The sequence below is a fragment of the Umezawaea beigongshangensis genome (genome assembly GCF_016464305.1).
In the GTDB taxonomy this organism is placed as follows: Bacteria; Actinomycetota; Actinomycetes; order Mycobacteriales; family Pseudonocardiaceae; genus Umezawaea_A; species Umezawaea_A beigongshangensis.
Genome location: NZ_JAEIOJ010000001.1, coordinates 1 through 57,671 on the forward strand (window position 1 = coordinate 1; position 57,671 = coordinate 57,671).

Annotated in this window: 52 protein-coding genes and 3 pseudogenes (1 of these 55 running past the window's edge); 15 read left to right on the forward strand and 40 right to left on the reverse strand. The window is 71.9% G+C overall.

Annotated elements, in window-relative coordinates; translation table 11 throughout:
- Window positions 1-456: 456 nt before the first annotated feature.
- The 17 genes from tyrS to infC form a co-directional block, all read right to left on the reverse strand.
- A complete protein-coding gene (gene tyrS / locus IMZ35_RS00005; RefSeq protein ID WP_199438774.1) occupies window positions 457-1,731 on the reverse strand; it encodes a tyrosine--tRNA ligase in 1,275 nt (424 codons plus the stop codon).
- Between the two features lie 45 nt (window positions 1,732-1,776).
- Entirely contained in the window at window positions 1,777-2,397 is a 621-nt protein-coding gene (locus IMZ35_RS00010) for a DNA-3-methyladenine glycosylase (RefSeq protein ID WP_199438775.1), read from the reverse strand.
- Window positions 2,394-3,761 (reverse strand): argininosuccinate lyase, encoded by a 1,368-nt coding sequence (gene argH, locus IMZ35_RS00015; protein WP_229369309.1) that lies wholly within the window; start codon window positions 3,759-3,761, stop codon window positions 2,394-2,396. Before argH ends, IMZ35_RS00010 begins: the two co-directional genes overlap by 4 nt.
- 153 nt (window positions 3,762-3,914) lie before the next feature.
- Window positions 3,915-4,409: an arginine repressor gene (locus IMZ35_RS00020; protein ID WP_199438777.1), complete on the reverse strand. Its 495-nt coding sequence runs from the start codon at window positions 4,407-4,409 to the stop codon at window positions 3,915-3,917.
- The gene (gene argF, locus IMZ35_RS00025) at window positions 4,406-5,332 is read right to left on the reverse strand and encodes an ornithine carbamoyltransferase (protein WP_199438778.1); all 927 of its coding nucleotides are present in this window, start codon (window positions 5,330-5,332) and stop codon (window positions 4,406-4,408) included. Before argF ends, IMZ35_RS00020 begins: the two co-directional genes overlap by 4 nt.
- Window positions 5,329-6,465, reverse strand: a complete 1,137-nt coding sequence (locus tag IMZ35_RS00030; protein ID WP_229369313.1) for an acetylornithine transaminase — start codon at window positions 6,463-6,465, stop codon at window positions 5,329-5,331. The genes argF and IMZ35_RS00030 overlap by 4 nt, the downstream gene beginning before the upstream one ends.
- Window positions 6,466-6,491: 26 nt before the next feature.
- Window positions 6,492-7,391, reverse strand: a complete 900-nt coding sequence (gene argB / locus IMZ35_RS00035) for an acetylglutamate kinase (protein WP_199438780.1) — start codon at window positions 7,389-7,391, stop codon at window positions 6,492-6,494.
- The gene (gene argJ / locus IMZ35_RS00040; RefSeq protein ID WP_199439541.1) at window positions 7,388-8,560 is read right to left on the reverse strand and encodes a bifunctional glutamate N-acetyltransferase/amino-acid acetyltransferase ArgJ; all 1,173 of its coding nucleotides are present in this window, start codon (window positions 8,558-8,560) and stop codon (window positions 7,388-7,390) included. The genes argB and argJ overlap by 4 nt, the downstream gene beginning before the upstream one ends.
- A 2-nt stretch (window positions 8,561-8,562) precedes the next feature.
- The gene (gene argC / locus IMZ35_RS00045; protein ID WP_199438781.1) at window positions 8,563-9,585 is read right to left on the reverse strand and encodes an N-acetyl-gamma-glutamyl-phosphate reductase; all 1,023 of its coding nucleotides are present in this window, start codon (window positions 9,583-9,585) and stop codon (window positions 8,563-8,565) included.
- 106 nt (window positions 9,586-9,691) lie between these two features.
- Complete coding sequence (locus IMZ35_RS00050) at window positions 9,692-10,339, reverse strand: O-methyltransferase (RefSeq protein WP_199438782.1); 648 nt, start codon at window positions 10,337-10,339, stop codon at window positions 9,692-9,694.
- A 40-nt stretch (window positions 10,340-10,379) separates the two neighbouring features.
- Entirely contained in the window at window positions 10,380-10,877 is a 498-nt protein-coding gene (locus IMZ35_RS00055; RefSeq protein ID WP_199438783.1) for a hypothetical protein, read from the reverse strand.
- Window positions 10,878-11,219: 342 nt separating this feature from the next.
- Window positions 11,220-13,712: a phenylalanine--tRNA ligase subunit beta gene (pheT, locus tag IMZ35_RS00060; protein ID WP_199438784.1), complete on the reverse strand. Its 2,493-nt coding sequence runs from the start codon at window positions 13,710-13,712 to the stop codon at window positions 11,220-11,222.
- A gap of 3 nt (window positions 13,713-13,715) precedes the next feature.
- Window positions 13,716-14,783 (reverse strand): phenylalanine--tRNA ligase subunit alpha, encoded by a 1,068-nt coding sequence (gene pheS, locus IMZ35_RS00065; RefSeq protein ID WP_199438785.1) that lies wholly within the window; start codon window positions 14,781-14,783, stop codon window positions 13,716-13,718.
- Window positions 14,784-15,022: 239 nt separating this feature from the next.
- Window positions 15,023-15,874, reverse strand: coding sequence for a TrmH family RNA methyltransferase (locus IMZ35_RS00070; protein ID WP_438816817.1), 852 nt, complete (start codon window positions 15,872-15,874; stop codon window positions 15,023-15,025).
- A gap of 2 nt (window positions 15,875-15,876) precedes the next feature.
- Window positions 15,877-16,266 (reverse strand): 50S ribosomal protein L20, encoded by a 390-nt coding sequence (gene rplT, locus IMZ35_RS00075; protein ID WP_199438786.1) that lies wholly within the window; start codon window positions 16,264-16,266, stop codon window positions 15,877-15,879.
- Window positions 16,267-16,326: 60 nt separating this feature from the next.
- A complete protein-coding gene (gene rpmI, locus IMZ35_RS00080; RefSeq protein WP_199438787.1) occupies window positions 16,327-16,521 on the reverse strand; it encodes a 50S ribosomal protein L35 in 195 nt (64 codons plus the stop codon).
- Window positions 16,522-16,591: 70 nt separating this feature from the next.
- The gene (gene infC, locus IMZ35_RS00085; RefSeq protein ID WP_199438788.1) at window positions 16,592-17,203 is read right to left on the reverse strand and encodes a translation initiation factor IF-3; all 612 of its coding nucleotides are present in this window, start codon (window positions 17,201-17,203) and stop codon (window positions 16,592-16,594) included.
- 296 nt (window positions 17,204-17,499) lie between these two features.
- Between infC and IMZ35_RS00090 the strand changes: the two genes are divergently transcribed.
- Window positions 17,500-17,841: a DUF1844 domain-containing protein gene (locus IMZ35_RS00090; protein ID WP_199438789.1), complete on the forward strand. Its 342-nt coding sequence runs from the start codon at window positions 17,500-17,502 to the stop codon at window positions 17,839-17,841.
- Window positions 17,842-18,104: 263 nt separating this feature from the next.
- Here the strand turns inward: IMZ35_RS00090 and IMZ35_RS30325 are convergent, their stop codons facing one another.
- The 7 genes from IMZ35_RS30325 to IMZ35_RS00125 form a co-directional block, all read right to left on the reverse strand.
- Window positions 18,105-18,443 (reverse strand): hypothetical protein, encoded by a 339-nt coding sequence (locus IMZ35_RS30325; RefSeq protein WP_229369208.1) that lies wholly within the window; start codon window positions 18,441-18,443, stop codon window positions 18,105-18,107.
- 384 nt (window positions 18,444-18,827) lie between these two features.
- On the reverse strand, window positions 18,828-19,451 hold the full coding sequence (locus IMZ35_RS00100) for a PIN domain-containing protein (RefSeq protein WP_307867596.1): 624 nt from the start codon (window positions 19,449-19,451) through the stop codon (window positions 18,828-18,830).
- A gap of 141 nt (window positions 19,452-19,592) precedes the next feature.
- The gene (locus tag IMZ35_RS00105; protein WP_307867597.1) at window positions 19,593-20,030 is read right to left on the reverse strand and encodes a helix-turn-helix domain-containing protein; all 438 of its coding nucleotides are present in this window, start codon (window positions 20,028-20,030) and stop codon (window positions 19,593-19,595) included.
- Window positions 20,031-20,188: 158 nt separating this feature from the next.
- Entirely contained in the window at window positions 20,189-20,785 is a 597-nt protein-coding gene (locus IMZ35_RS00110) for a hypothetical protein (protein WP_199438791.1), read from the reverse strand.
- 94 nt (window positions 20,786-20,879) lie between these two features.
- Window positions 20,880-21,263, reverse strand: a complete 384-nt coding sequence (locus IMZ35_RS00115) for a RidA family protein (RefSeq protein WP_199438792.1) — start codon at window positions 21,261-21,263, stop codon at window positions 20,880-20,882.
- A complete protein-coding gene (locus tag IMZ35_RS00120) occupies window positions 21,250-22,029 on the reverse strand; it encodes an IclR family transcriptional regulator (protein ID WP_199438793.1) in 780 nt (259 codons plus the stop codon). The genes IMZ35_RS00115 and IMZ35_RS00120 overlap by 14 nt, the downstream gene beginning before the upstream one ends.
- Window positions 22,026-23,021 carry a sugar kinase gene (locus tag IMZ35_RS00125; protein WP_199438794.1) on the reverse strand — a complete coding sequence of 332 codons (996 nt, stop codon included), beginning with the start codon at window positions 23,019-23,021 and terminating at the stop codon, window positions 22,026-22,028. Before IMZ35_RS00125 ends, IMZ35_RS00120 begins: the two co-directional genes overlap by 4 nt.
- Window positions 23,022-23,177: 156 nt before the next feature.
- Here IMZ35_RS00125 and IMZ35_RS00130 point away from each other — a divergent pair, with 156 nt between their 5' ends.
- From IMZ35_RS00130 to IMZ35_RS00140, 3 genes are read left to right on the forward strand one after another with little or no spacing between them, the layout of a single operon-like run.
- Window positions 23,178-24,473, forward strand: a complete 1,296-nt coding sequence (locus IMZ35_RS00130; protein ID WP_199438795.1) for an amino acid deaminase — start codon at window positions 23,178-23,180, stop codon at window positions 24,471-24,473.
- 13 nt (window positions 24,474-24,486) lie between these two features.
- A complete protein-coding gene (locus IMZ35_RS00135; protein ID WP_199438796.1) occupies window positions 24,487-26,076 on the forward strand; it encodes an N-acyl-D-amino-acid deacylase family protein in 1,590 nt (529 codons plus the stop codon).
- Window positions 26,073-27,470, forward strand: a complete 1,398-nt coding sequence (locus IMZ35_RS00140) for a GntP family permease (RefSeq protein ID WP_199438797.1) — start codon at window positions 26,073-26,075, stop codon at window positions 27,468-27,470. Before IMZ35_RS00135 ends, IMZ35_RS00140 begins: the two co-directional genes overlap by 4 nt.
- Window positions 27,471-27,527: 57 nt before the next feature.
- Here the strand turns inward: IMZ35_RS00140 and IMZ35_RS00145 are convergent, their stop codons facing one another.
- Both IMZ35_RS00145 and uvrA read right to left on the reverse strand, forming a co-directional pair.
- Window positions 27,528-28,763 (reverse strand): hypothetical protein, encoded by a 1,236-nt coding sequence (locus IMZ35_RS00145; protein WP_199438798.1) that lies wholly within the window; start codon window positions 28,761-28,763, stop codon window positions 27,528-27,530.
- 222 nt (window positions 28,764-28,985) lie between these two features.
- Entirely contained in the window at window positions 28,986-31,865 is a 2,880-nt protein-coding gene (gene uvrA / locus IMZ35_RS00150; protein ID WP_199438799.1) for an excinuclease ABC subunit UvrA, read from the reverse strand.
- Between the two features lie 431 nt (window positions 31,866-32,296).
- On the opposite strand from uvrA, the gene IMZ35_RS00155 reads away from it, so the two are divergent.
- The gene (locus IMZ35_RS00155; protein WP_199438800.1) at window positions 32,297-33,109 is read left to right on the forward strand and encodes a maleylpyruvate isomerase family mycothiol-dependent enzyme; all 813 of its coding nucleotides are present in this window, start codon (window positions 32,297-32,299) and stop codon (window positions 33,107-33,109) included.
- Window positions 33,110-33,225: 116 nt separating this feature from the next.
- On the opposite strand, the pseudogene IMZ35_RS30330 reads toward IMZ35_RS00155, so the two are convergent.
- A pseudogene (locus tag IMZ35_RS30330) lies at window positions 33,226-34,200 on the reverse strand (acyltransferase family protein); the annotation flags it as partial.
- Window positions 34,201-34,332: 132 nt separating this feature from the next.
- On the opposite strand from IMZ35_RS30330, the gene IMZ35_RS00160 reads away from it, so the two are divergent.
- Window positions 34,333-35,010 carry an MBL fold metallo-hydrolase gene (locus tag IMZ35_RS00160; protein ID WP_199438801.1) on the forward strand — a complete coding sequence of 226 codons (678 nt, stop codon included), beginning with the start codon at window positions 34,333-34,335 and terminating at the stop codon, window positions 35,008-35,010.
- A complete protein-coding gene (locus tag IMZ35_RS00165; protein WP_229369343.1) occupies window positions 35,010-36,362 on the forward strand; it encodes a CBS domain-containing anti-phage protein in 1,353 nt (450 codons plus the stop codon). Before IMZ35_RS00160 ends, IMZ35_RS00165 begins: the two co-directional genes overlap by 1 nt.
- A 66-nt stretch (window positions 36,363-36,428) precedes the next feature.
- Here the strand turns inward: IMZ35_RS00165 and IMZ35_RS00170 are convergent, their stop codons facing one another.
- A complete protein-coding gene (locus tag IMZ35_RS00170; RefSeq protein ID WP_199438803.1) occupies window positions 36,429-37,658 on the reverse strand; it encodes an ATP-binding protein in 1,230 nt (409 codons plus the stop codon).
- A gap of 153 nt (window positions 37,659-37,811) precedes the next feature.
- Between IMZ35_RS00170 and IMZ35_RS00175 the strand changes: the two are divergent.
- The 5 genes and pseudogenes from IMZ35_RS00175 to IMZ35_RS00190 all read left to right on the forward strand — a co-directional run.
- Window positions 37,812-38,015: pseudogene (locus tag IMZ35_RS00175) on the forward strand (MBL fold metallo-hydrolase); the annotation flags it as partial.
- 83 nt (window positions 38,016-38,098) lie between these two features.
- Window positions 38,099-38,542: pseudogene (gene rnhA, locus IMZ35_RS30335) on the forward strand (ribonuclease HI); the annotation flags it as partial.
- Window positions 38,543-38,551: 9 nt separating this feature from the next.
- Complete coding sequence (locus IMZ35_RS30340) at window positions 38,552-39,256, forward strand: DUF5710 domain-containing protein (RefSeq protein ID WP_307867755.1); 705 nt, start codon at window positions 38,552-38,554, stop codon at window positions 39,254-39,256.
- A 205-nt stretch (window positions 39,257-39,461) separates the two neighbouring features.
- Window positions 39,462-40,373 carry a hypothetical protein gene (locus IMZ35_RS00185; protein WP_199438805.1) on the forward strand — a complete coding sequence of 304 codons (912 nt, stop codon included), beginning with the start codon at window positions 39,462-39,464 and terminating at the stop codon, window positions 40,371-40,373.
- Between the two features lie 148 nt (window positions 40,374-40,521).
- A complete protein-coding gene (locus IMZ35_RS00190) occupies window positions 40,522-41,343 on the forward strand; it encodes an RES domain-containing protein (protein ID WP_199438806.1) in 822 nt (273 codons plus the stop codon).
- Between the two features lie 19 nt (window positions 41,344-41,362).
- On the opposite strand, the gene IMZ35_RS00195 is transcribed toward IMZ35_RS00190, so the two are convergent.
- Together IMZ35_RS00195 and IMZ35_RS00200 are read right to left on the reverse strand one after the other, a co-directional pair.
- Entirely contained in the window at window positions 41,363-41,743 is a 381-nt protein-coding gene (locus tag IMZ35_RS00195) for a hypothetical protein (RefSeq protein WP_199438807.1), read from the reverse strand.
- A gap of 109 nt (window positions 41,744-41,852) precedes the next feature.
- On the reverse strand, window positions 41,853-42,371 hold the full coding sequence (locus IMZ35_RS00200) for a carboxymuconolactone decarboxylase family protein (RefSeq protein ID WP_199439544.1): 519 nt from the start codon (window positions 42,369-42,371) through the stop codon (window positions 41,853-41,855).
- An 88-nt stretch (window positions 42,372-42,459) separates the two neighbouring features.
- Between IMZ35_RS00200 and IMZ35_RS00205 the strand changes: the two genes are divergently transcribed.
- The gene (locus tag IMZ35_RS00205) at window positions 42,460-42,927 is read left to right on the forward strand and encodes a MarR family winged helix-turn-helix transcriptional regulator (protein ID WP_199438808.1); all 468 of its coding nucleotides are present in this window, start codon (window positions 42,460-42,462) and stop codon (window positions 42,925-42,927) included.
- 15 nt (window positions 42,928-42,942) lie between these two features.
- Here IMZ35_RS00205 and IMZ35_RS00210 read toward each other — a convergent pair whose 3' ends face one another.
- From IMZ35_RS00210 to IMZ35_RS00235, 6 genes are all read right to left on the reverse strand, one after another.
- A complete protein-coding gene (locus IMZ35_RS00210) occupies window positions 42,943-46,131 on the reverse strand; it encodes an ATP-binding protein (RefSeq protein WP_199438809.1) in 3,189 nt (1,062 codons plus the stop codon).
- A complete protein-coding gene (locus IMZ35_RS00215; RefSeq protein WP_199438810.1) occupies window positions 46,128-46,787 on the reverse strand; it encodes a hypothetical protein in 660 nt (219 codons plus the stop codon). Before IMZ35_RS00215 ends, IMZ35_RS00210 begins: the two co-directional genes overlap by 4 nt.
- 32 nt (window positions 46,788-46,819) lie before the next feature.
- Window positions 46,820-47,860: a hypothetical protein gene (locus IMZ35_RS00220; protein ID WP_199438811.1), complete on the reverse strand. Its 1,041-nt coding sequence runs from the start codon at window positions 47,858-47,860 to the stop codon at window positions 46,820-46,822.
- Window positions 47,857-48,381 carry a DUF4365 domain-containing protein gene (locus IMZ35_RS00225; RefSeq protein ID WP_199438812.1) on the reverse strand — a complete coding sequence of 175 codons (525 nt, stop codon included), beginning with the start codon at window positions 48,379-48,381 and terminating at the stop codon, window positions 47,857-47,859. The genes IMZ35_RS00220 and IMZ35_RS00225 overlap by 4 nt, the downstream gene beginning before the upstream one ends.
- A gap of 272 nt (window positions 48,382-48,653) precedes the next feature.
- Window positions 48,654-49,121, reverse strand: a complete 468-nt coding sequence (locus IMZ35_RS00230; protein WP_199439545.1) for an NUDIX hydrolase — start codon at window positions 49,119-49,121, stop codon at window positions 48,654-48,656.
- Between the two features lie 54 nt (window positions 49,122-49,175).
- Window positions 49,176-50,357: an endonuclease gene (locus IMZ35_RS00235; protein ID WP_307867601.1), complete on the reverse strand. Its 1,182-nt coding sequence runs from the start codon at window positions 50,355-50,357 to the stop codon at window positions 49,176-49,178.
- A 254-nt stretch (window positions 50,358-50,611) separates the two neighbouring features.
- Between IMZ35_RS00235 and IMZ35_RS00240 the strand changes: the two genes are divergently transcribed.
- On the forward strand, window positions 50,612-53,206 hold the full coding sequence (locus IMZ35_RS00240; RefSeq protein ID WP_199438814.1) for an ATP-binding protein: 2,595 nt from the start codon (window positions 50,612-50,614) through the stop codon (window positions 53,204-53,206).
- 6 nt (window positions 53,207-53,212) lie between these two features.
- Here the strand turns inward: IMZ35_RS00240 and IMZ35_RS00245 are convergent, their stop codons facing one another.
- From IMZ35_RS00245 to IMZ35_RS00255, 3 genes are all read right to left on the reverse strand, one after another.
- On the reverse strand, window positions 53,213-54,424 hold the full coding sequence (locus IMZ35_RS00245; protein ID WP_199438815.1) for a hypothetical protein: 1,212 nt from the start codon (window positions 54,422-54,424) through the stop codon (window positions 53,213-53,215).
- Window positions 54,425-54,716: 292 nt separating this feature from the next.
- Window positions 54,717-55,577 carry a helix-turn-helix domain-containing protein gene (locus tag IMZ35_RS00250; protein WP_307867602.1) on the reverse strand — a complete coding sequence of 287 codons (861 nt, stop codon included), beginning with the start codon at window positions 55,575-55,577 and terminating at the stop codon, window positions 54,717-54,719.
- 221 nt (window positions 55,578-55,798) lie between these two features.
- Window positions 55,799-56,017 (reverse strand): DUF397 domain-containing protein, encoded by a 219-nt coding sequence (locus IMZ35_RS00255; RefSeq protein WP_307867603.1) that lies wholly within the window; start codon window positions 56,015-56,017, stop codon window positions 55,799-55,801.
- 438 nt (window positions 56,018-56,455) lie between these two features.
- Here IMZ35_RS00255 and IMZ35_RS00260 point away from each other — a divergent pair, with 438 nt between their 5' ends.
- Window positions 56,456-56,695 (forward strand): DUF3761 domain-containing protein, encoded by a 240-nt coding sequence (locus tag IMZ35_RS00260; protein ID WP_199438816.1) that lies wholly within the window; start codon window positions 56,456-56,458, stop codon window positions 56,693-56,695.
- Window positions 56,696-56,774: 79 nt separating this feature from the next.
- Here IMZ35_RS00260 and IMZ35_RS00265 read toward each other — a convergent pair whose 3' ends face one another.
- Window positions 56,775-57,671: the 3' portion of an acyl-ACP desaturase gene (locus IMZ35_RS00265; protein WP_199438817.1), read on the reverse strand. It continues 36 nt past the right edge of the window; 897 of the gene's 933 nt are visible here — the last part of the coding sequence; its start codon lies beyond the right edge, outside the window; its stop codon occupies window positions 56,775-56,777.

Consider the following 57,671-nt stretch of genomic DNA (forward strand, 5'->3'; position numbering starts at 1 on the left):
CCTCTTGACGAGGTTTCATACAATTTACTGGCTATTCGGCACGCTGTTGAGTTCTCAAAGAACACGCGCACACCATCATCAACCGCGGCGAAACCGCGGGCAAATCCGGGGCTGTGTCGTACATGAAGCTTTGTCGTGCAAGGCCACCCACTCTACCACCTACCGGCGGGAGCTTGGTCCGTGACCCCTGCCTCGCTCGTTCCGTCCCGCCTTCCGGCGTTCCGGCCCGTTCCGCGCTGGCAGAGAGAAAGTTACACGCCCTGGAACAGCGGGTCAAATCGGGGGCGCGCACGTGCCGACACGGAAGAAAACCGCAGGTCAACTGCCCCGTGTCGGACTCGCTCCCACGGTATCCCAGCACCCTGCGGCCGCCTAGTGTGACCGCAGTCACATCAAAAAGGTGAACGGGCCTCCGATCCGGCTGGATCGGAGGCCCGGCGCACGTGCAGGTGCAGGTCAGGGGTGCACCTGCACACCAGCGTTGTTCCGCTTCCCCCGGCGCAGGACGAGCCACCGGCCGTGCAGGAGGTCCGTCTCGGTGGGCGTCCACTCCTCGTCGGTCACCTTCGTGTTGTTCACGTAGGCACCGCCCTCCTTCACGGTCCGGCGCGCGGCACCCCTGCTGTCCACCAGGCCGGAGGTGACCAGGAGGTCGACGACCGTGGGTGCGTCCGCCAGCCTCGCGGTGCCGGTGGGCGCCTCGGCCATCGCCGCGTCGAGGGTCGAGGGGTCCAGCTCCCGCAGCTCTCCCCTGCCGAACAGGGCCTGGCTCGCGGCGATCACCTGCTCGGTCTGGTGCTCGCCGTGCACGAGGGTCGTCAGATCGGCGGCCAGGCGCTTCTGCGCGGTGCGCAGGTGCGGCCGCTCCGCCGTCTCCGCCTCCAGCTCGGCGATCTCCTCGCGGGGCAGGAACGTGAACATCCGCAGGTACCGCAGTGCGTCGTCGTCGCCGACGTTCACGAAGTACTGGTACCAGGCGTACGGGGAGGTCATCTCCGGGTCGAGCCAGACGTTGCCGCCGCCGGTGGACTTGCCGAACTTGCGGCCCTCGGAGTCCGTCACCAGGGGGACGGTCAGCGCGTGCACGTGCGCGCCGTCGACGCGCCGGTTGAGGTCGACGCCCGCGACGATGTTGCCCCACTGGTCGGCGCCGCCGATCTGCAGCGTGCAACCGTGCAGCCGGTGCAGCCGCACGTAGTCGTTGGCCTGGAGCAGCATGTAGCTGAACTCCGTGTACGACATGCCGTCGTTCTCCAGCCGGCGCTTCACCGTCTCGCGGGCGAGCATGACGTTGACGGAGAAGTGCTTGCCGACGTCGCGCAGGAACTCGGTGACCGGCATGTTCGCCGTCCAGTTCGCGTTGTTCTCCACCAGCGCGCCGGTCGGCGAGGAGTCGAAGTCGACGAACCGCTCCAGCTGGCCGCGGATGCGCTCGGTCCACTCGGCGACGGTGTCGGTGGAGTTCATGGTGCGCTCGCCGATGTCGCGCGGGTCGCCGATCTGCCCGGTGGCGCCGCCCGCGAGGACGATGGGCCGGTGCCCGGCCCGCTGGAAGCGGCGCAGGCCGAGCAGCGGGATGAGGTGGCCCGCGTGCAGGCTCGGGCCGGTCGGGTCGAAACCGGCGTAGAGGGTGAGCGGACCGGAGTCGAGGGCCTCGCGCAGGGCGTCGAGGTCGGTGGACTGCGCGATCAGGCCGCGCCAGGACAGCTCGTCGAGAATGTGCTCGCTCACCCCACGATTCTCCCCCACCTGCCCCGACGGATCTCCGCGGAGGTCTCAGCGGGTGGCGCGGGTGCCGCGGCGGTAGGTGCTGACGGCGGGCGAGCCGTCGATCCAGAAGCGCCAGGGCACGTCGACGGCCACGGCCACGCCGACCCTGGGACCGCTGCGCACGGCGGTCGCGGGCACCGGGTCACCGGCCAGCAGCCGCACGGACGCGGCCTGGGCGGTGAGATCGGTGCCGTTGTGCGCACGGTCCAGACCGAGCACGGTCGTGAGCCGGGCCGGGCCCTTGCCCAGTTCGGCGTCGCTGCGCGCCGCCGGTCGGCGCGCGCGGGCGAGCGCGGAACCGCTGATCACCTCTCCGGCGCGCAGCAGCACCGCGCCGGGGACGCCGTCGGTCAGGGACACCACGTTGGCGCAGAAGTGCATCCCGTAGACGAAGTAGACGTACAGGCGACCGGCCGGGCCGAACATGACGTCGTTGCGCGGGGTGCGCCCCCGGTAGCAGTGCGAGGCCGGGTCGTCGCCTCCCCGGTACGCCTCGACCTCGACGATCCGGACGGCGACCGTCCCCTCGGGACCGTCGCTCTCCAGGACGCACCCGAGCAGGAGCTTCGCGGCGTCGACGGGGTCGATCGCGAGCTCCTGCTCGGTGAGCTGGCGGCGTTGCGTCACACCGGCCGCACGGGGGTCCCGGCCCAGCCGCGCCCCTCGTCCGAGCGCGCGGTCAGGCGCAGGAGCTGCTCGGCGACGCGGTCGGGCGCCGTGCCTCCGTGGGCGTCGCGGGAGGCGATGGAGCCCTCGACGGTGAGCACGGACCGCACCTCGGGCGTGAGATGGGGGGAGATGTCGGCGAACTCGGCGTCGGTCAGCTCCTCCAGCCCGGCGCCGCGGGCCTCGGCGCGGCGGACGCACTCGCCGGCGGACTCGTGGGCCACCCGGAACGGCACGCCCTGGCGGACGAGCCACTCGGCGACGTCGGTCGCCAGGGTGTACCCGGCGGGGGCGAGCTCGGCCAGGCGGGTGGTGTCGAAGCGCAGCGTGCCGATCATCCCCGCGATGGCGGGGAGCAGGAGTTCGAGCTGTTCGACCGAGTCGAACAGCGGCTCCTTGTCCTCCTGGAGGTCGCGGTTGTAGGCCAGCGGCTGCGCCTTGAGCGTGGCCAGCAGGCCGGTCAGGTTGCCGATGAGGCGACCGGACTTGCCCCTGGTCAGCTCGGCGACGTCGGGGTTCTTCTTCTGCGGCATGATCGAGCTGCCGGTGGCCCAGGCGTCGTCGAGCACCGCGAAGCGGAACTCGGCCGTGGTCCAGATGATGATCTCCTCGGCGATGCGGGAGAGGTTCACGCCGAGCATCGCGAGGACGAAGGCGATCTCGGCGGCGAAGTCGCGCGACGCCGTGCCGTCGATGGAGTTCTCCACCGGGCCGTCGAAGCCGAGTTCGGCGGCGACGGCGGCGGGGTCGAGGCCCAGCGAGGACCCGGCGAGCGCGCCGGAGCCGTAGGGGGACACAGCGGTGCGCCGGTCCCAGTCCCGCAGCCGGTCCACGTCGCGCAGCAGAGCCTGGGCGTGCGCGGCGAGGTGGTGCGCGAGCAGCACCGGCTGCGCGGACTGGAGGTGGGTGCGGCCGGGCATGGTGGCCGCGGGGTGGTTCCGCGCCTGCGCGGCGAGGGCGTCCACGACGTCGAGCACGCCGTCCGCGACCCGGCGGGCCGCGTCGCGCAGCCACATGCGGAACAGGGTGGCCACCTGGTCGTTGCGGGAGCGGCCCGCGCGGAGCTTGCCGCCGAGGTCGGCGCCCGCGCGCTCGACGAGGCCGCGCTCCAGCGCCGTGTGCACGTCCTCGTCGGCGACGGTCGGGGTGAACTGGCCGGAGACCACGTCGGCCTCCAGCGCGTCGAGCGCCGCCAGCATCCCGTCCAGCTCCGCGGAGCTGAGCAGGCCCGCGCGGTGCAGCACGCGGGCGTGGGCGCGTGAACCCGCGATGTCGTAGCGGGCGAGCCGCCAGTCGAAGTGCGTCGACGCGGACAGTGCCGCCATCGCCTCGGCCGGACCGGATGCGAACCGGCCACCCCACAAGCTCACCGCTGACTCCCGTGCTCTCTCGTCGTCTCTCGCCGTCCCGGACGCGTTGCCCGGCGACGGTAGCCGGTCGGAGCCGCGCCGCCGCGCCGGGCGTGCTCCGACCGGCGGTCACTCCTGGTCGTCGTGCTGCTGTCCCTCGGCCAGGGAGGTGACCCGCTCGGCCAGTTCCGCGCCGGTGAGCGGCTCCCTGGCCACGGCGAGGACCGTGTCGTCCCCGGCGATGGTGCCCACGATCTCGGTGAGGGCGGCCCGGTCCAGCGCGCTGGCCAGGAACTGGGCCGCGCCGGGCGGGGTGCGCAGCACGGCGAGGTTGCCGGAGTGGTCCACGGAGACCAGCAGCTCGCCGAGCACGCGCGCCAGTCGCGACGTGCCGCCCTGGACACCGCGGACCGGGCTGCCGTCCTCGGGGATGACGTAGACCGGCGCACCGCCGTCGGGGCCGCGCAGCTTGACCGCACCCAGTTCGTCGAGGTCGCGGGACAGCGTGGCCTGGGTGACCTCGACGCCCTCGGCCGCCAGCGTCTTCGCGAGTTCGGACTGGCTGCGGAACGCGCGCTGCGACACCAGCTCGACGATCCGGCCCTGCCTGGCGGTGCGGGTCACGAGTTCTCCAGCAACCAGACCAGCAGCGCCTTCTGCGCGTGCAGCCGGTTCTCCGCCTCGTCCCACACTGCGCTGGACGGGCCGTCGAGGACCTCGTCGGTGATCTCCCAGCCGCGGTGCGCCGGCAGGCAGTGCAGCACGGTGCTGCGCACGCCGGTGGCGGCGAGGAGCTGCGCGTTGACCTGGTAGGGGCGGAACGGGCCGACGCGGTCCTTGCCGTCGTTCTCCTGCCCCATCGAGGTCCACGTGTCGGTGACCAGCACGTCGGCGCCGTCGACGGCGCGCTGCGGGTCGGTGATCAGCTCCACGGAGCCGCCCGTCTCGGCCGCGCGCTGCTTCGCCGCGTCGAGCACCCACGGCAGCGGCACGAAGCCCTCCGGGGCGGCGATGCGCACGTGCATCCCGGCCGTCGCGCCGCCGACCAGCAGCGAGTGGGACATGTTGTTCGCGCCGTCGCCCAGGTAGGTGATGGTGAGGCCGGGCAGCGCGCCGTGGCGCTTGCGCACGGTCTGCAGGTCGGCGAGCACCTGGCACGGGTGGAACTCGTCGGTGAGCGCGTTGACGACGGGGACGCGGGACACCGAGGCCATCGCGTCGACGCGCTTCTGCGCGAAGGTGCGCCACACGACGGCGTCGACGTAGCCGGAGAGCACGCGCGAGGTGTCCTCGATGGTCTCCTCGCGGCCGAGCTGCATCATGCGGCCGTCGATGATCACCGGGTTGCCGCCGAGCTGGGCGATGCCCACCTCGAACGACAGCCTGGTGCGGGTGGAGTTCTTCTCGAAGATCACCGCGACGGCCTTCGGCCCGGCGAGCGGCTTGGCCGTGAACCGGTCGGCCGCGTAGGTGTCGGCGAGGTCCAGGACGGCGAGCTGCTCCTCGGGGGTGAGGTCGTCGTCGCGCAGGAAGTGCCGGGGGCTCATGCGTCGTCTCCCAAGAGGGTCGGCAGGTCGGCGACGAACCGGTGGGCGTCGTCGGTGTCGAGCACCAGGGGCGGTGCGAGGCGGATGACGTCGGGCTGGACGGGGTTGACGAGGTAACCCGCGCGCTGGGCCGCGGCGGCGGTCCGCGCCGCGACGGGTTCGGTCAGGACCACGCCGAGCAGCAGGCCCGCGCCGCGCACGCCGGACACGAGCGGGTGACCGAGCTCCTCGACACCGGCGGTGATCTCCTTGCCGACGGCGGAGGCGTGGTCGATCAGGCCGTCCGCGGCGATGGTGGTGAGCACCGCGAGCGCGGCGGCGCAGCACACCGGGTTGCCGCCGAAGGTCGTGCCGTGCTGGCCGGGTTCGAAGAGCGTTCCGGCCGCGCCGAAGCCGATGCACGCGCCCAGCGGCAGTCCGCCGCCGAGGCCCTTGGCGAGGGTGACGACGTCGGGGACGATCCCGGCCTGCTGGAACGCGAACCAGGTGCCGGTGCGGCCGACGCCGGTCTGCACCTCGTCGAGGACGAGCAGCGCGCCGTGCTCGGCGGTGATGCGGCGGGCGGCCTGGAGGTATCCGGCCGGGGGCACGACGACGCCGTTCTCGCCCTGGATCGGCTCGACGACGAACGCGGCGGTGGTGTCGTCGATCGCGGCCTCCAGCGCGGCCACGTCCCCGAACGGGATGTGCGCGACACCGGGCACGAGCGGCTCGAACGGCGTCCGCTTCGCGGGCTGGCCGGTCAGCGACAGAGCGCCCATGGTGCGGCCGTGGAAGCCGCCGTGCGTGGCGACGACGCGCGTGCGGCCGGTGCGGCGGCTCAGCTTGAGCGCGGCCTCGTTGGCCTCGGCGCCGGAGTTGCAGAACAGCACCCGTCCGTCGTCGACACCGGCGAGGTCGAGCAGCCGTTCCGCCAGCTCCAGCGCGGGGCGGTTGGCGTAGAGGTTGGACGTGTGGCCGATCCGGCCGATCTGGTCGGTCACGGCCGCGACCACGGCGGGGTGCGCGTGACCGAGGGCGTTGACGGCGATGCCGGTGAGCAGGTCGAGGTAGCGGTTGCCGTCGGTGTCCCAGACGTGCGCGCCCTCACCGCGCTCCAGGGCGAGCCCCGGCGTGCCGTAGTTGTTCATCATGACCGCTTGCCAGCGGGACCGGTCGTTCACTTCTCCCCCTCCTCGGGCAGGACGAGAGTTCCCACCCCGCTGCTGGTGAAGACCTCCAGCAGCACCGCGTGCGGGAGGCGCCCGTCGATCACGTGCGCCTGCGGGACACCGCCGCGCACGGCCCTCAGGCACGCCTCCATCTTCGGGACCATGCCGCTCGCGAGCGTCGGCAGCATCGCCTCCAGCTCGTCCGCGCGCACCTCGTGCAGCAGCGACGAGGTGTCGGGCCAGTTCGCGTAGAGGCCCTCGACGTCGGTGAGCACGACGAGCTTGCGCGCGCCGAGCGCGGCGGCGAGCGCACCGGCCGCTGTGTCGGAGTTGACGTTGTGCACGACGCCGTCGGCGTCGGGCGCCACCGTCGAGACGATCGGGATGCGTCCGGCGCGCACGATGTCCAGGACGGGCTCCGGGTCGACGTCGACGATGTCGCCGACGAGGCCGACGTCCACCGGCTCGCCGTCCACGATCGCCGGTCGGCGCTCGGCGGTCAGCAGGCGGGCGTCCTCGCCGGAGATGCCGACCGCGTACGGGCCGTGCTCGTTGACGAGGCCGACCAGCTCGCGGCCGACCTGGCCGGTGAGGACCATGCGGACGACGTCCATCGCCTCGGGCGTGGTGACGCGCAGGCCGCCCCGGAACTCGCTGTGGATGTCGAGCTTGTCGAGCATCGCGCCGATCTGCGGGCCGCCGCCGTGCACGACGACGGGGTGCAGTCCGGCGAGCCGCAGGAACACCATGTCCTGGGCGAAGGCCCGCTTCAGCTCGTCGTCGATCATCGCGTTGCCGCCGTACTTGACGACGACCAGCGCGCCGCGGAACCGCTGGAGCCACGGCAGCGCCTCGATCAGCACACCGGCCTTCGCCGCGGCCTCGTCCCTGCTCACGACGCCGGTCACGACGAGTACGCGCTGTTCTCGTGGACGTAGGCGTGCGAGAGGTCCGTGGTGAGCACGGTGGCCTCCGCGTCGCCGACGCCGAGGTCGACCACGATCAGCACGTCGCGACCGGACAGGTCGGCCTCGCCGCGGTCGGCCGCCTTCGCGCCGTTCGCGAACAGCGTGGCGCCGTTGATCGTGATGCCCAGCGCGTCGGGGTCGATCAGCGCGTCGGCGCGGCCGAGCGCCATCGCGATGCGGCCCCAGTTGGGGTCCGATCCGAACAGGGCGGTCTTGACCAGGTTGTCCTCGGCGATCGTCCGTCCGACCAGGACGGCCTCGGCCTCGGTGGCCGCGCCGCGCACGGTGATCGACACCTCCTTGGTGACGCCCTCGGCGTCGCCCTGGAGCTGTTTGACGAGGTCACCGGCCACCCGCGTGAGCAGAGCGGTGAAGTCCTCCTGGGACGGTGCCGTGCCGGACGCGCCGGAGGCGAGCACGAGGACGGTGTCGTTGGTGGACGTGCCGCCGTCGACGTCGAGCCGGTCGAACGTGCGCCCGGTGGCGTGGCGCAGCGCGGCGTCCAGCTCGGGGCCGTCGACCACGGCGTCGGTGGTGATGACCGACAGCATCGTGGCCAGGTTGGGCGCGAGCATCCCGGCGCCCTTGACGAACCCGCCCACGGACCAGCCGTCGGGGTGCGCGGCCCAGGACTGCTTGGGGTGCGAGTCGGTGGTCATCACGGCGGTGGCCGCGGCGAGGCCGCCCTCGTCGGTGCCGGCGAGGGCCTTCACCGCGCCGTCCACACCGGACAGGACGGCGTCCATCGGCAGGCGCTCGCCGATGAGGCCCGTCGAGCAGACCGCGACGTCGATCGCGCCGCACTCCAGCACCTCCGCGACCTTCTCCGCGGTGGCGTGGGTGTCCTGGAAGCCCTCGGGACCGGTGCAGGCGTTGGCGCCGCCGGAGTTGAGGACGACGGCGGTGAGCCGCTGCTGCGCGAGCACCTGCTGCGACCACAGCACCGGCGCGGCCTTGATCTTGTTGGTGGTGAAGACGCCGGCGGCGGCGTGCCGCGGTCCGTCGTTGACGACGAGCGCGAGGTCCAGCGCCCCCGACTCCTTGATGCCGGCGGCGACACCGGCGGCGCGGAAGCCCGCCGGTCCGGTCACGCCCCGGTCGCGGTGCACGCTCACGGTGCGACTCCCACTGCTGACAGGCCGGTGGTCTCCGGCAGACCGAGCGCGATGTTCATGCACTGCACGGCCGCGCCCGCCGTGCCCTTGGTCAGGTTGTCGACGGCGGCGACCACGACGAGGCGACCGGCGTCGGCGTCCACCGCCACCTGGAGCTGGACGGCGTTCGAGCCGAGCACCGCGCCCGTGGTGGGCCAGTGGCCCTCCGGCAGCAGGTGCACGAACGGCTCGTCGGCGAACGCCTTCTCGTAGGCGGCGCGGACGTCGTCGCCGGTCCCGGTGAGCGGAGCGCTGCACGTGGCGAGGATGCCGCGCGGCATGGGGGCGAGCACGGGCGTGAAGGAGACGCCGACGGGGACACCGGCCACCGCGCTCAGGTTCTGGGCGATCTCCGGGGTGTGCCGGTGCGTGCCGCCGACGCCGTAGGCGCTGACCGAGCCCATCACCTCGGAGCCGAGCAGGTGCGTCTTGGCGGACTTGCCGGCGCCGGACGTGCCGGACACCGCGACGATCACGACCTCGGGCTCCACCAGACCGGCGGCGACGGCCGGGGCGAGCGCCAGGGACGACACCGTGGGGTAGCAGCCGGGAACGGCCACGCGCGTCGTGCCGCGCAGCGCCTCCCGTCCGCCGGGGAGCTCGGGCAGGCCGTAGGGCCAGCTTCCCGCGTGCTCCCCGCCGTAGTAGCGCTGCCAGGCGGCGGCGTCGGTGAGGCGGTGGTCGGCGCCGCAGTCGATCACGAGGACCCCGTCGCCGAGCTGGGCGGCGAGCTCCGCGGAGCGACCGTGCGGCAGGGCCAGGAAGACGACGTCGTGGCCGGTCAGCTCGTCGACGGTCGTCTCGGCCAGCACCCGGTCCGCCAGCGGCAGCAGGTGCGGTTGGTGCGCCAGCAGCGGCGTTCCGGCGTTGCCGCCCGCCGTGAGGGCGCCGATCTCCACCTCCGGGTGACCGAGCAGCAGCCGGAGCAGCTCGCCCCCGGCGTACCCGCTCGCTCCCGCGACCGCGATCCGAACCGTCATGCGGATAATTATGCACTGCCCTGCAACTTGATCCAAACAGATTCCCGTCACACGGACGGCGTTCGCGCACACCGTCCACGCGCACCGCCCGCGCGACGGGAAGCGGTCAGCGCCGCTGCGCCAGGGTCACCCCGTCGCGGACCGGCAGCATCACCGAGCTGACCCGCTCGTCCGCGGTGATCGTGTCGTTCACCAGTCGCATCGCGACGTCCGCCTCGTGCTGGAAGCTCTCGTCGAGCACCCGGCCGGTGCGCAGCACGTTGTCCAGCACGATCAGCCCGCCCGGCCGCAGCCGCGTCACCAGCTCCTCGTAGTACCGCGGATAGCCCGCCTTGTCGGCGTCGACGAACGCGAAGTCCAGCACCGGATCGGCCGGCAGCGCGCGCAGCGTCTCCAGCGCCGGGGCGATCCGCAGCTCGACGCGGTCCTCCAGCCCGGCCCGCTTCCAGTAGCGCCGCGCCACCGACGTCCACTCGTCGCTCACGTCGCACGCCAGCAGGTGCCCGCCGGAGGACAGTCCCCTGGCGATGCAGATCGACGAGTACCCGGTGAACACGCCCACCTCGACGGCACGCCGCGCGCCGACCAGGCGCACCAGCATCGTCAGGAACTCGCCCTCGTCGTGGGACACCTGCATTCCGCTGGAGTCCGGGTACAGCCGGCTCGTCTCGGCGGCCAGTTCGCGCAGCAGGTCGTCGGCGGGGGTGCAGTGGGCGAGCAGGTACTCGCTCACCGCGGGATCGATGATGTCCATGCCGACAGCGTCGCGCACGGGGGCGCGACCCGGCGGAAGATCAGATGCGGGCCGCGCGACCGGAGTAGGTCAGGGGGAACACCAGGTCCGTGCACGCGGCGGGAACGTCGGTGGAGACCTCGACGACCATCGTCACCTCGACGGAGCCGTTCGGCGCGAGCAGCACCGGGTCGGTCATCGGCGTCACCGAGAGCACGCCCGAGGGGCACTCCGCGACGCGGTTGTGCGCCCCGTCCACCGGCTGCCCCGGCAGCGCCGACAGCGACTGCACGACGATGTCCACGCTGTTGGGGTTGCTCAGGCGCACGTGCCGCTGGCCCTGCGTGCCCGGACGCAGTTCCACCGGCTCGCCGGACACGTCGGTGATCTCGAACGGCCGGAGTTCCTCGACGCCCTGCTGGCCGTTGCTGATCGCGTAGGTGACGACCGGGTCCTCCGGCGCGGGCCAGGTCAGGTGCATGGTGGCGACGACAGCCGCACCGACGGCGAGGATGGCGGAAGCGACGATCGCCTCGCTGCGCGGTCCGAGGTTTCGCATGGTGCGGCTCCGCAAGCAGTTGCTCCAGGCGGTGGGTTCGCCGCTGGCTCCACGCCGGACCGGCGACCAGTCTCGCCCGGCGCTTCATCGCCTCGCCACGGCCCAGCGGGCCGTGCGATCAATCTTGGAGAAGCTTCAACCGAGACGCAAGCGCTTCACGGACGCCGACCGCCCCGGAAAACAAGGCCGTCAGACCTCTTGACAACCGGCTCCAGTCGATCACCAGCGCCGATGCGTTCCGGCACGTCGCAGACGCACGGACGGCACGCCACCCGATCGGGTGAAACAAATCCGGGGGCCCGCGCAGAAGCGCGGACCCCCGGAGCAGAAGTGCGGAAAACGTCAGGCGCGCAGTGCCGCGCCCGTCCGCTCGGCGGCCGCGGCCACCGCGGCATCGCGGGCGGCCGTCGCCTCCTCCAGCGTCAGCGTGCGGTCGGGAGCGCGGAAGCGCAGCGAGCACGCCAGGGACTTGCGCCCCTCCCCCACCTGCTCTCCCGTGAAGAGGTCGAACAGCCGGACCTCCTCCAGCAGGTCGCCGCCGCCCGAGGACAGCGCCTCGGACACCGCGGACGCCGCGACACCGGCGTCCACGACCAGCGCCACGTCCAGCAGCACCGGCGGGTACGCCGAGACGATCGGCGCGGGCCGGAGTTCCTTCAGCGGCAACGCGTCGAGGTCCAGCTCCATCGCCACGGTCCGCTTGGGCAGACCCAGCGCCTCCACGACCTTCGGGTGCAGCTCACCGGCGTGCCCCACGGGCCAGTCGCCCACGCGCAGCTGCGCGCAGCGGCCGGGGTGCCACGGGGCCAGGTCGGCGGCCTTCACCGTCAGCTCGACGCCGTAGGTCCGGCCGACGAGCCGGGCGGTCTCGACCGCGTCGGCCCAGTCTGCGGCACGCCCTCCTCCCCACCAGCCGGCGCGCTCGCGGTCGCCCGCGAGCACCACGGCCACGTGCAGCGGCTGCTGCGGCAGCGCGGCCTGCATCGTGGCGATCTCGGCGGCCGTCGGCGGCCGGTCCACGCCCAGCTCGGGCACCGGCACCTGCTGGGTGCGCGGCAGCGTCACCTGGCCCAGGTGGTACAGCGCGACGTCGCGCTGCCCGCGGGCCACGTTGCGCTGCAAGGCGTCCAGCAGACCCGGCAGCAGCGTCGTGGCCAGCGCGGGCCGGTCCGACTCCAGCGGGTTGAGCACCGTGACGGTGTTGCGGCGGACGTCGCCCTCGTCGAGCCCGAACGCGTCGAACACGCTCGGCGCGACGAACGGGAACGGCAGCACCTCGACGAACCCGGACTCGGCCAGCGCGCGCGACACCGCGCGGCGACGGCGCTGCTGCTCGGTCAGCCCGCGACCGGCGGGAGCGGGCGGCAGCGTGGACGGGATCGTCTCGAAGCCCTCCAGCCGCAGCACCTCCTCCACCAGGTCGGCCGGCTGCACCAGGTCGGCGCGCCACGTCGGCGGGACCGCCGTGACGATGGTCTGACCGTCGTCGGCGGTGCTCACCTCGACGCGGCAGCCGATCTGGCCGAGCCTGCGCGCCGTGACGCCCCGCGCGTAGCGGACTCCCGCGACGCGGTCGGGCAGGTCGATCGGCATGGACACCGGGACGGGCAGCCGGGGGCTGCCCACGTCGGTGCGGCCGGGCCGGATGCTGCCGTCGCCGTAGAGGTGCAGCAGCTTCGCCGCCACCTCCAGGGCGACCGGGGCGAGCGCCGGGTCGACGGTCCGCTCGAAGCGCTTGGCCGCCTCGCTGGGCAGCCTGTGCCGCCGCACGGTCCGCGCGACCGACGCCGGGTCCCACACGGCCGCCTCCAGCAGGATGTCGCTGCTGGTGCTCCGGACCTCGGTGCTCGCGCCGCCCATCACACCGGCGAGCGAGACGACACCGCTGTCGTCGGCGATCACGACGTCGTCGGCGTCCAGCGCCCGCACCGAGTCGTCCAGGGTCGTGAGCTTCTCCCCGGACGCGGCGCGGCGCACGACCAGCGCGCCCTGCACCGCCGACGCGTCGAACGCGTGCAGCGGCTGCCCCAGCTCCAGCATCACGTAGTTGGTGACGTCCACCGGCAGCGAGATGGAGCGGATGCCCGCGAGCATCAGCCTGCGGCGCATCCACCACGGCGTCGGGGCGGTCGGGTCCACACCGGTGACCCGGCGCGCGACGAACCGCGAGCACCCGGACTCGTCCTCGACGTGGACGGGCCAGACCTCGCCCTCGGCCTCGGGGATCTCCACGACGCCGGGGTCGCCGAACGGCACGTCGAACGCGCACGCCAGCTCGCGCTGGAGACCGCGCACGGAGAACGCGTACCCGCGGTCGGGCGTGGGCGTGACCTCCAGGACGGTGTCGTCCAGGCCGAGCAGCTCGACCGCGTCGTCACCGGGGCTCGCCGTGCCGCTGGGCAGCACGAGGATGCCCGCGTGCTCGTCGCCCAGGCCCAGCTCGCGAGCGGAGCAGATCATGCCCTCGCTGGTGCGGCCGTAGGTCTTGCGGGCGGAGATGGCGAACCCTCCGGGCAGCACGGCGCCGGGCAGCGACACCACGACCGTGTCGCCCTCGACGAAGTTCGTCGCGCCGCACACGACACCCTGGATCTTCGGCTCGCCGTCGTCGTCGGTGCCGACCTCGACCTTGCAGAACCGGATCGGCTTCTTGAACTCGGTGAGCTCCTCGATCTCGACGACGCGACCCGCCACCACCGGCCCCGTCACGGGACCGAGCGGGTGCACGTCGTCGACCTCGACACCGATGCGCACGAAGGCGTCGGCGAACTCCTCGGCAGTGGGCACCTGGTCGAACTCCAGGTGCTCGACCAGCCAGGTAACCGGAATGCGCACCGGTCAGGCCTCCGTTCCGAAGGGCAGGGTGAAGCGGACGTCGCCCTCGACCATGTCGCGCATGTCGGGCAGCCCGTTGCGGAACTGGAGCGTGCGCTCCAGCCCCATGCCGAAGGCGAAGCCCGAGTAGACGTCCGGGTCGACGCCGGTGGCGCGCAGGACGTTGGGGTTGACCATGCCGCAGCCGCCCCACTCCACCCAGCCCGCGCCGCCCCTCTTCTCCGGGAACCACACGTCGACCTCGGCCGACGGCTCGGTGAAGGGGAAGAAGTGCGGGCGCAGCCGGGTGCGGGAGTTCTCGCCGAACATGGCGCGGGCGAACGCGTCGAGCGTGCCCTTGAGGTGCGCCATGGTCAGGCCCTTGTCGACGGCGAGGCCCTCGACCTGGTGGAACACCGGCGTGTGCGTGGAGTCCAGCTCGTCGGTGCGGAACGTCCGGCCGGGGCACACCACGTACACGGGCAGGTCGCGCTCCAGCAGCGTGCGCGCCTGCACCGGGGAGGTGTGGGTGCGCAGCACCAGGCCGGAGTCGGCGGGCGCCACGTAGAACGTGTCGGACATCGTCCGCGCGGGGTGGTCCTTGCCGAAGTTCAGCGCGTCGAAGTTGAACCACTCGGTGTCGAGCTCGGGGCCCTCCGCCACCTCGTAGCCCATCGCGACGAACACGTCGGCGACGCGCTCGGCGAGGGTGGTGATGGGGTGGCGGGCACCGCGCGGCACCCGGTCCCACGGCAGGGTCACGTCGACGGCCTCGTCGCGCAGCACGCGCTCGTCCCGCTCGACCTTCAGCCGGGTCAGCCGCTCCTCGAACGCGGTCTTCACGGCGTTCTGGGCGACGTTCACCCGCTTGCCCGCCTCGGCCTTCGCCGCGGGCGGCAGCGCGCCGATCTCGCGGCGGGCCAGCAGGACGGGCGATCGGTCACCGAGGTGGGCGGGCTTGATCGCGGCGAGAGCGTCGAGGTCCGTCGCGGCGGCGAACGCCTCGGTGGCCTTCTGCACGGCCGCGTCGAGGGCCTCCGGCGCGAGCGCCGCGACCTCCTTGGGGTCGTACGGGTCGTTTGCTCCGGACATGGTTGGTGGACAGCTCCCGTTGGGTCCGTCGCGGACAGTCGGACGACTGCTGGCAATTCGTGGCGCACGGCTGTGCGGCTGCGCCGCCGCGAGCAGCGGCGCAGCAGGTAGATCCTAGGTGATCGGGCCGCGGCCGCCGTCGCCAGTTCCTCCGCGGGTGATTGTTTCCACTCGTCGGGGCGCGTCCGCCCGGTCCCCGGCCGCGAACCCCGTTCTCCCGCAAGGAGAAGGCCCGGCTCTCAGGTGGCGCGGGAGCGGTGGGCGCCGGCCGACGCGTAGAGGCACACCGCGGCGGCGGTGGCCAGGTTCAGGCTCTCGGCGCCGCCGTAGATCGGCACCTTGAGCGCCGTGTCGGTCCGGGCGAGCACCGCGTCGGACAGACCGTGCGCCTCGCTGCCGAACACCCACGCCGTCGGCCGGGCGAGGTCGCCGCGCAGACTGGCGGCGTCCAGGTCGTCGGTGGCGTGACCGTCGGCCGCGACGAGCCGCAGCCCGGCGGAACGGCAGGCGTCGAACACCTCGCCGACCTCGCGGGACCGCGCGATCGGCAGGTGGAACACGCTGCCGGTGGAGGCGCGGACGCACTTGCCGTTGTGCGGGTCGACGGTGTCACCGGCGAACAGCACGGCGTCGGCCCCCGCGGCGTCGGCCACGCGGGCGACCGTTCCGGCGTTGCCGGGGTCGGAGACGCCCACGAGCACCGCGACGAGCCGGGGTGTTCCGCGCAGCGCGTGCTCCAGCGGCACGTCGAGCAGGTCGCACACGGCGACGAGCCCCTGCGGCGTGACGGTCTCCGACAGCGAGGCCGCTGCCCTGTCGGTGACGGAGCTGACCCGCACGCCCGCGTCGACGGCGGCGGTGACGATGTCGGTGTTGCGCTCGGCCGCGGCCTCGGTGACGAAGAGCTCGTGCACCGCGCCACGTCCGCGCGCGGCCCAGGCGAGCGCCTCGCGGGCGGCCTGGGCTCCTTCGGCGAGGAACCGACCGTCCCGGTCACGACCGGGACGCCTGGTCAGCCGCCTCGCGGCGACGACCCTGGGCGTCCGTTCCGTGAACGGATCGACCCAGGGCCGTGGAGAGCGGGTACCGATGCTCAGGCCTTGTCCTCGGCCGGGGCGTTGACGTCCTCCGGCAGACCACCCCTGGCCAGCTCGACCAGCGCGGCGAACGTGGCGGGGTCGCTGACCGCGAGCTCCGACAGGATCTTGCGGTCGACCTCGACACCCGCGAGCCGCAGGCCCTGGATGAAGCGGTTGTAGGTCATGCCGTTCGCACGGGCGCCGGCGTTGATGCGCTGGATCCAGAGCTTGCGGAAGTCGCCCTTGCGCGCGCGGCGGTCGCGGTACGCGTAGTTGAGCGAGTGGAGCACCTGCTCCTTGGCCTTGCGGTACAGCCTCGAGCGCTGGCCGCGGTAACCGCTGGCCAGTTCAAGGGTGGTACGGCGCTTCTTCTGGGCGTTGACCGCCCTCTTGACGCGTGCCACGGGTCCGTCCTGTCGATCTCGTGGGGCTCGTGGCCCCGGTGTTCACGGGTGCGGAAAGGCCTAGCGGCCGAGCAGCTTCTTCAGCCGCGGGGCGTCGTTGTCCGACACCTGGACCGTGCCGGAGAGCCGACGGGTCAGCTTGCTGGACTTCTTCTCCAGGAGGTGGCGCTTGCCGGCCTTCTCGCGGAGCAGCTTGCCGGTGCCGGTGACCTTGAACCGCTTGGAGGTCCCGCTGTGCGTCTTGTTCTTGGGCATGTCCGTCCTCGTCTCGTGCTGCCGCGCTGTGGGCGCGCGGCATCCGTGGTCCTGCGGCCGGAGCCGAGGATCACTCCTCGACAGAACCCGTTTCCGCGTTCGTGTCCTCGGCGTCCGGGTTCTTGATCGGACGCGTCTTGGTGGTCTTGTGCGGCGCCAACACCATGATCATGTTGCGGCCGTCCTGCTTCGGGTTCGACTCGACGAAGCCCAGCTCGGCGACGTCCTCCGCCAGCCTCTGCAGCAACCGGTAACCGAGTTCGGGGCGCGACTGCTCTCGACCGCGGAACATGATGGTCACCTTGACCTTGTTCCCGTGCGAGAGGAAGCGGGCCACGTGGCCCTTCTTCGTCAGGTAGTCGTGCGGGTCGATCTTCGGCCGGAGCTTCTGCTCCTTGATGACCGTCAGCTGCTGGTTGCGGCGGGACTCACGGGCCTTCTGCGCGCTCTCGTACTTGAACTTGCCGTAGTCCATGAGCTTGCAGACGGGCGGCCGGGCCTGCGCGGCGACCTCGACGAGGTCGAGGTCCGCTTCCTGGGCGAGTCGGAGCGCGTCCTCGATGCGAACGATCCCGACCTGCTCGCCGTTCGGCCCGACCAGACGAACTTCGGGCACGCGGATGCGGTCGTTGATGCGCGGCTCGGTGCTGGCTGGAGCACCTCGGTTCGAGGGACTTGTCATTCACGTCCTTTGTGACTCGTCGTGCGCCAAAGACAAGAGCCCCACGCCAGTACTGGCATGGGGCCCGCTTCCGACCGATCCTCCCGGACACGTGCGTGCACGCGTCGTGCACGACGACACGAAGCCGTCGTGCTGGGACCGGACCCGGCTGCCCTGGTACAGCGGCTCGGGTGGGAGCGGGAGCTCCACTTGCCGCCCCCGCACGAACGAGGGCTGGTCGCGCAGAAGAGAGTACCAGATGCTGTTGTCAACCCCCGAACCGGCGGGCCGGACCGGGCGCTTGCGACAATGGGGAGGTGACAGACCAGCAGGAGACAGACGTCCGCGAGCTCGGCGAGGTGCCGAGCGTCGAGGTGATCAGCAGGGCCGCGGTGATGCTGATGTCCGCCGCCGCCGAGCGCCTCGGACTCGCCGACCCCGACCCCGACACCAGCCCCCGGCGCGACCTCGACGAGGCGCGCAGGCTCATCACCGCCCTCGCCGGTCTGGTGAGCGCGTCGGTGGAGTACCTCGGACCGCACGCCGGACCGCTGCGCGAGGGCCTCCAGTCGGTGCAGCGGGCGTTCCGCGAGGCGTCGGTGGTGCCCGACGAGCCCGGCGCGGGCCCCGGCGAGAAGTACACCGGCCCCGTCTACTAGCACCAGGGCCTCCGCCGAGCGCTCCTGTGCGAACCGGGGCGGGGCCGCAACGCGGAGGCGGGGGACTCCTGGTAGATCGGACGGTGTCCGTGCGCCGTTCCACCAGGAGTTCCGTCGTCGTCACGTCCACGCCCGCGAACGACCGCGCCACCACTCGGGACGAACACGTCCGCACCCGGAGCGATGATCCCTTCGCGGCATCGACCTGCCGGAGGACGTTCCCCGCGGCACGGAGTCGAGAGGTGCGGGCGCTAGATCGTGTCTCAGACGTGGCGCAGCCAGGTGTCGATGGCGGCGATGTCGCTGGTGGCCTGGTAGCGGACGGCGAGCTTGTCGTAGCGGGTGGCCGCTGCCCGATGCTGTTCGAACGGGTTGATGCCGCACTCGACCGCGTGGCGCTGCTCGTGGACCTCTCGGTCGATCGTGGGTGGCCGTCGAGCTGTGGAGCCCGTGGCCTCGCGGTGGGCGGCCCGGTCGCGGGGTTGCCTCGTCCGCCAGGACCCGGTCCGGCCGGGTCTTGGCGCGGCCGGGACCGAGCCGCAGATCCCCCTCTTCCGCGCACCGACGGTGTGCTGGTGCGCCCGCGTGATTGTGGAATCCACCGACACGTCCCACACGATCAGCCCTTCGCCGTCGGCGCGAGCCCGCACGGCGGTCAACACCCGCCGCCAGGTCCCGGCCCGCTGCCAGCGCCGGAACAACCCCGTAGACGCTCTTGCCAGAGCCCGCACTCGGGCGGAGCGCCGTCCCGCACCCGCCACCGGACGCCGTCGATCAACTGCCGCTTGCTCCACTTCGGGGACGTCCCGGTCTGACACCGACGGGCAACAGCGGCTGCACACGGCCCACCGCGCGTCGGTCAGGTCGAACCGCCTCGCTACCGCTATACCGGCCACGAGGTCTCCGGTACCGCGGTTCTGCTTGGTCGCCACACCACCTACCGGAGACCTCGCCACGTTCCGGCCACCGACACGCCGCCGATCACCTCACCTTTGAAACAAGCATTGGCCGCCGGTGGGCGACCGCCGGGTCACGGCGTGACCGGGAAGCGACAGCTCTCCCTGGTGAATCCTCACCCGCTCGGCGAACACGGGACAGCCCGCATCGATCAGCTTGCCCGCCAGGTCGGCACGGCCTTCTCTCCCGACCCAGTACAGGGTTTGTTCGCGCGTCACCAGTCGTACGAGGTGGGGCGCGCTGTCGTCCACCAGCACGAAGAACTCATCGGGCCGGTAGACCTCGTAGGGCGTTGAACCCGCGTCGCACCCTGCCGTTGAGAAACCTTTGTCGCAGGTCAAGATGAAGTCTGCGCGACAGGCCACGGCTGCGGCGTGCACATGCCGGTCGTCGCCGTCGACGCCGGGGAACGTGCCGTCGACGACGAAGTCCTCAACACGACCCCCTTCGAAGGTTGCCGCGATCCCATCCCGTATCGCGGTGATCTTCGCGCCGTTCCAGTCCGGATGCTTCCGACGCAGACGGTAGATCGTCTCGGCGAGCACGTCCTCGGTCCAGTAAACCGTGTAGACCTCTTCGGGTGAATTCAACTGCAGTAGCGCAAGCCAATCTCGCAAGGTGCGGGAGTACAGCACGTTCGCGTCGACGAACACTCTCGTTGAGGACACCGCAAAAGATTAGTGCCGCCCCGTTCCCCTCCTCGGAAATCGGGTCGAGACACGCCGTACGCCTTCTTCGACCCGAGAGCGCTGGTGATTCGACGATGAGGTGATCGCCGTCGAGACGAGACGTCGTCAGTCGTCTTCCACCGCCCGCAGTTCGTCGAACGCGGCCAACCGGCGTTGTCGGCGCACACGCCGTTCCTCCAGCACGTCGACCGTGCGCAAGCGGGTGTGCGAACCGACCTTGTGCGAGGGAAGCTCACCAGCGTCGATCTTGCGCATCAACGTGGGACGTGACACGCCGAGCAACTGGGCGGCGGCAGTGGTCGTCAACTCCTCCGGCATCGCACTGACCGTGACCGCGTGCCCCCGCGCCACCGCGTCGACGACCCTGGCGATGATCGCCGACAACTCGCCCGGCACCGGGACCGCCGAGCCGTCCTCGTCCGCCGCGACGGTGAATCGCGCACCACGAGGAGGAAGGCGGCTCATCAGCACTTGCGCCTGCTGCTTGTCGCGTTCGTCAGCCAGCAGAACGTCACGGTCAGTCGTAGACACCAGTGTCGACACCGTCACCACTCCTCGAAACACGTACAGTTGCAACCGACCACAGTTGCACTTGTAGGTGCAACACGATCCCATGCAATCACGCTCGTCGCGCGGACGCAACCTCGCGACGACCACGTCGCAGCACGGACGACGAGGGACTCGGGCACCGGTCCCGGCGCTCAAGCACGCAGTCCCGCGCGCGCCAGGGTGCGGGCGGCCAGGGCGGCGACGACCTCGGGGTCACCGCGCCGCCACGCCCCCGCCGGGTCGTCGCTGATCCGGGTGAGCTGTCGCAGCGGCAGCTCGGTCAGCGCCCGCAGGGCGAGCACGTCCAGCGCTCCCGCGTCGCGCAGCCGTGCCGCGGCGGCGGCCCCGCGGGCGAAGCGCAGCCGCAGCGGCAGCCAGACCAGGAGCAGGAACAGCACGGGCAGCACGACCAGGGCGACCGCGAGCCACTGGCCGATCTGCTCGACCAGTTCGATCTGCGAGCGGCCGGCGTCGACGAGGGTGGTGCCGGCGTTGGAGCCCTCGCCGAGCGCGCCGGAGACCGCGCCGCCGACGACGGGCACACCGCGCGCCTGGTCGGCGGCCCCGGCGAAGGAGTCGCGCATCCTGGTGCCCGCGTCGACCAGGCCGTTGCCGGGGGCGCGCAGCTCCAGCACGCCGTCGCGCACGCCGAGCGCGAGCCAGACCCAGAACACCACCCAGCCCACCGCGAGGACGTCGGCGACGAGCTGACGGGCGAACCGGGCCGGGTGGTCCGAGTACCACTTCATGATCTGCACGTTCCCATCCCGGTCGCACCGCGAAACCGCCCGAACGGCCCAGTGCCGCGGGCGGGGAGCACCGTCCCCGCCCGCGGGCGGGGCGTCAGTCCTCCAGAACGGCCAGCGCGTCGATCTCGATGAGCAGCCCGGCGGGCAGGCCCACGTAGACGGTGGTGCGCGCGGGAGCGGGGTCGGTGACGTACTGGTCGTACGCGGCGTTCAGCTCGGCGAAGTGCGCGGTGTCGGTCAGGTAGACCCGCAGCATCACGACGTCGTCGATGCTCGCGCCCCCCGCCTCCAGCACGGCGTTGAGGTTGCGCATCGTCTGGGCGAGCTGCTCGGTGACCGTGTCACCGACGATCTTCCCCGTGGCGGGGTCGAACGCGACCTGGCCCGCCACCTGGAGGACGTTGCCCTTGCGCACGCCCTGGGAGAACCTGGCGGGGGGCTGGGGCGCCGCGTTGGTCCGGATCTCAATCTTGGCCACGAGCTGGTGTCCTTCCTGGTTGTGCATCGGTCCACCCGCACTCCACCGACGCCGCTCGCGCGGTCGCCTGCAGGTCCGGGAGCAGTGCGAGCAGGCCGTCGAAGTCGAGCAGCACCTTCGGCACCGACGTCGACACGGCGGCCACGACCTCGCCACGCGCGCCGCGGATCGGCGCGGCGACGCAGTGGATGAAGTCCTCGTGCTCGGAGTTGTCGACGGCGTACCCGGCGGCGCGGACGCGTTCCAGCTCCGCGAGGTAGGACTCGGCGTCGGTGATCGTGTTCGCGGTGAGGGGCGGGAACTCCATGCCGTCCACGACCCGGCGCAGCTCGGTGTCGGGCAGGTCGGCGAGCAGGACCTTCGCCACGGCGGTGCAGTGCAGCGGCGCGCGGCGCCCGATGCGGGAGTACATGCGCATCGGGTGGGTGCTGTCGTACTTGTCGATGTAGATGACCTCGCCGTCCTCGTAGCTCGCGAGGTGCACGGTGTACCCGGTCCGCGCGTTGAACGCGCGCAGCGCCCGCTCCGCGCTGCGGCGCACGTCCCGTTCCTCCAGGGCGCGGTTGGCCAGGTCGAACATGGCGGTGCCGAGGCGGTAGTGGTGCACGCCCTCGCGCTGCACGAAGCGGTGGGACTCCAGGGTGCGCAGCAGGCGCAGGGCCGTGGACTTGTGGACCTCGACCACCCTGGACAGCTCGTCGAGGGTCTTGGGGCCGGTGGCGAGCTCGGCGACCAGCGTCAGTGCGCGGTCCAGGCTCTGGCTCATGCCGTCTCCTCGCTGGTCGGGACGCTCGACGCGGTCAGGCGGGCCGCCGACCAGGTGGCGGCGTCCGCGTGCAGCAGGTGCCGGGTGACGGCGGCGGGGAGCGGGTCGCCGACGTCCTCGGTGGTGAGCAGGGCGGCCGCGGCCTGGAGGTGCCCGGCGCGCAGCCGGGTGCGGGGCGGGAGGTCGGCGAGCGCGGCGGCGAGGTACCCGGCGGCGAAGGCGTCGCCCGCGCCGACGGGTTCGACGACGTCGACGTCCAGCGCGGGCTGACGGGTGAGTTCGCCGTCCTCGACGAGGACGGCCGAGTGCTCGGCCTGCTTGACGACGATGCTCGCCGGGCCGGGCAGCAGGTCGCGCAGCCGCTCGGGGTCGCCGGTGCCCCACACGGACTCGGCCTCGTCGGCTCCGGCGAGCACGACGTCGGCGGCGTCGGCGAGGTCGCGCAGCACCGACGGGTCGCGGTCGCGCCACAGGGCGGGCCGCCAGTTGAGGTCGAACGACACGAGGTGCTCGCGCGGGCGGCGCAGCAGCGCGCGCAGCAGCTCCAGGCACGAGTCGGACAGGGCGGCGGTGATGCCGCTGACGTGCACGAGGCCGACGCCGGTGAGGTCGAGGTCGTCGAGCAGGTCCGGGCCGAGGGCGGAGGCGGCCGATCCGGCGCGGTAGTACCGCACGGCGTCCGGCGCCTTGACGTAGAGGCCGGTGGGGCGGTCGGGGTCGCGGCGCACGGCGGAGACGTCGACGCCGCGGGCGCTCACGGCGTCCAGCACCGCGGAGCCGAAGGGGTCGTCGCCGACGGCGCCGACCCAGCGGCTGGGCACGCCGAGTCCGGCCAGGTGGCAGGCGACGTTGGACTCCGCGCCGCCCACGGCCCTGGTCCAGGTGCGGACCTCGTGCGCCGGTCCCGGCTCGGCCGGCACCAGCAGCGCCATGGTCTCGCCGAGGCAGACCACCGCGCTGCCCCGCGCCGATCCGACGTGTTCGAACCCCATGTACGCCTCCGCACTCCCTCCGGTGCCGATCACACCGCCGGCGAGGACCACGCGTCGGCGCGGTCGACGTCGTTGACGGCGGAGCAAGCGAATGCTACACAGCTCAGCAACACATCGCGCAATAGGCGTTGCACTGCTTGCAACGGGAGGTTCAACGTGGGCGCAGCCGTCATCGACCGCGACGCGGTCGCGGCGATCAGGGCCGAGCGGATCGACTGGCGCTTCAAGGCGCTGCCCGCCGGGACGTTCGGCAGCACGCTCGGCGAGGTCGCCGACGCCGGGCTGGACCTGTTCGGCGACGACTTCGCGGGGCCCCTCGTGGTGCTCGACGCGGAGGCGCTGGAGCACAACCTCACCACCATGGCCGCGTGGTGCGCCCGGCGCGGTGTCGCGCTGGCGCCGCACGGCAAGACGACGATGGCGCCGCAGCTGTTCGCGCGCCAGCTCGACCTCGGCGCGTGGGGCATCACCGCGGCCAACACCAGCCAGGTGCGCGTCTACCGGGCGTTCGGCGTGCGGCGGGTGCTGCTCGCCAACCAGCTCGTCGACCCGGCGGGCCTGCGCTGGCTCGCCGCCGAGCTGGACCGCGACCCCGGCTTCGAGTTCTCCTGCTGGGTGGACTCCACCGCCTCCGTGGCGCGGATGACCGAGGTGCTCGGCCAGCTCTCCCCCACCCGCCCGGTCGACGTGCACGTCGAGCTCGGCGCGCCCGGCGGCCGGACCGGCGCGCGGGACGCGGCGACCGCGCTCGCCGTGGCGGACGCCGTCCTGGCCAGCCCGGTGCTGCGGCTGACGGGCGTCGCCGGGTACGAGGGCGCGCTCGCCCACGACGCCTCGCCGCAGGCGCGGGCCGCCGTCGACGGCTACCTGGAGTCGCTGCGCGCGCTGGTCCGCGAGCTCGCCGGGCGCGGCGCGTTCGACGGCGTCGAGCAGGTCGTGGTCACGGCGGGCGGCAGCGCCTACTTCGACCAGGTGGCCACGGCGCTCACGACGCCGTGGCCGGACGGGCTGCCCGTGCTGCCGCTGCTGCGCAGCGGCGCGTACGTCACGCACGACGACGGGTTCTACCGCGGCATCTCCCCGTTCGGGCGCACCGACGGCGAGCAGCCGTTCCGGTCCGCGCTGCGGGCGTGGGCGCAGGTCACCTCGCACCCGCAGGAGGACCTCGCGCTGCTGACCATCGGCAAGCGCGACGCGTCCTTCGACGAGGGCCTGCCCGAGCCGCAGCTCCTGCGCACCCGCCACGGCGTCGTGTCGCCGCTGCGCGACGCGCGGATCAGCGCTCTCAACGACCAGCACGCGTTCCTGTCGCTGCCGCCGGGCGGCGGCGTGGAGGTCGGCGACTGGATCGGCCTCGGCCTGTCCCACCCGTGCACGGTGTTCGACAAGTGGCAGCTGCTGCCCGTCGTCTCCGGCACGCGCGTGGTCGACCTCGTCCGCACGTACTTCTAGGGAGGCGGCAGAAGTGGACATCGTCTACCGCGGCGCGCGCGTCGTCGACGGAACGGGTGCGCCGGGCTACCGGGCCGACGTCGGCGTGGCGGACGGTCGCGTCGCCGAGATCGGCGAGCACGTCACCGGCGGCCGGGTCGTGGACGCGGACGGCCTGGTGCTGGCGCCGGGCTTCATCGACATGCACTCGCACTCCGACCTGCAGGTCCTGGCCGCGCCGGACCACCTGGCGAAGGTCTCGCAGGGCGTGACCTGCGAGGTGCTCGGCCAGGACGGGCTGTCCTACGCGCCGGTCGACGACGCCGTGCTCGCGACCCTGCGCGGCCAGCTCGCGGGCTGGAACGACGACCCGGCCGGGTTCGACTGGAACTGGCGCTCGGTGGGCGAGTACCTCGACCGGCTCGACCGGGGCGTCGCGGTCAACGCCGCGTACCTGGTGCCGCAGGGCACGCTGCGGATGCTGTGCGTCGGCTGGGACGACCGTCCCGCCACGCCGCGCGAGGTCGACGCGATGAAGGAGGTGCTGGCGCGGTCGCTGCGGGAGGGCGCGGTCGGCCTGTCCTCCGGGCTCACCTACACGCCCGGCATGTACGCCGACACGGCCGAGCTCGTGGAGCTGTGCCGGGTCACCGGCGAGCTGGGCGGCTTCTACAGCCCGCACCACCGCAGCTACGGCGCGGGCGCGCTGGAGGCCTACGCGGAGATGGTGGAGGTGTCGCAGCGCTCGGGCTGCCCCCTGCACCTCGCGCACGCCACGATGAACTTCCCCGTCAACGAGGGCAGGGCCGGTGAGCTGCTCGCGCTGCTGGACCGCGCCATCGACGGCGGCGCCGACATCACCCTCGACACCTACCCCTACCTGCCCGGCGCGACCTACCTGTCCGCGCTGCTGCCGAGCTGGGCGGGCGAGGGCGGCCCGGACGCGACGATCGCCCGGCTGTCCGACCCGGACACCCGCGAGAAGATCCGCGCCGCGATCGAGGACACCGGTTCCGACGGCTGCCACGGCGTGCCGGTGGACTGGCGCTCCATCGAGATCAACGGCGTGCGGCTGCCCGAGCACGCGCACCTGGTGGGGCGCAGCGTGGCGGAGTCGGCGACCGCGGCCGGTCGACCGCCCGCCGAGCTGTACTTCGACGTGCTCGTCGCCGAGCGGCTCGGCACGTCGTGCCTGATGCACGTGGGCCACGAGGACAACGTGCGGGCGATCATGCGGCACCGCGCGCACACCGGCGGCAGCGACGGCCTGCTGGTGGGCGACCGGCCGCACCCCCGCGCGTGGGGCACGTTCCCCCGCTACCTCGGACGCTACGTGCGGGAACTGGGCGTGCTGGGCCTGGAGGAGTGCGTGTCGCACCTGACGGGCCGGGCCGCGCGGCGGCTGGGCCTGACCGACCGCGGCCTGGTGCGCGAGGGCTTCGCGGCGGACCTGGTGCTGTTCGACCCGGACACCGTGTCGGACACCGCCACCTTCGACGAGCCGAGGCAATCGGCCACCGGCATCCCCCACGTGGTGGTCAACGGGGTTCCGGTGATCGACGACGGCAGGCACACCGGTGCGCTGGCCGGGCATTCCATCCGAAACACGAGGAGTCGCGGGTGATCGACTGGTTGCAGCACTCGACCGGAGGGCTGCTGACGCTGTCCGCCGTCAGCATCGCCCTGCTGCTGTTGATGATCATCAAGTTCAAGGTCGAGCCGTTCATCGCGCTGCTGATCGCGGGCCTGCTGGTCGCGCTGGCGGCGGGCCTGCCCGTGGAGCAGATCGTCGGCTCCGCGCAGAAGAGCTCCGGCTCGCTGCTGGAGGGCGGCTTCGGCGGCATCCTCGGGCACATCGCCGCCATCATCGGCCTGGGCACGCTGCTCGGCGCCGTCCTGGAGGCATCCGGCGGCGCCGAGGTGCTCACCCGCACTCTGCTGCGGGCGTTCGGCGAGAAGCGAGCGCCGCTCGCGATGGGCCTGTCCGGCCTCATCTTCGGCGTCCCCGTCTTCTTCGACATCGGCATCTTCGTGCTGGCGCCGCTGGTGTACGTCGCGGCGAAGCAGTCCGGCCGCTCCATCGTGCTCTACGCGATGCCGCTGCTGGCGGGCCTGTCGGTGATGCACGCGTTCATGCCCCCGCACCCCGGTCCCGTCGCGGCGGCCGGTCTGCTGGGCGTGAGCCTCGGCTGGATCATCATCATGGGCCTGGCCTGCGCGATCCCGGCGTGGTTCGTCGGCGGTGTCCTGTACTCCACGTGGATCGGCAAGCGCATCGACGTGTCGGTGCCCGAGGAGATGCTCGCCGCGGCGCAGGTCGCGCGCGAGGGCGAGGAGCGCGGGGACGAGCCGCCGCTGTCGCTGGTGCTCGCCATCATCGGCATCCCGCTGGTGCTGATCCTCGCCGGCACGTTCGGCAGCATCCTGCTCCCCAAGGGCTCGACGGGCCTCGGCGTGACGACGTTCTTCGGCACCCCCGCGGTGGCGCTGACGATCGCGGTGCTGCTGGCGTTCTGGCTGCTGGGCACGCGGCGCGGCATGACCCGCGAGCAGATCACCGCCATGTCGGGGGCGTCGCTGCGTCCCGTGGCGATGATCCTGCTCGTCGTCGGCGCCGGCGGGTTCTTCGGCGCGGTGCTGTCGGCGACCGGCGTGGGCAAGGTGCTCGCGACGTCGCTGTCCGACGCCGGTCTCCCGGTGATCGCGCTGGCCTACGTCATCAGCTGCGGCCTGCGCATCGCGCAGGGCTCGGCGACGGTGGCGATCGTGACCACGACGGGCATCGTGGCCCCGGTGGTGGCGGACCTGGACTACTCGCAGCCGCAGCTCGCGCTGATCGTGATGTCCGTCGCGGCCGGTTCGATCATCGCCTCGCACGTCAACGACGGCGGGTTCTGGATCGTGTCGCGCTACTTCGGCCTGTCGGTCAAGGAGACGCTCCAGACGTGGACGGTGCTGGAGACGATCCTGTCGGTGGTCGGCTTCGCGATGGCCGTGCTGCTCAGCGTCCTGGTCTAGACGCCCGAGCACGACGACGCCCCGCCGCGGTCAGCGCGGCGGGGCGTCGTCGTCCCGTCAGACGCCCGCCTTCTCGCCCTCCGGGGTGGAGACGAACCACTTTCCGCCGACGCCCTGGCCCTTGGCGTCACCGCACAGCACGTCGTCGGCGAAGGTGTAGAGCGGCCAGCCCGCGAGCGTGACCTGCTTGGTGCCGTCCTGGCGCACCACGGTGCCCACGAGCGCCCGGTCGACGCCCTGCACCTGGACGTCGTCGGTCTCGGTCAGCAGCGGCGGCCACTTCACGGCGCACGCGTCGACGCAGGTGGACACCGACGGGTTCGCGGTGTCGTCGTCGAACCGGTACAGCGTCATGCCCTCGGCGTCGGTCGCGACGACGCCCAGGTCGCCCACGGTCGCCGTGGTCAGCTTCAGCGCGGTGTTCTGCACGGCCTTCTTGCCGTCCGGAGCGGCGGCGAACCACGTGCCGCCCACGCCCTGTCCCTTCGCGTCACCGGGGGCCTGGTCCTGCGCGAACGTGTAGAGCGGCCAGCCGCCGACGGTGACCTGCTTCGTGCCGTCGGGCCGGTCGAGCGTGGCCACGAGCGACTGGTCCACGCCCTGCACCCGCACGGGGTCGGCGGTGGCCAGCAGCGGCGGCCACTTCACCGCGCAGTCGCCGGCGCAGGTGGAGGTCGGCGGGTTGTTGGTGTCGGCGTCGAAGCGGTACAGCGTCAGCCCGGCCGGGTTCGTCAGCACCGTGCCCAGGCCGGGCACGACGGCCGTCTTCAGCTCGGGACCGGCCGCGGCGGCACCGCCGCCGGTGGCCTTCTTGCCCTCGGCGGTCGCGGCGAACCACGTGCCGCCGACGCCGTGGCCCTTCCACTCGCCGGGAGCGGTGTCACCCGTGAAGGAGTAGATGGGCCAGCCGGCGACCGTGAGCTGCTTCGTGCCGTCCTCGCGCGCCACCGTGCCCACGAGGGACTGCTCGACGCCCTGCAGCGAGACGTTCTCCGGGTCGACGATCACGGCGGGCCACTTCTCGGCGCACGCGTCGACGCAGGTGGACACGGACGGGTTCGCGGTGTCCTCGTCGAACCGGTACAGCGTGAAGCCCTCCGCGTCGGTCAGGACCTCGCCGAGAGGACCCACCTCGGCGGTCTGCAACGACACCAGTGCGGCTGCGGCAGCGGGGCCCGCCTCCTGCTGGAGAGCCGGCTGCGTGCCGCCGGTCGTGCCGCCGCCGCACGCGCTGAGCAGCGTGAGGCCGACGGCGGCGGTCGCGGCGAGTACCGCAACGCGCTTGCGGATCATGACGAACCTCCTCGGGGTTCGGCCGCGTGGTGTGCGTTGGCCGAAGATGCCCCTGACACGAGCCCCGCCGCGAGAAGGTTCAGCGGATCGCGGAAGTTCCGCGGATCGCCGGGCGCGGACGCCGCCGTCACGCCGTCACGACCGGTCGCGACACCGCGAAGCGCGTCGCCGAGGCGCTGGCCCCGGCCCTCGGCGAGTTCGACGAGGGCCGGGGCCGGCGACTCAGCCCGCCACGGCGGTGTCCTGCTCCCCCAGCACCTTGCGCAGGAACTGCCCCGTGTAGCTCTCCTCCACGGCGGCGACGTCCTCGGGCGTGCCCTCGGCGACGACCGTGCCACCGCCCGAGCCGCCCTCGGGGCCCATGTCCACGAGCCAGTCGGACGTCTTGATCACGTCGAGGTTGTGCTCGATGACGATGACGCTGTTGCCCTTGTCCACCAGGCCGTTGATCACGCCGAGGAGCTTGCGGATGTCCTCGAAGTGCAGGCCGGTGGTCGGCTCGTCCAGGATGTAGACGGTCTTGCCGGTCGAGCGCTTCTGCAGCTCGCTGGCGAGCTTCACGCGCTGCGCCTCACCGCCGGACAGCGTGGGCGCGGGCTGACCGAGCCGCACGTAGCCCAGGCCGACGTCGACGAGGGTCCGCAGGTGGCGGTGGATCGCGTTGATCGGCTGGAAGAACTCCGCGGCCTCCTCGATCGGCATGTCGAGGACCTCGGAGATCGTCCTGCCCTTGTAGTGGACCTCCAGGGTCTCCCGGTTGTACCGGGCGCCCTTGCAGACCTCGCACGGGACGTAGACGTCCGGCAGGAAGTTCATCTCGATCTTGATGGTGCCGTCGCCCGCGCACGCCTCGCAGCGGCCGCCCTTGACGTTGAACGAGAACCGGCCCGGCTGGTAGCCGCGCACCTTGGCCTCGGTGGTCGCCGCGAACAGCTTGCGGATGTGGTCGAACACGCCGGTGTAGGTCGCCGCGTTGGACCGCGGGGTGCGGCCGATCGGCGACTGGTCGACCTGCACGAGCTTGTCGACGTGGTCGAGGCCCTTGATGCGCGTGTGCCGGCCCGGCACCTGCCGCGCGCCGTTGAGCTTGTTCGCCAGCACCGTCGCGAGGATGTCGTTGACGAGCGTGGACTTGCCGGAGCCGGACACGCCGGTGACCGACACGAGGCAGCCCAGCGGGAACGACACGTCGATGCCGCGCAGGTTGTGCTCGCGCGCGCCGATGACGGCGAGCTGGCGCTTCTTGTCGATCGGGCGGCGGATCTCCGGCAGGGAGATCCGCGTGCGGCCCGACAGGTACGCGCCGGTCAGGGACTTCTCGTTGCTCAGCAGCTCCTTGTAGGTGCCGCTGTGCACGACCTGACCGCCGTGCTCGCCCGCGCCGGGGCCGACGTCGACCACCCAGTCCGACGTGCGGATGGTGTCCTCGTCGTGCTCGACGACGATCAGCGTGTTGCCGAGGTCGCGCAGCCGCGTCAGCGTGTCGATCAGGCGGTGGTTGTCGCGCTGGTGCAGGCCGATCGACGGCTCGTCCAGCACGTAGAGCACGCCCACGAGGCCGGAGCCGATCTGCGTGGCGAGCCGGATGCGCTGCGCCTCACCGCCCGACAGGGTGCCCGACGCGCGGTCCAGCGACAGGTAGTCCAGGCCCACGTCGAGCAGGAAGTGCAGCCGCGCCTGGATCTCCTTGAGCACGGCTCCGGCGATCATGGACTCGCGCTTGCCGAGCTTCAGCCCGTCGAGGAACTGCGAGCACTCGCGCACGCTCATCGCGCAGATCTCGGCGATGGAGCGGTCGCCGAGGTCGCCGTGGTGCAGGGTCACCGCGAGGATCTCGGGCTTGAGGCGCGTGCCCCGGCACGCGGGACAGGGCACCTCCCGCATGTAGCCCTCGTACTTCTCCCGCATGGTCTCGGACTCGGTCTGCTCCTGCCGCCGCTCCAGGAACGGGATGACGCCCTCGAAGTTGGCGTAGTAGGAGCGCTCGCGGCCGTAGCGGTTGCGGTAGCGGACGTGCACCTGCTCGTCGGTGCCGTGCAGCACGGCCTTCTGCACCTTCGCGGGCAGCCGGTGCCACGGCGTGTCCATCCGGAAGCCGACGGTCTCGCTGAGGGACTGGAGCAGCCGGGTGAAGTACTCGGCGGTCTGCCCGCCCGTCCACGGCGCGATGGCGCCCTCGCCCAGCGACAGCTCGTCGTCCGGGACGATCAGCTCCGGGTCGACCTCCTTGCGGACGCCGATGCCGGTGCACACGACGCACGCGCCGTAGGGCGAGTTGAAGGAGAAGGAGCGCGGCTCCAGGTCCTCGATCGCCAGGGGGTGGCCGTTGGGGCAGGCCAGGTTCTCGGAGAAGCCGCGCTCGCGGTGCGGGTCGTTCTCCTCCAGGTCGACGAACTCCAGCACCACGAGGCCGTCGGCCAGGCGCAGCGCGGTCTCCACCGAGTCGGTGAGCCGCTGCTTCGAGCTCGCCTTGACCGAGAGCCGGTCCACGACGACGGAGATCTGGTGCTTCTCCTGCTTCTTGAGCTTCGGCACCTCGCCCAGCGAGTGCACGACGCCGTCGACCTTGGCGCGCGAGTAGCCCTGCGCCTGGAGCGCGGAGAACAGGTCGACGTACTCGCCCTTGCGACCGCGGATCACCGGGGCGAGCACCTGGAACTTGGTGCCCTGCTCCATCGCGAGGACCTGGTCGACGATCTGCTGCGGGGTCTGCTTGCTGATCGCCTCGCCGCAGGTGGGGCAGTGCGCCTTGCCCGCACGCGCGTAGAGCAGCCGCAGGTAGTCGTAGACCTCGGTGATCGTGCCGACCGTCGAGCGCGGGTTGCGGCTGGTGCTCTTCTGGTCGATCGAGACGGCCGGGGAGAGGCCCTCGATGAAGTCGACGTCCGGCTTGTCCATCTGCCCCAGGAACTGCCGCGCGTAGGCGGACAACGACTCGACGTAGCGGCGCTGCCCCTCGGCGAAGATCGTGTCGAACGCGAGGCTGGACTTGCCCGAGCCGGACAGGCCCGTGAACACGACGAGGCTGTCCCTGGGCAGGTCGAGGTCGACGCCGCGCAGGTTGTGCTCACGAGCGCCGCGGACGACGAGACGGTCGGCCACTGGGTTCCCTTCGGGTGGTCTGTGGCGGCCCGGCGGGTCAGCTGCGACGCCGACGCACGACCGAACACACGTTCGAGCACCCTACTGGAGCAGTGCCCCCGGTGCACGGAGCACCGCTGGTTCGATCGGCCGGGAGGAGGGCCGCTCACCATGCTAGGGGCGACCACCGACAACAACGGCCCGTGCCCTCCCCGCATTCCCGGCGAGCACCGCACGAGGTGCGGATCACCCCTCCCGGCAGACCCCTCCGCACCAGTGGTGACGAGCCGGTGGGCGACACCGCGCCCTCCTCGCCGGAGTTCACTCGACCGAGTGGCAGCGAGCTTGTGCACCGCTCAGCCTCGAACGGGCTCTACCGGGCCGAGCGCTCCCGCTCCTAGGCTGGGTCTCCTCCACCACGACAAGCCTCCTAGCCGGGGAGAGGCGCACACATGAGCTCTGCCAGCGCGTCGTCGGTACCGTCGACGCAGACCACCGCTCCGGTCCCGTCCGCCTCGCTGCCGTCACCGCGCGAGGAGGCATCGGGGCTGGTCCCGGTCACCGAACTGCTGCACGGCGTCGCGCTCGCGACCGAGGTGGTCCAGGAGTCCGTCGAGGCGCTCGACGCGACGGCCGTGCGAGCACCGAGCCTGCTGCCCGGCTGGAGCAGGGCCCACGTCATCACCCACCTGGCGCGCAACGCCGACGCGCTGGTGAACCTGCTCACCTGGGCGAAGACCGGTGTCGAACACCCCGCCTACGCGAGCAGGGCCGATCGGGACGCCGACATCGAGGAGGGTGCCAACCGGCCGCTGCAACTGCTGCGCGCCGACCTGGACTCGGCGTGCCTGCGCTTCGCCGCGGCGGCCGAGGCGCTGACCCCGAGCGCGTGGAACGCGGAGATCTCACCACCGGCCGGGGCCTCGATCCCCGCGCACCGGGTGCCGTTCCTGCGGCTGCGCGAGCTGTGGTTCCACCTCGTCGACCTGAACGTCGGGACGGGCTTCGGCGATCTGCCGCCCGAGCGCCTGGAGGCGTTCGTCGACGACGCCGTGTGCGTGCTGCGCACCCACGACGACGCGCCGCCGCTGCGCCTGGTCGTGGAACTGCCGGACGGACGTCAGCGGACCTGGGAGGTGGCCGCCGGCGGCGCGAGCCCGGACGAGGTGCGCGGCTCGGCGGCGGACGTGCTGGCCTGGCTCACGGGCCGCCACGACGGCACCGGCCTGATCGGCACCACGCCGGAGCTGCCCGACTGGGCGTAGACCCACCGGACCGCGTGCAGGCGCAGGGCCAGCAGCAGGCGCACCAGGGCGGCGCCGCGCTCCGGCGCGGTCAGCCAGCGGTGGGCCGGACGCTCGACCAGCACGGTCAGCGCCCAGCCCAGCAGCACCGCGGAGCCGAGGAAGCCGGCCAGCCACGACCACGGGCCGAACCCCAGCCCGACCAGTCCGCGCACGACGACCGCGCCGATCTCCTGGTGCACCAGGTACACGCCGTAGGAGATGCCGGCGAGCCAGGACACGGGCCTGGCCAGGGGCCGCGGGAGCGTCCGGTCCGGTCCGGCCGCCGCCGCGATCACCACGAGCAGCAGCAGTCCGAAGCCGACCGCGGAGACGGGCTCGGCGGAGTGCGCGCCGTCCGCCACGACGACGGCGACGAGCAGCGCGGCGAGGTGGGCCGCCGACAGCCGGCGCACCGACCACAGCCAGATCGCGACACCGGCGGCGAACAGCTGGGCGCGGTGCACGCCGAAGCCGTAGAACGCGGCCTGCACGAGCCCCGGCCCGTCCGCGAACGACCGCACGACCAGCGGAGCCAGGACCAGCACCCACAGCAGCGCCCGCAGCCACGGGCCGCGCCCGGCCCGGCGGCCGAACAGCAGCGCGCCCGCCGTGAAGGCGAACACCTGCACCGGGATCGTCCAGTGGGCGAAGTCGACCTGCCGCACCCCCGGCACCCACTGCTGGAGCAGCAGCAGGTTGGCCACCACGTCACGGGGTTCCAGGTGGCTCCAGCCCGCGGGCGCGAACCAGCGCAGCACGAGGTAGGTGAGCACGACGGCGGCGGCGTAGGCGGGCAGCAGCCGGGCGAGCCGGTTGCGCAGGAACCGGCCGGGCTCCCCCTTGGCCAGGGAGGCGCAGGCGAAGAACGCGGAGACCACCATCAGCGTGCTCGCGCCCACGTAGAGGGGGAACTCGAAGGCCGGTGCGCCGAACTCGGGGTGCAGGGACGGGCCGGTGTGGGTCGCGTGCTGGAGCAGCACCACCAGGACGGCGAGCACTCTCAGGACGTCCCAGTCGATCCGGCGAGCGGTCCTCGAAGGGGCGGCGGACGGCTGCGGGGCGTTCGACACGGGTGAGCAGACCTGTTCGGCAGTGTGCGGCGTACGTCGGACGGGGGGCGAGAATGATCCCTCCGGCTGCTTGACAGTAGGCGGTCAACCTGTAGGGAGCCTGAAGGTGACCGGACGACTACGGTCGGCGGCGTGGACGTATCCCAGGACTACACAGGCCACGTCGAGCCGGGCGGACCGGCGACGCGCCGCGTGCTCGACGCGCTGACCATCACGAAGATCTCCGTGGGCCCCATGGACAACAACGCCTACCTGCTGGTGTGCCGCGCGACCGGCGAGGCGCTGCTGGTCGACGCGGCGGCCGATGCTGGACGACTGGCCGACCTCGTGAACTCCGACACCTCGTCGCCGCGGCTGCGCGCGGTGCTGACGACCCACCAGCACGCCGACCACTGGCAGGCGCTCGCCGAGGTGGCCGAGGCGAACGGCGCCCGCACGATCGCGCACGAGCTGGACGCGGGCCCGCTGCCGGTGCGCCCGGACCAGCACGTGTCGCACGGCGACACGATCCACGTGGGCGACGTGCCGCTGGAGATCGTCCACCTGCGCGGCCACACGCCGGGCTCGATCGCGGTCCTGCACCGCGACCCGGCGGGCCACCCGCACCTGTTCACGGGCGACTCGCTCTTCCCCGGCGGCCCCGGGCGGACGACGAGCCCGGAGGACTTCAAGAGCCTGATGGACGACTTGGAGACCCAGGTCTTCGGCGAGCTGCCCGACGACACCTGGTTCTACCCCGGCCACGGGGACGACTCCACGCTCGGAGCGGAGCGTCCCGAGCTCGGCGAGTGGCGGGAACGCGGTTGGTGATGCCGCGGATTCCGGACAGCCGCCGCGAGAGCGTTCGCGATCTTCTGCGAGCAGGGTTGATCAGTGCGGGTGACCGGTTGCGGTTCACCCGCCCCAGGGCACGCGAGGAACACGTCGCCACGGTGTCACCAGAAGGACGCATCGTCCTGACGGATGGCACGGAGTACGACACTCCGTCGGACGCCGCGAAGGCGGCCGGTGGAACCCCGGTCAACGGCTGGATCGCATGGCGCACCGACGCGAACCGGACCTTGGCGTCCCTGCGCAACCAGCTACGTGACGCCACGACCGGGACCGCCCCGCCGGACACGCCGCACGAGTACCTGAGCGAGGTCGGCGAACAGCTGAGAGCAGGCGAGGCCGTCTCGGTCACAGTCCGCGAACTGCTCAGGCACTGGAACGCCCGGAGCCGTGGTACTCGGATCACCAGACGTGTCGAGAAGGACCTCACGAGCCAAGGGCTGCAAACCTTCCCGCACTTCCGGGATGTCACACTCGATTCGCTGGTGCGGTTCTCGATGGTCGATGCCGAAGAGACCTCCGACCCGTCGGCCGATTCCGTGCTCGACGTGCACAGGTCGCCCACGTCGCCCGAACTCGAAGACGACACCGGGGACGACGATCCGCCACAGATCGGGCTGAAGGTCGGCAACCTGCCGTCCGCGCTCGGCGGGGTGACCGCGGTGACGCGGGAGAGCACCATCGAGCAGGCGATCACACTGATGCAGATCGACGATTTCTCCCAACTGGCCGTCCTGTCGCCCAACAAGCGCACACTGACTGGCGCGGTCACCTGGAAATCAATTGCCATCGCGCGGCACATCAATCCGGGCGCAACACTACTAGATTGCATCGCAGACGCTCAGGAGATCTCTTACGATCAGGACTTGGTGGACGTCCTCGGCGTCCTGCAGAGCGTGGGATTCGTCTTCGTCCGCAACGAGGTGAACGAAGTCAGCGGCATCGTGACGGCGGCCGACCTGGCGCACGCTTACGGCGACATGGCCACCCCGTTCTTCCTGATCGGAGAACTGGACCAACTGCTGCGCCACATCGTAGCCAGCCATATCCCGCTGTCGGACGTCGTGACGCTGTGCGATCCTTCCGGAGATCGTGACATCGCGTCGTTCGATCAACTGACCATGGGTGACTACGAACGCACCCTGCAGAACCCGGATGCGTGGAACCGACTGAGCACCAAGCTGGACCGGGTCCTCTTCTGTCAACGCCTGGAGTTGATACGAGATATCCGCAACGACATCACGCACTTCAATCCGGAAGACATCCCGCCGAACACGGTCGACATGCTGCGCAATCTCCTGCGCATGGTGAGGCTCAACCTGCCCGTTTGACCGATCGGATTCCCACACCGCTGCCGGTCGACCCGCTGGGTGAAGACCCACGGGTCGACCGGGTGGTCAACTGTCCGACCGCCACAGAGCAGAAACCGGAACGGCCCAGATCCGATCGCCCAGCGGGAGCACCTGCGGTCCGGCGTGGAGCACCAGACCCGTCGTGAACCGACTTCCCAGACGGTCCCTCAACATCATCAGGTGCCTGGCATGCCGAGCAGTCGGCGTGCTGGTCAGCTTGATCTCCAAGCCCGCCAGCTCACCGGACCTGCGGTCCTCCACGATGAGATCCACCTCAGCCCCATCACGGTCGCGGAAGTACGACAGGTCCACGCTCCGCTCGCTCCACGTGGCCTGCTTGAAGACCTCGGTGATCACAAACGTCTCGAACAGCGCACCTGCCGCGGTCCCATCGGCGGCCAGCGAGAACGCCTGCTCGCCGAGACCGCAGAGATCCGCCGCGAGACCTGTGTCCACGACCACCACCTTCGGGCGACGCTTCGCCCTGTTCGTGATGTTGGTCGACCACGCGGGCAGCAAGGTCACCAGATGGAGGGCCTCCAGCAGGGTCACGTAGTTCGACGCGGTCTCACGGCCGACCTCGGCGTCCCCGGCGACTCCCGCGACGACCAACTCCTGACCGGTGCGAGCGGCCAGCAGGCGCAGCAGCTTCCGCAGCTCGGCCTCCAACCGGACCTCGGCGATCGGGCGAAGCGCCTCCCTCGACACGACGTCGTGCACGTACGCCTCGAACCAGTTCCGGCGCTGACGTCCGGCAAGGCCCTCGGTGACGATCTCGGGGAACCCGCCCTCCAACAGCGTGCTGATCAACTCCGCACGCGGCAACGGCTCGAACCGGCCCGGCCACCGGGCCGGTTCGAACAGCAGGTCCAGGAAGGTTTCCCGCACTCCGAGCCGCTCCCCCATCGACAACGGCCAGAGCAGCAGCCTCCCGGCGCGGCCCGCCAAGGTCTCCGAGAGGCCCTTGTCCGCCAGGTAGTTGGTCGACCCGGTCAAGAGCAGTTGACCTCGCGCGCGGTCGCGGTCGGCCGCTTGCTTCACCGCAAGCAGGAAACCGCGTCCGGCACGCTGGAACTCGTCGACCGCCGCCGGCCGCGGCAAGGCGTCCACGAAACCGACCGGATCGTCGGCCGCACGGGCGAGCACGGCCTCGTCGTCGAAGCTGAACCACGCATGGCCAGGCAGGTCGAGCAACTCGCGCACCAGCGTCGTCTTCCCGGTCTGTCGCGCGCCGCCGAGCAGTACGACGCGGAACGAAGCCAGCAGCTCGGTCACCCTCGGAGCTGCGTTGCGCTGTACGAGAGCACTCACAGGACGAGAGTAACCGACAGAACGCGGTTGGCCCAGCCGACAGAACGCGTCAACTCCAGGCGACACTCTGCCGAACCGCTTGACTCGACAGCAGTGCCGCTGACCGACCGGAACGACCTGTTCACGGGCGACTCGCTCTTCCCCGGCGGCGTGGGCCGGACCACGTCGTCTGAGGACTTCCGGTCGCTGATCGACGACGTGCGGGAGCGGATCTTCGACGGGCTGCCGGACGACACGTGGTTCTACCCCGGCCACGGCGACGACTCGACGCTGGGCGAGCAGCGCCCGCACCTGGACGAGTGGCGCTCACGGGGCTGGTGAGCGGGACATCAGAACCGCTCGTCCCGTTCAGAAGAAGACGCAGAGCCGTACCAGCGGTCGCCATCACTCGATACGTTGACCTCATGGCGGACGGCCCCGTTGTCGAGATCTACACCGACGGTGCGTGCAGCGGCAACCCCGGACCGGGCGGATGGGGTGCGGTGTTGCGGTACGGCTCGCACGAACGTGAACTGCACGGCGGAGAGGCCGCCGCCACGACGAACAACCGCATGGAGCTGATGGCCGCCATCCGGGCGCTGGAAGCCCTGACCCGCCCCTCGGTCGTGCGGATCTGGACGGACAGCACCTACGTGAAGAACGGCGTCACGTCCTGGATGACCAGGTGGAGGACCAACGGCTGGCTGACCGGCGAGAAGAAGCCCGTGAAGAACACCGACCTGTGGCAGCGGCTGGACGAAGCGCTGAGGCCGCACCAGGTGGAGTGGCACTGGGTGAGGGGACACGCGGGTCATCCGGGCAACGAGCGCGCGGACCGGTTGGCGGCCAGGGGTGTGCGCGAGGCGTCGGGGCAGGACGTGGACACCACCGATCGCGTCTGGCTCGACGTCCCCCACTCGGACAAGGACGAGGCCAAGGCGCTGGGCGCCCGGTGGGACGCGGGGGCCAAGCGGTGGTACGCCTCGCGTGCCGGCGCGGACCGCGTGAAGCGGTGGGAGGCGCTGCCCGACGTGCCGGACCTGCTGCCCGGTGAGGACCGGACGTTCGGCTCGGGGCTGTTCGTGGACCTCGTGCCCGATTCGTGCTGGTTCACCAACGTCCGGTCCTGCGTGGACCAGCGCGACTGGGAACGCCTGCGGCGGATGGTCACCCGGCGTGCCGGGAACGTCTGCGAGGTCTGCGCGCGCCCGGAGGACCGCGAGGCCGCGAGGTGGCTGGAGGTGCACGAGCGCTGGACGTACGACGAGGCGCGGCGGATCCAGTCCTTGCGCCGCCTGATCTGCCTGTGCACCGACTGCCACCGCACCACCCACTTCGGCCTGGCACAGGTGCGCGGCTGGGCGGACGAGGCGTTCGCCCACCTCGTGGAGGTGACCGGGTGGTCCCCGCACCAGGCGGACCAGCACGTCAGCGAGGCGTTCGACCTGTGGGCACGACGGTCTCGCGTGACGTGGGCGCTGGACCTGGGCGTGCTGACCGGAGCCGGTGTGACGGTGACACCTCCACCGGCCGCCTCGGACAGGGCGCGCGTGGCGGCCGAGGGACTGCACGCCGAGCGGTGACTCCTCGGGAGGGCGGCTCGCCGAGTCCCGCACCCGGATAAGTTCATTCTTTCGTGGTGGTAAACGCCCGAGTCGACTGGGACACAATGGCCGCGTGGCTTCAGCAACCGAGCACAGGACCCGGCGCACGTCCTCTCAGCGCTACAAGTTCACTCTTGTGAGTGAAGGAATGCAGAGCAGGAACTGGCAATCCCTCGTCAGGGTCGTGGCACAACTGACCAGCAACTCGGCATCCGCGCTGAACGTGCCCGACTTCGCCGTGACCTTCGTCCTCACGGCCGACTTCGAGTCCTCCGTGCGGCGACGCACGGGAGAGGACGATCTCGTCGCCGAACGCGCGGGCGGCGTCCCCGCTCGCCGGACGATTCCCACCGAGGACGACCACGCGCGGTGCGACGTCGTCGTGGACACCTCGCTCGTGGGAGGCGGAGCGGACCCGGTCCACGTCATGTGGTCGATGGCCCACGAGATGTGCCACGTCCTGCTCGGCCGGATGCGTTCCGCGGTGCCCGGCGTCGCGCTGTCCCCCGGCCACGTCCCGTTCGACCGGGACGCGGGCGCGATCGCGCTGGACGCCTACGACGAGTACCGCTGCGACAACTTCGCGAACTGGGTGGTGTCGCACGGGGTCAGGCGGTCGCCCGGCGAGGCTCCGGCCTCGGGGTACGAGTTCGTCGGGGACACCTACGCGGACCTCCTGCGCGCGGCGCTGGACGAGCGCGCCCACACCGGCTGGGCCGACCTGGTGCACGCCTACCGCCAGCACGAGACGTCCCTCGGTCACCTGGTCCGCACGGTGCAGCGGGAGACGCGGGAGGCGCTGACGCTGGCCGCTCACGCGCACGCCGTGGCCGCCTCAGCGGGAGCCGGGTCGCCACTGGCCGGACTGCCGCACCGGGACGCCGAGCTCTACCTGCGACCGGCGTGGGACGAGATCGTCGAGCGGCTCTCCAGCACACCCCTGGTTCCCACTCTCGCCGAATTCTCCAGGAGCGACGCCCTGGTCTTCGCGGCCGGTTCCGCGGCGCTCCGCCAGCTCTGGGAGAGGCTGGGCATCTCCTCCCGGTGGACGAGCGAGGGAAAGGTCTACATCGCGGTCGACGAACCGATGTCCTGACAGCGGAGAACGTGGTTCACCCGGTTGTTGATCCGAACGGGTGAGGCGTTGTTCAAGATCGGGAGCGATTACCGTAACGTCGAGTGGTGCCACCCACGATCGTGGTGGAACCCTTCGGATGTCGACCATCGGGACGGTACGGGCCGGAATGCAACACCCGCACGAGGGCCGCACAGCTTTTGAACCGTTCGGCGACGGCCGGTGGCGATGTCCGATCACCGAACTCGTCACCGTCTCGACGCCCAAGCACGCACTCTGGCGCGTTTTCAGCAGAAGGTACAGATCGCCGCTGAACCCGCCGAGGAGGACCGGCGAGCGCACGGACGCGTGGTGCCGGTTCGACGTCGCCGGTCGCGCGACGCTCTACGGCGCGTCGTCGCAGCGGGGCGCCTACGTGGAGTCGCTGGCGTACGCGCAGGTCGAGCCCGGCTCGCTCCCGCTGGACGAGATCTTCCCCGACGTGGACGCCGACGACGACCCGGTGGCGGACGAGTGGAGGGCGCTGTTCCACATGGCGCCCCGTCAGGTGCCCGCCACGTGGCGGACGGACCGGCGGCTGGCGGAGGTGGTGCTGACGAACCACGACCACTACGTCGACCTGGCGTCCTCCGACACGCTGGGCGTCCTGCGGCGCTCCGCGCACGCGTGGGCGCCGAAGACCTACCGCGAGAACACCGGCAGGATCGATCTCGCCAGCATCACCGGCGGTGACCGCCCCTTCACCCACGCCGCGGCGGAGTGGCTCTCCCAGCAGGCACTCGCCGACGGGGTGCCCGCCCGCGGCGTGCGCTACCTGTCCAAGCACGGCGGGGACCTGCCGTGCTGGGCGGTGTGGATTCCGGTGCCGGTGGGACACGCCGTGGACGAGACGGTGGCGAACTACGCCTGGACGGCCCAGGAGACGCCCATCGACGACCGGGACGTGCACCTCCAGTGGGCGGCACGTCAGCTCGGCATCACCGTTCGCTGACGCCGCGGCACCGGGCGTCTCACCCGTGCCAGGCGCCGTCCACGAACGCCTCGGCGGCCTTCAGCGTCGGGCGGACGTCACCCGCGCGCAGCGCCATGACCGGCGGCACCTCGTCGAGGAGCGGGTTGGCCCCGATGAACCACGAGCGGACGACGTGGTCGGACTCCCCCCTCGTCAGGGTGAGCCACACGCGGTGCGCGGCCTGCAACCTGACCTGCGCCTCGTGCCCCGGTGTCGGACCGTCGGACTTGGCCCACCGGTAGGGGAGCTTCCTGTCGTTGACCCCGGCCAGGGTGGCGACGAGCGTGGCGCCGAGGTGCTCGTTGAGCTGGCGCACGATCTCGTGCACGTCCATCCGGACGGTGGCGACGTGGGTGTCGATCAGGACGTTCTCGACCATGTCGGACTCCAACCTCGCCGGACGCGACAGACTCGATGCTACCACCGCAGGACCGACGAGGAAACCACTGATTTACCACCAGTGTCCGGAGGGTCAGCAGCCGGAGGGGTCAGTGTCCGGCGAGCGGCGCCCCGGTCAACCTGTTGGCCAGGGTCGACAGGGTGTACGCGCCGATGCCGAGGACGACCTCCAGCGCGTTCTGCGGCGTGTGCCCGTGCGCCAGGAAGGCGGTCAGCGCCTCGTCGCGCACCTCCCCCGCCGTGGCGAGGACCTCCAGGACGAACGTCCGGACGGCCTCCAGCCGCGCGTCGGCCAGCGGGTCACCGGCACGCAGCGCCTCGACGGCACCGGCGTCCGCGCCGAGCGCCACGAGAACGGCGGTGTGCATCTCGACGCACACGTGACAGCCGTTGCGGGTCGCGATCGTCATGATCACGACCTCGCGCGCGACCGGGTCGAGCGTCGTGCGCCCGAAGAGGGCGCTGACCGCGAGGAAGCCCTCCAGCAGGTGCGGCGAGGAGGCCATCCGCGCGACCGCGGGCGGCAGGTGCCCGAGACGTCTGACGGTGGCCTCGACGAACGGGCGGGAGGGGGCGGGGGCGGACTCGACGGTGTGGTCGACGAACAGTGCGCTGAACATGGTGCGGCTTCTCCGGGGTTCGGTAAACTGGACAACGTGGTTGACCAAACCGTAAACCTGGTTGTCGAGTTGCGCAATGGCTGACGCGCCCGGCTTCGAACTGCCCCTGCTGCTGTTCGGGGGCTTTCGCGCGATCGTCGACCGGCTGCACGCCGAACTGGCCGAGCAGGGGCACCCCGACGTCCGCCCGGCGCACGGCTTCGCCCTGCAGGCGATCGGCCGCGACGGCTGCACCGCGAGCGAGCTGGGCCGACGGCTCGGGATCTCCAAGCAGGCCGCGGGCAAGACCTCGGACCGGCTGGAGGCGCTGGGGTACGTCGAGCGCGCCGACGACCCCGCCGACGGGCGGCGCAAGCTGCTCCGGCTCACCCCGCGCGGGATCGACGCGCTGACCCGCAGCGCGGCGATCTTCGACGACCTGCGCGCGCGGTGGGCGTCGGTCCTGGGCGAGCGGCGGCTGCGCGACCTGGAGGAGTCGCTCCGGACGGCGGTTCCCGCCGGAGCGGGCTTCCGGCTGGACGTGGCCGGCTGGTTCGGCGGCTGACCCGGCGGCGCGCGATCACCGGGTGCGCTCCAGCACCTCCTCCTGGGTCAGCGGGCTGGCCGGGTGGTGGCTCAGGCACAGCGGGGACCGCACCTTCTGGAAGGAGACGTCGTCCCCGGTGACGTAGAACTGCCCGGTGCCCAGCCGTCCCAGGTCCGGCAGCGAACTGCCCTTCGCGCGGGCCAGGTCCCTGGCCGCCTCCAGGTGGGCGGGCGAGTTGAGGCGGCCGAAGAACTGCGTGGTCGCGTTGCCGGCGATGCGGTTGTGCAGCGCCTTCGGGGCCTGTGTCGCGAGCACGAGGCCCAGACCGTACTTGCGGGCCTGGGAGGCCAGGCGGATGCTGCTCTCGGTGCTGGCCGACCTGCCGCTGGACGGCGCGAGGTCCTGCGCCTCGTCCATCACCAGCAGGCCGCCGAGCGGACGGTCACCGGCGGGGTTGCGCTTCACCCAGGCGAACAGCTCCATCTGCAACTGGTTGACGAAGCCCTGCTTCTCCTCCAGCGACGACAGCGCCTCCAGGTTGACGACGGACACCCGTGCCCGCCTGCCGGGCGCCGGTGTGAGCAGGACACCGGGGTCGACGGGGTGTCCCGTGCCGCCGAACAGCGGGTCGTTGACCATCGCGGCCCGCAGCGTCTCGGCGAGGCTCGGGGCGAGGTTCCGCGCGCTGGCCAGCTCGCTGACGCCCTCCGGCAGTTCGGCGAGCACGTCCACGAGCCCGGCGAGGCTCCGCCCGCCCGTCTTCGCGTAGTGCTTGAGCGCGTCCGTCAGCACCGCCCTGGCCCTGCTCGCCCTCTCGGTGGGGCCGTCGGCCCGCACCCTGGGAGCGAGCGTGGCGACGGCGGCCCTGACGGCGAACTCGAACTCGTCCGGGTCGTCGGCCATGCCCGCGAAGTCCGGCAGCGGCCGGAAGACCAGCGGTCGCCCGCTCGCGCGGCCCGGCGTCCAGATCACCACGTCGGTCTCGGCGAGGTACTCCCCCGCCTTGGCCGCGTCACCGTCCCGCCAGCCGCCGGGCGTCCGCGGCCACGCGTCGCCCAGACGTGCCAGGTCGTTGTTGGGGTCGAGCACGATCGACGACACGCCCAGCAGCGCGCACTCCTCGACCAGCCGCCGGATGAGCACGGTCTTGCCGGAACCCGATCCGGCGAAGATCACCACGTGCTTGCGCAGCGACTCCAGGGCGACGTGCAGCACGGTGTGGTCGGCGGTCACCTCGCCGACGGGCACCACGGGACCGGACCGCGGGGACGCCCCGCTCGACGCGAACCGCGGCGCGGCCGGGACGTCGGACGGTTCGGCCCGGTCCGGCACCTCCGGGTCGCGCACCTCCGGGTCGGGCACCACCGGGTCGCGCGCCTCCGGGTCGGGCACCTCCGGGTCGGGCGGGGCCGGGGAGTGCGGCAGGACCGTGCCGAGCAGCTCCGACCCGCTGGCCGGGCGCCGGGCGGTGAGCCAGTCGTGAAGGCCCGGCTCGCGCTCCTGGAGCATCTGCCGCAGGGCGCCGAACGTCCGCAGGTCGTCGTCGGTGATCGGCACCGACACGCCCCCGGCCGCCACGACCTCCGCGAGCACCTCCTGCGTCTGCTTGCCCTGCGACCACTCGGCGTTGCGCACCAGGACCAGGGTTCGACCGGCGCCCGCCGCGTTGCGCGCCTTGGTCAGCCGCGACAGCGCGGCCCTGGGCGCGGTGCTGCCGATGGCGCGGAAGCACCAGTGGTCCTCGTCCTCCAGCTCCTCGTCCACGGTCTGCCGCAGCCTGGCGTGCAGGGGCGGCTGCTTCGCCGTGGAGGGCGGGTCGACGGACCAGAACTGGTGCGCCGTCGCCCGTTCGGCGATCCAGGCCGTGAGCCCGGCGTGCAGCAGCGGGGGGACGACGCGGTCCTCCTGGTCGGGGTCGAGCGCGGCGGCGGGGTCGGCCGCGCGCGTCAGCTCGGCGAAGCGGGCGTCGAGGGGGGCGAGGTCCACCGCGGACGGCGGCGGCGGATCGGCGATCACCTCACCGGACCTGGAGACCTCCGCGAAGCTGACCAGCTCGCGCACCCGGCCGGTGGCGAGGCACGACTCCACGTGCGTGTCGATGCGGGTCAGCAACTGCCGCGGCGTGTACTCCGTGACGTCGGCGAAGGCCGACGGCGCGACGGGCCAGGTGGGGTACGGGGGCGTGAAGCCGACCCGCTCGAAGGTCTTGACGAACCTCGCCTCCACCAGCTCCCGGCCGATCGCCGCGTCCGGGATCCGGGACAGCGGAGGCGTCTCGCGGAACCTGTCCAGGACCGTGTTGACGGCCTTGCGCCGGATCAGCTCCCACGACTGGGGGATGCAGGCGAGCACGGTCAGCGTCCGGCGGGTGCCCTCCCGCAGCAGCATCAGGCCGTCGGTGAACTCCGCGATCTGCGCCTCGACGCCCTTCTCGTCCGCGACCCGGCCGATCTGCGTGGTGGACCTGTTGGACAGCGCGACGAGCGAGTCGATCTGGTCGACCGCGATCACGCTCGGCCCGGTCAGCGCGAGGAGCGTCGAGACCTCCTCCACGACCCGCCGGGGAGGTTGCGACCGGGACCGGAACCCCCACCTGGTCCGGTCCTCCGGCGACATCTCGTCGGAGGAGGTGAGGTAGTCGAAGCCGACCGCGCTCTTCCTCGGCTCGGACGACGCGATCAGGACGAGGGCCCGCACCGCGTCCTGGCACTCGCGCCCGGCCCGGCGGTCCAGTCGCACCACGGCGTCGACGAACACCGCCAGGTCCTCCGGCGACACCGGGACGTCACCGGCGACCGCTGCCTCCAGCGCCGTCGGCAGCCCCGCGGCCGACGACAGCCTGCGCAGGAACGTGACGAGCTGGCTCTCGCCGTCCTCGCCGTCCTGGTCGAGTCCCTTCCGCAGCGCCTCGGCCACGTTGGGCCAGAACCGGCCGCTGTCGCCGAGGTTGGTGAGGAAGAAGTAGCCGCCCTCGCGCTGCATCCGCTGGCGCACCCAGCCCAGCACGTGCGTCTTGCCGGCGCCGCTGCGCCCGTTCAGCACCACGCCGATCGGGCTCGGCCCGGAGCTGTTCCGCGCCTCCGTCAGCCCCTTGGAGATCATCCGCTGCGCCTCGGCGTGCAGCTCGGACACGTGGACCGGCGGGGCGTTCCACACGTGCTCCTTGGTCAGGGCGGATTCCAGGTGCAGCTCCGACAGTGCCCTGCGCTGCTCCTCGATCATGCTCGACCGATCGACAGGAGGTGGTTGGCCTCACCTCCGATGTGCACCGCGGCGTCGTGGTCGGCCGTCGTGAGAACGCGCTGGTTGGCCTCCGGGGCGATCGTCACGTCCGGTGCGCCGTCCATGCGGCGCAGCACGTCGTCCACCTCGGACCGCGGCACCTCGCCGAGCCGGGGGCGCAGCTCGGCGAGGCTCACCCAGTCCCGCGGCGCACCGGCGAGGTCCTCGTAGACGGCGCGGACGCGGGTCTCCAGGTCGGACCGGTCCGCGGTGGTGCCGTCCTCGTCGGACTCCGGAACGGGTCTGGAGTTCGGCACGCAGAGGTCGGCGAGGTCCAGCCGCTTGGCCTCCAGGAAGCGGTCGATCGTCCCGAGGAAGGAGTAGAGCGCCGCGCCGAAGGAACCCGCGCGGTCGGGCAGCTCGGCGGAGAGCTCCTCGCGGCACCGCGACCACCCGCGGTCGGTGAGCTCGTGGACGAACACCCGCCCGGCCTTGCGGCTCGTCACGAGCCCGAGGTCGTTGAGGCGCGTCCGGTCCTTGCCGGTGAGCGACAGCTTCCACCTCTCGTCCAGACGGGTGTTGGACACCTCGCGCGCCTCGTTCGCCAGGATGAACAACAGGTTCTTCTGCCTGGCGCTCAGCTTCTCGTCCGGCATGGTGCGGGTCCCTCCGGGGATCGTCTCGTGGATCAGTCGAGCACTTCCAGGCCGCCGGGATCGGCGGTCAGCTCCGTCTTCCGGCCGGTGCCGGTGACGGTGCCGCGCACGCGGACGCGGCGGCGGTCGCGGTGGGCGACGATGGCCTTCACGTAGGAGGAGAGTTCGAGCAGCCGGACCCAGGTGGTCCGGCCGCCGTCCCCCGGCACCACCTCGATGCGCCACCTGTCCTCGCGGGACGCGTCGTCCTGGAGGCTGCGCACCTCGCCGACGAGGACGGGAGCGCCGAGGCGGCGCCGGTGTTCCGCGGCGGCGCGCAGCACGGCACCGGCACCGCGCTCGAAGCCGAACGTGGAGGCGGGCACGTCCGACGGCAGGCTCCGCGCCCAGCGGAAGCCGATCTCGAACGGCGCGCGGCGGTCCTCGCCGCCCAGGTCGCCCAGCGACTCGCACAGGTCGGCGGAGACACCGGCGGCCACCACCTCGTCCACGGAGGACTCCTCGCCGTGCGCGGTCGCCCCGCTCAGCACGGCCACGGCGTCGTGCAGGCTCAGCGTCACGCGCCTGCCCAGCGGCAGCGCGCCGTCGTCCGGCGGCGGCTCGTCCACCGGGACGCGCACGGGCACGACGAAGCTGCCCGGCCGGGCGGTGCCGAGCTGCACCCGCGCGAGCAGCCGCTCGACGGCTCCCGCGTGCTCCTCGCCCACCGCCGCGCGCGCGGCGGCGCGCAGGGCTCCGCCGACTCCGGACAGCACGGACAGGCCGTCGCCCAGGGTGGTGAAGCCGGACGGCAGGTCGTCCGGGAACGTCCTGATCCACTGCGTGTCCACCAGGGGCGAGGAGATGTCGGTGACGACGTCCTGGCGCGAGCGCTGCTCCACGAGCGCGAGCACGTCGACGATCTCCCGCACCCGCAGTGCCCCGTCGCCCGTCCCGTCGCGGGCGGGGACCAGGACGTCGTGGCCGTCGGCGAGGGACCAGATCGAGGCGCCGCGCCACCGCTCCGGCCGGGGGGTCCAGCCGGTGTGCCGCAGGTAGTCGACGATGTTCTCGACGCCGAGGCCGGAGATCACACCGCGCTCCGCGCCGAGGGCTGGACAGAGCCCACGAGGTTCAGCAGGCTGCGGGTGGTCAGCACGTTCGCCTTCGGCACCAGAACGGAACGGCGGCGTCGCGGATCGGGATTCTCGATCGGCGATTCGTGGCGCAGCGAGCAGTAGAAGGCCAGGTGCCGCAGCAGCATTCCCTCGGTCCGGAAAGCGGCGCGAGCACTGTTGTCCGACGGCACGCGCACGAGGAACAGAAAACGCGGAACGGTGAAGTCGTCACCGGCGAGCCGGGTGAAGCGGACCTCGTCGAGACCGTCGAAGTGCCATTCCGCCGGGGACCGGGTGCGCGCGTTCTGCGGCCACGACCCCACCTGCGCCTCAAGGGCGGGCACGACGAGTCCGTTGGCGCGTCCGGGAAAGCGAAACCCCAGGTCGACGCCGTCGCGGTCCACGTCGTGAACGCGGACGAGCAGTCCAGCCGCCGATGCGAGAGCACGAACGTAGGCCTGCCCGAAGTCACCCCGATGATCACGGGCGTCCAGCACGCGTCCTCCCCCGGCTGCGGTCGGGACGAGCAGTGTTCCGGAGCCTACGCGGACGGGCGCGCGGATGTCAGCAAGGTCAACCCGAATGGACCACTGCACGCGCAATTACGCACGGATGCGGTTTTTTCGCCGAAAGGGCGCGCATTCCGGGAGACTTCTCCCGTGAAATGCGCGCCCGCTCGGAGTGTGCGCCCCGCAACCGCGGCGGTCGCCCGCCAGCTCACCGCCGAGCGCGCCCGCGGCCCGGCGAGACGCGCGTCGCGGGCGGGGGCTCAGCCGCCGAGGTGCGCGGCGAGCCGGGCCGGGAACTCGCGCTGGGCGGTGACCAGCTTCTCCGCCGCGGCGGACAGGCCGAACCAGGCGACCCGGTCCAGCTCGGGGAACTCCCGCAGCGCGCCGGACCCGCGCGGCCACTCCAGCTGGAACGTGCCCGGCACGACGTCGGCGGGGTCGAGGTCGCCCTCCAGCGCCCACACGACGACGGTCTTGCCGCCGGACTGGCGGACCTCGCCGAGCGGGATCAGCTCACCCGGCGGCACGGGCAGTCCCAGCTCCTCGGTGAACTCGCGCCGGGCCGCGACCTCCGGCGTCTCCTCCCCCTCGTGCTCCCCCTTCGGCACGGACCACGCGCCCGCGTCCTTGCGGGCCCAGAACGGCCCGCCCATGTGACCGAGGAGCACCTCGGTCGTCTCGCCCGTCCTGCGGAACAGCAGGATTCCCGCACTGCGCTTTCCCGGCACGCCGGAATCCTGCCGCACGACCGCCGGATCGGCGCGGTCGTGCGGCAGGGCGGCTCAGCCCCAGATCGCGTTCGCCCACTCCGGGTGGTCGACGAAGGGGTTGCGGTTGCCCTGGAGGCTGTCGTGGATCACCTGGTTGCGACGCTTCTCGAAGGCGTCCGGCGGGTCCTGGGCGTTCCACCGCATCAGCGCGGACCGCTTGCCGAGGTGGGGGTTGGAGCCGTTGCTGGTGCTGTCGTTCATCTCCAGGTCGGCGAACCCGTCGCCGCCCTCGTACCGCACGGCCATGTAGAAGATCATGCGGGCCACGTCGCCCTTGACGGCGTCGCGCGGCTCCCACGAGTCGGCGTCGGTGTAGTTGCCCGGCGCCTCGCTCGCGGCCGTGCCGCCGTCGTCGAAGTCCTTGTTGCCGCGCGCGCCGTTGACCGACACGTCCTCCGGGCGCAGGTGGTGCACGTCGGTGCCGGGTCCGGTGGCGGTGCCGAAGTCGCCGTGCGACTTCGCCCAGACGTGCTCGCGGTTCCAGTCGTCGGGGTCTCCGCCGTTGGTGGACTTGCTCTGCGACCGTCCCGAGTAGAGCAGGATCACGTTGGCGGAGTTGTTCGGGTCCTGGTCGGTCAGCTTCAGCGCGTCCCAGACCTGGTCGTAGGACAGCTTCCTCTGCACGCTGATGATGCCGTGCAGCGAGTCCTTCAGGGACTCGCCGGTCTTGCCGATCGCGGTGCGGTAGTAGGTGCTGTCGTGGTCACCGGCCGGGGGCGTCGTGGTGGTCGTCGGCGGACGGGTCGTGGTCGTGGGCCGGGTGCCCGACGCGAACGCGAAGGCCGTCGGCGAGGTGAGCCCGGCGTGCGAGAAGTACGCGGCGAGCTTGCCGGTGACGTCGACCTGGCGGCCCAGCAGACCGGGGTTGCTCTGGAGCCCCCACGCCGATCGGAACGACGCCGGGACCTGGACGTAGAGCATTGCGGACGTGCTGGTCTCGGTGGCCGTGTCGGCGAGGGCGACGGCGAAGTCGGAGGGGAAGTTCGACCGCACGACGGTGTTCGTGGCGGTGGGCTGCCCGACGACGTAGCCGCGGACGGTGACCGAGGCGCCGGTCTGCTGCGCGACGGCCTGCGCGACGGTGAGCGGTGCCGCGCCGCTGGCCGCGGTCGGCGCGTGCAGGGCGAGCGCCACCGTCAGGACGGCGAGCACCGCGGTCAGGAACTTCCAGCGTGTGGCGGGCGATGGCTGCACGGGCATTCCTCTTCCGGGTGGCGTCCGCTGCGGGCAGGGGTTCACAGTTGACGCAGCGTGATTACTTCTTCACGTTGAGGTGAAGAGTCTCACGGCTACCTCTCCACCGGGTGAACATCGGGAAGCCTCGTGCGGTAGACGCAGCGGCAGCGCGGAACGCGTCACCCGTTCCGCCGCTCCTCCCACCCGACCGGCCGCTGTCGCGGGGACGATCTCGCGCACGAGGATCGGACCACCCGCCTCCGGAGCGTGCAGTGCAGGACCTCCCGTCACACCGCTCGATCCTCACCTTCGACGTCGAGGGCTTCGGCGACCCGCACCGCGACGAGCGGGCGCGGGCCGCCGTCCGCACCGCCCTCTACCGGATCTTCGAGGAGTGCTTCGACGGCGCGGGAGTGCCGTGGCGGTCGTGCGTCCTGGAAGATCGCGGGGACGGCGCGATCCTGCTGATCCCGGCGGACGTGCCCGCGCTGCTGCTGCTCACGCCCCTGCTCGACCTGCTCGCGGCCGGGCTGCGCGAGCACAACCGGTCGGCGGCGCTCGCCGAGCGGTTCCGGGTGCGTCTCGCGCTGCACGCGGGCGACGTGGGCCACGACGGCCACGGCTTCACCGGCCAGGACCTGCTGCTCGCGTGCCGCCTCGTGGACGCGGCCCCGGTCCGGACGGCGCTGCTGCACGCCACCACGGACCTGGTGGTCGTGCTCTCCGACGAGGTGCACGCGCGGACCGTGCTGCGCGGCTACCGGGGCGTCGACGCGGCGCTGTTCCACCCCGTCGACATCCGGGTCAAGGCGACCCGCACGCACGGCTGGGTCCACCTGCCCGGCAGCAGCGCCGCGCCCGACACCGGGCCGGACGAGCCGGACGGGACGGCCCCGCACCAGCTGCCGGCACCGGGCGTGCTCGTCGGACGGGAGGCGCTGCTGCGGGAGCTGGACGGCCTGCGCGAGGGCGGCGCCGGCGTGATCGTGCTCGTCGGACCGCCCGGCGTGGGCAAGCGGACGCTCGCGCTGCACTGGGCGCACCGCGCGGCGGAGCGGTTCCGCGACGGCCAGCTGCACGCGGACCTCGGGGAGCCCGGCGCCGACGCGAGCGAGGTGCTGTGCCGCTTCCTGCGCGCGCTCGGGGTCGCGCCGAACCGCGTCCCGCTCGCCGTCGCCGAGCAGGCCGCGCTGTACCGCTCGCTCACCACCGGCCGGAACCTGCTGGTGGTGCTGGACGGGGCCACCTCGGCCGAGCAGGTGCGCCTGCTGGTGCCGTCCGGGCGGGACAGCGCGATCGTCGTGTCCGGCCCGGTGCGGCTGGGCGTGCTCGCCGCCGATGGGGCGAAGTTCGTGGAAGTGGAGCATCTGACGCAGACGGAGTCCCTCGCGCTGCTGCACCGTCTGGTCGGCGAGGCCCGGATCACGGCCGAGCCCGACCGGGCCGCGGAACTCGCCGACCTGTGCGGCGGACTGCCCATCGCGCTGTGCGTCGGTGGCGCGCGTCTCGCGTCACGTCCGCGCTGGACGGTGGAGAAGGCCGTCGCCGACCTGCTCGACGAGCGACAGCGGCTCGCCCACCTCTCCTACCGGGAGGAGCTCTCCGTGAAAGCCGTGTTCGACGTGTCCTACCGGTCCCTGTCCCCGCAGGCGGCCCGGCTCTACCGGCTGCTCGGCCTGCACCCCGGCCCCGACTTCCAGACCCACCTGGCGGCCGCTTCCCTGGGCGCGCGGACGTCCGAGGGCGAACGGCTGGTGGACGAGCTGATCGAGGCGAGCCTGCTGGAGGAGAGGGACGCCGACCACTACGGCTTCCACGACCTGGTCCGGCTGCACGCCCGCGAGCAGGCCGAGGTGTCCGAGACCCCGGACAGCAGACGGCTGGCGCTGCGGCGGATGCTCGACTGGTACCTCGACACCGCGACCAGGGCGAGCCGCGTCGCCACCCCGCACCGCGGCGAGCTGCGCCGCGCGATCGAGCACCTGCCCGTGGAGCCGCTGTCGTTCCGCTCCCACTCCGCCGCGCTGCGCTGGTTCGAGCGGGAGCGGGTGAACGTCCTGGCGGCGACGCGGTTCGCCGCGGGCCACGACTGGCCCGAGGTGGCCTGTCAGCTCGCCGACTCCATGTGGGGCCTGTTCCTCTACCGCAACCACTACCGCGACCAGCTGGAGTTCGACCTGCTGGCGGTGCGGGCCGCGCGCGACTGCGGTGACCACTTCGCCGAGGCGGAGGCCGAGGACAGGCTGGGACTGCTGCTGCACGCGCAGGGCCGCAACGACGAGGCCCTGCCGCACCTGGCGCGGGCCGCCGAGCTGTGGCGGGAACTGGGCGAGGAGCACCGCGTCGCCGGATCGCTGGAGCGCTTCGGCTTCGCCCACCTCGACCAGGGCGACGCCGTCCGCGCGCTGGAGCGGTTCGAACAGGCGCTGGCCGCCTACCGCGAGCTGGGACAGCACCGCAGCACGGGACTCGCGCTGATCAGCGTCGGCCGCGCCCTGAGCGCGGCCGGCCGCTCCGACGAGGCGCTGCCGCACCTGGCCGAGGCGCACGACGTCCTGTCGGCGCTGCCGGTGCCCGATCCGTACAACACGGCGCGCGCGCTGCTGCACCGGGCACGCGCCGAGACCGCCGTCGGCCGGTACGCCCCGGCGAGGGAGAAGCTGGCCGCGGTGCTGCGGGCCATGCGGGCGTCGGCCTCCCCGCTCGGGGAGTCCGACGCCCTGCGCGCGCTGGCCGACGTGCACCTGGCCACGGGTGACGTGGCCGGTGCCCGCCCGCTGTTCCAGCGGCACGTGGAGATCCTGGAGGAGCTGGGGAACTTCGGGGCCGCCAGGGCGCGGGAGGAGTTCCGCGCCCTGGACGGCTGATCCCCGCTACCTGCGGCCACCGAGCTTGCGGAGACCCGCCCCGCGCGCACCCGCGGTGCACTGCCGGGGCGAACCGTGCAGGAAGCGGTTGCGCGGGTCGAACACGTCCACCAGCCCGGGCGGGCCGCAGGGCTCCGGCTTCGGGGTGCTGGTCGGTTCCGGCAGCTCCAGCAACTGGTAGGCGGTCTGCTGGAGGATCGCCACGGACTTGCCCGGCACCGAGGACACCCGCTGCCGGGCCACGGCCTCCTGCTCCCGCTGGACGTCGCGGGCGGCGTCGAACTGCGGTCCCAGCGGCAGGTCGGGACGCCACAGCGGGCCGATCCCGGCCAGCTCGCTCATCACCGACTCCGGGTCGACCCGGTGCTGCCCGTCCGAGGTGAGCAGCACCGGCTTGCCGATCGCCGCCGCGTACAGGGCGATGCTCCCCGGGTCGCCCAGCACGACGTCAGCCGCGATCAGCAGTCCGGCCCACTCCGAGCGCGGGTCCTCCACGTCCATCCCGGCGGCCAGGGCGTCGTGCAGCCAGCTCAGCACCGCGCGCTCGCCGTGGTGGGCCCAGATCGCCGGGTGCAGGGTGAGCACCACCCGGTGGTCGGCCGGCAGGTCCTCCACGATCCGCCGCAGCGGAGCGCAGCCCCCGCCGAACAACGAGTGCGGTCCCCACGTGGAGGACAGCACGACGAGGGTCTGTCCCGAGCGGACCCGCAGGTCGCGGCGGAACACCTCCCGCTGCGACGCACTGGCCAGCAGGACGTCGTAGGCGGGGTCTCCGCCCTCGACGGCGTTCGGCGCGGCCTGCGGGCACTGCTGCTGGAGCCGCGCGAGCTGGTCGGTGTGCGACAGGACCAGGGCGTCCACGACGACCTCGCCCTCGTGGACCAGGGATCCCTCTTCGAGCCCGTAGGTGGCGAACCCGCGCCTGGTGGCGGCCGGGTACTGCTTGATGAAGGCGGCGCCGTGGCCGACGGCCATCCGGCGCCGGGCGGGCAGGTCCTCGATGCGGTGCAGCGCGGCGGCGACCACCAGGTCGGCGGACAGACGGGTCGCCTCCTCCCAGGGGACCACCTTCGCCCCCATCTGCGCGAGGGCCTCGTCGACACCGGCACCGAGCTCGTCGGGCACGCGGGTGAACAGGACCTCGATCCGCTCGTCCCGCTCCAGGAAGGTGACGATCGTCAGCAGGCGCGCAAGACTCGTGATCGTGTGCACTGCCACCAGAACTGTGCTCTGGGTGTCACGACTGCCGTAGGAGTCGGATGTGGGGGCCGTCCTCGATACGTGTTCGGTCGTCATGCTGATCCTCCCGTGAGGGGAGGCCGACGTGCCCCGCGTGATTCACCCGAAGGAACCTGGATGGGGGCAGCCACGACGCAGCGGGCGTCGTAGGCTGGGATGCGCGGCAGCGACTCCTCGCCTCAACTGCTGTGGGTCTGGGTGAGTTGCCTATCGGGCGGCTTCTGTTCGCGGCAGAAGCCGCCCGAACTCGGTCAGCGAGCCGTCACCTCCGTCACGCTCCCATCTGCTTCAACCGCTCGTCGATGACGCGCGGGGTCTCGGACGCGGGCAGCGCGATCTTCTCCAGCTGGAAGAAGTAGTTGACGTACTCCCTCGTCTCCTCCGAGCTGTTGGGGATCAGCGTGTCCTTGTAGGGCTGCTCCAGCAGGAGCGCGTAGTCGTCGAGCTCGTCGGACAGCTCGAAGATCTCGAACGAGGTCTTCATGCCGGGGTGGATGCCGGCCTTGAAGGGCATGATCTGGATCGAGAGGTGGGGCAGCTCGGCCAGTTCCTTGAGCCGCTCCAGCTGCTTGCGCAGCGTCTGCTCGTCGCCGATGACGCGGTGCAGCACCGACTCGTCGAGGATGAAGAACATCTCCGGTCCGTCCTCCGGCTGGAGCACGGTCTGGCGCTTGCGGCGGATCTCCAGGCCGCGCTTGATCGTCTCCTCGTCGGGAGCGCCCAGTCTGACCATCGGCAGCGAGTACTCCGGGATCTGGAGCAGGCCGTGGACGACCACGCTCTGGTACACCCGCAGGCGGATCGCCGACGCCTCCAGCCCGAGGAAGGTCGGGAAGTGCTGCGGCCCGTGGTCCTTGTACTCGTTCCACCAGGCCGCCTTCTTGCTGGCGCGGGCCATCTCGACGAAGTTGTCGACACGCTGCTTGTCCGCGATGCCGTAGTGCTGGAGCAGTGCTTTCAGGTCCGTGATCCCGACGCCGACCGTCCCGTTCTCGATGCGGATCAGCTTCGAGACCGACCACTCCAGCGCATCGGCGACATCGCGCTGCGTGAAGTCGGAGTCCTCCCGCGCGCGTCGCAGCTCGGTCAACAAGCGGCGCTGCTGGACGAGCGGGTTGTCAGTACCGGGCACGCTGCTCCTCGATTCGACCCTTGTCAGAACGCGACTGGCTTTCTGCCAGGTGGCATCACGGTAGCATTCGTTGTGATCGGAGTCACGCTGCAACTCGCTTTTCGCGTTGACTCTTTCAGCGGGGTGCGTCGTGCCACCGGCGCACCACCACGAGGAGGTGGCGCGAACGACAGAACGGGCCCGCCCGGAAGGGGCGGACCCGTGGCACGAAAGCGATCTTCTCAGCGGTTCCCGGCGATCGAGGACACGAACAGCGCCCACTGCGCGCCCGGGAAGCGCAGTCTCTGCTCGCGGTGCTTGGAGTCCCGCACGAGCACCCGCTCACCGGTCCGGGCGCACTCCACGCAGCTGCCGGTCGTGGAGCCGCTCCTGGACGCCTTCACCCAGCGCAGCCCGTCGGAGTCGACCTCGACCAGGTGCGCTTTCCCTCGTTCAGCCACGTGTTCCCCGATCTTCACGGTCCCCGGACCGTCCACGTCGACGTCGGCCCGCGAACCGCGCGCACCCGTGAACGGCGGGAGGCGGCGAACGGCCGTGGCCCGCCCCTCAGCCTAAGCCGCGGAAGTTGATGTCGGACACCGCCGACAGAGGTAGCCGACCGATAGGCAAAAAGGCGGAAAGTCACTGGTCAGAAAGTCGACGGACTCCCCGCACGACCACGCAGAACTCGGTGTCGCGACGACCGGACGTTCACTTCGGCCGCAACCTTTATGCCCTGAAAGGGTGAACATCGTTGCTCCGGCTAACGCCGAGGGGTGAATCTTCCATAGTCAGATCAGTCAACGGGCGACGGCGCCGACAAAATACGCAGAAATGCGGAAAAGTCGCTCGCCGCGCATCTCGCGCGGACGCTCCGCGCATCGGACGGGAGATCCACCATGAGCAGAGCCCTCTTCGGCGTGCGCGGAACCGGTCGGCTGGCGACCGCGGTGAGCGCGGGCGCGATGGCGCTGCTGACGCTCGGCGGCTCCGACGGCGGCGCCGCGCCGGCACCGTCCCGACACCTCCCGGAGTCGCCGCAGGGGGCCACGGCCCGGTGCAACGACGGCAACTACAGCTTCTCCGCCGACCGCGCGACCACCTGCACCGGACGCGGTGGCGTGGCGCGCTGGTACTGAGCGCGAGCGCGAACGGGGACCAGGCCGAGGCCCCGCGGGGCGTGGTGGCTCGGCCTGGTCGGCGGAGTCCGGACGGGGATCAGGCTCCGGCGGCGAGAACACGCGCGGCGGCGCGATCACGGCGCTCGACGAAACGGCTGGCCTGGGTGTCCAGCTTGGTCAGGAACTCGCCGAGCTCGCGACGCGCGGTCTCGCCGACCTCGCCGAGACCCTCCAGCTCGAAGATCTTCCAGTGGCGCAGCAGCGGCCACACCACGTCGTCGTGGTGGATGCGCAGGTCGTAGATGCCCGCCTTCGCCATCAGGGCCGCCTTGCGGGTGAAGCTGGGGATGATGCTGCCGGGCATCTCGAAGCCGATGACCTCGTCGGTGATCGCCCGCACCATCTCGTCGGGCGTGATCTCCAGGGCCGCCGTCACGAGGTTGCGGTAGAAGATCATGTGCAGGTTCTCGTCGGCGGCGATGCGGCCGAGGAGCTTGTCCGCGATCGTGTCCTGCGTGTAGCGGCCCGCGTTGCGGTGCGAGATGCGGGTCGCCAGCTCCTGGAACGACACGTAGGCGAAGACCTGGAGCATCGGCTTCTCCTCGGTGTCGTACCCGAGCTGCATGACCTGCATGCGCTGACGCTCCAGCTCGACGGGGTCGACGGCCCTGGTCACGACGAGGTAGTCGCGCAGGCAGATGCCGTGCCTGCCCTCCTCGGCGGTCCACTGGTGCACCCAGTTTCCCCAGGCGCCCTCGCGGCCGAACGTCCGGTGGATCTCGCGGTGGTAGCTCGGCAGGTTGTCCTCGGTCAGCAGGTTCACCTCCAGCGCGGTGCGCGCGATGGGCGTGAGCTTGGACTGCTCCTCCGACCAGTCCTCACCACCGAGGTCGGCGAAGTTGCGTCCCTCGCTCCAGGGCACGAACTCGTGGGGCATCCACTCCTTGGCGATGTTCAAGTGGCGGTTGAGGTTCTCCTCCACCGTCGATTCGAG

Bases quoted from the DNA above. Each gene is read 5' to 3' on its own strand.
- IMZ35_RS00050 (WP_199438782.1), bottom strand. From the start codon at position 10,339: ATGGACATCATCGATCCCGCGGTGAGCGAGTACCTGCTCGCCCACTGC.
- IMZ35_RS00165 (WP_229369343.1), top strand. From the start codon at position 35,010: ATGCCGCGGATTCCGGACAGCCGCCGCGAGAGCGTTCGCGATCTTCTG.
- IMZ35_RS00145 (WP_199438798.1), bottom strand. From the start codon at position 28,763: ATGATCCGCAAGCGCGTTGCGGTACTCGCCGCGACCGCCGCCGTCGGC.
- IMZ35_RS00215 (WP_199438810.1), bottom strand. From the start codon at position 46,787: ATGCCGGACGAGAAGCTGAGCGCCAGGCAGAAGAACCTGTTGTTCATC.
- IMZ35_RS00260 (WP_199438816.1), top strand. From the start codon at position 56,456: ATGAGCAGAGCCCTCTTCGGCGTGCGCGGAACCGGTCGGCTGGCGACC.
- IMZ35_RS00205 (WP_199438808.1), top strand. From the start codon at position 42,460: ATGGCTGACGCGCCCGGCTTCGAACTGCCCCTGCTGCTGTTCGGGGGC.
- rpmI (WP_199438787.1), bottom strand. From the start codon at position 16,521: ATGCCCAAGAACAAGACGCACAGCGGGACCTCCAAGCGGTTCAAGGTC.
- pheS (WP_199438785.1), bottom strand. From the start codon at position 14,783: ATGTCCGGAGCAAACGACCCGTACGACCCCAAGGAGGTCGCGGCGCTC.
- IMZ35_RS00110 (WP_199438791.1), bottom strand. From the start codon at position 20,785: ATGAAGTGGTACTCGGACCACCCGGCCCGGTTCGCCCGTCAGCTCGTC.
- argH (WP_229369309.1), bottom strand. From the start codon at position 3,761: ATGGCGGCACTGTCCGCGTCGACGCACTTCGACTGGCGGCTCGCCCGC.
- IMZ35_RS00125 (WP_199438794.1), bottom strand. From the start codon at position 23,021: ATGGGGTTCGAACACGTCGGATCGGCGCGGGGCAGCGCGGTGGTCTGC.
- IMZ35_RS00120 (WP_199438793.1), bottom strand. From the start codon at position 22,029: ATGAGCCAGAGCCTGGACCGCGCACTGACGCTGGTCGCCGAGCTCGCC.
- IMZ35_RS00195 (WP_199438807.1), bottom strand. From the start codon at position 41,743: ATGGTCGAGAACGTCCTGATCGACACCCACGTCGCCACCGTCCGGATG.
- IMZ35_RS00210 (WP_199438809.1), bottom strand. From the start codon at position 46,131: ATGATCGAGGAGCAGCGCAGGGCACTGTCGGAGCTGCACCTGGAATCC.
- argF (WP_199438778.1), bottom strand. From the start codon at position 5,332: ATGAGCCCCCGGCACTTCCTGCGCGACGACGACCTCACCCCCGAGGAG.
- IMZ35_RS00030 (WP_229369313.1), bottom strand. From the start codon at position 6,465: ATGATGAACAACTACGGCACGCCGGGGCTCGCCCTGGAGCGCGGTGAG.
- IMZ35_RS00155 (WP_199438800.1), top strand. From the start codon at position 32,297: ATGAGCTCTGCCAGCGCGTCGTCGGTACCGTCGACGCAGACCACCGCT.
- IMZ35_RS00055 (WP_199438783.1), bottom strand. From the start codon at position 10,877: ATGCGAAACCTCGGACCGCGCAGCGAGGCGATCGTCGCTTCCGCCATC.
- infC (WP_199438788.1), bottom strand. From the start codon at position 17,203: ATGACAAGTCCCTCGAACCGAGGTGCTCCAGCCAGCACCGAGCCGCGC.
- IMZ35_RS00190 (WP_199438806.1), top strand. From the start codon at position 40,522: ATGCAACACCCGCACGAGGGCCGCACAGCTTTTGAACCGTTCGGCGAC.
- argC (WP_199438781.1), bottom strand. From the start codon at position 9,585: ATGACGGTTCGGATCGCGGTCGCGGGAGCGAGCGGGTACGCCGGGGGC.